Annotated in this window: 52 protein-coding genes and 1 pseudogene; 35 read left to right on the forward strand and 18 right to left on the reverse strand. The window is 62.3% G+C overall.

Annotation, left to right across the window (positions count from 1 at the left end; all coding sequences use genetic code 11):
• Together BLQ09_RS30190 and araH are read left to right on the forward strand one after the other, a co-directional pair.
• Positions 1 to 867: ATP-binding cassette domain-containing protein (locus BLQ09_RS30190; protein ID WP_139202147.1), on the forward strand; the 867-nt coding region annotated here is incomplete at its 5' end.
• A 9-nt stretch (positions 868 to 876) separates the two neighbouring features.
• Positions 877 to 1,845 carry an L-arabinose ABC transporter permease AraH gene (araH, locus tag BLQ09_RS30195; protein ID WP_027607587.1) on the forward strand — a complete coding sequence of 323 codons (969 nt, stop codon included), beginning with the start codon at positions 877 to 879 and terminating at the stop codon, positions 1,843 to 1,845.
• A 194-nt stretch (positions 1,846 to 2,039) separates the two neighbouring features.
• On the opposite strand, the gene BLQ09_RS30200 is transcribed toward araH, so the two are convergent.
• Positions 2,040 to 3,188 carry an aldose epimerase family protein gene (locus BLQ09_RS30200; RefSeq protein ID WP_092359708.1) on the reverse strand — a complete coding sequence of 383 codons (1,149 nt, stop codon included), beginning with the start codon at positions 3,186 to 3,188 and terminating at the stop codon, positions 2,040 to 2,042.
• Between the two features lie 136 nt (positions 3,189 to 3,324).
• On the opposite strand from BLQ09_RS30200, the gene BLQ09_RS30205 reads away from it, so the two are divergent.
• Positions 3,325 to 4,092 (forward strand): SDR family NAD(P)-dependent oxidoreductase, encoded by a 768-nt coding sequence (locus BLQ09_RS30205; RefSeq protein ID WP_092359710.1) that lies wholly within the window; start codon positions 3,325 to 3,327, stop codon positions 4,090 to 4,092.
• 136 nt (positions 4,093 to 4,228) lie between these two features.
• On the opposite strand, the gene BLQ09_RS30210 is transcribed toward BLQ09_RS30205, so the two are convergent.
• Together BLQ09_RS30210 and mug are read right to left on the reverse strand one after the other, a co-directional pair.
• On the reverse strand, positions 4,229 to 4,825 hold the full coding sequence (locus BLQ09_RS30210) for a glutathione S-transferase family protein (RefSeq protein WP_027607584.1): 597 nt from the start codon (positions 4,823 to 4,825) through the stop codon (positions 4,229 to 4,231).
• 38 nt (positions 4,826 to 4,863) lie between these two features.
• Entirely contained in the window at positions 4,864 to 5,376 is a 513-nt protein-coding gene (gene mug / locus BLQ09_RS30215; protein WP_092359712.1) for a G/U mismatch-specific DNA glycosylase, read from the reverse strand.
• A gap of 78 nt (positions 5,377 to 5,454) precedes the next feature.
• Between mug and yghU the strand changes: the two genes are divergently transcribed.
• Positions 5,455 to 6,291: a glutathione-dependent disulfide-bond oxidoreductase gene (gene yghU, locus BLQ09_RS30220; RefSeq protein WP_092359714.1), complete on the forward strand. Its 837-nt coding sequence runs from the start codon at positions 5,455 to 5,457 to the stop codon at positions 6,289 to 6,291.
• Between the two features lie 122 nt (positions 6,292 to 6,413).
• On the opposite strand, the gene BLQ09_RS30225 is transcribed toward yghU, so the two are convergent.
• The 3 genes from BLQ09_RS30225 to BLQ09_RS30235 are packed head-to-tail and all read right to left on the reverse strand — an operon-like array spanning position 6,414 to position 9,155.
• Positions 6,414 to 7,340: a sugar ABC transporter substrate-binding protein gene (locus BLQ09_RS30225; protein ID WP_092359716.1), complete on the reverse strand. Its 927-nt coding sequence runs from the start codon at positions 7,338 to 7,340 to the stop codon at positions 6,414 to 6,416.
• Positions 7,341 to 7,359: 19 nt separating this feature from the next.
• Complete coding sequence (locus BLQ09_RS30230; RefSeq protein WP_092359718.1) at positions 7,360 to 8,139, reverse strand: TIM barrel protein; 780 nt, start codon at positions 8,137 to 8,139, stop codon at positions 7,360 to 7,362.
• The gene (locus tag BLQ09_RS30235; RefSeq protein WP_092359721.1) at positions 8,139 to 9,155 is read right to left on the reverse strand and encodes a Gfo/Idh/MocA family oxidoreductase; all 1,017 of its coding nucleotides are present in this window, start codon (positions 9,153 to 9,155) and stop codon (positions 8,139 to 8,141) included. Before BLQ09_RS30235 ends, BLQ09_RS30230 begins: the two co-directional genes overlap by 1 nt.
• Before the next feature lie 185 nt (positions 9,156 to 9,340).
• Here BLQ09_RS30235 and BLQ09_RS30240 point away from each other — a divergent pair, with 185 nt between their 5' ends.
• Positions 9,341 to 11,314, forward strand: coding sequence for a sigma-54 interaction domain-containing protein (locus BLQ09_RS30240; protein ID WP_092359723.1), 1,974 nt, complete (start codon positions 9,341 to 9,343; stop codon positions 11,312 to 11,314).
• Between the two features lie 355 nt (positions 11,315 to 11,669).
• Here the strand turns inward: BLQ09_RS30240 and BLQ09_RS30245 are convergent, their stop codons facing one another.
• Positions 11,670 to 12,719 carry a LacI family DNA-binding transcriptional regulator gene (locus BLQ09_RS30245; RefSeq protein ID WP_027607577.1) on the reverse strand — a complete coding sequence of 350 codons (1,050 nt, stop codon included), beginning with the start codon at positions 12,717 to 12,719 and terminating at the stop codon, positions 11,670 to 11,672.
• Between the two features lie 162 nt (positions 12,720 to 12,881).
• Between BLQ09_RS30245 and BLQ09_RS30250 the strand changes: the two genes are divergently transcribed.
• Genes BLQ09_RS30250 through BLQ09_RS30270 form a run of 5 tightly spaced genes read left to right on the forward strand, consistent with a single transcriptional unit; the run spans position 12,882 to position 17,359 of the window.
• Entirely contained in the window at positions 12,882 to 13,976 is a 1,095-nt protein-coding gene (locus BLQ09_RS30250) for a fatty acid desaturase family protein (RefSeq protein WP_092359725.1), read from the forward strand.
• A gap of 28 nt (positions 13,977 to 14,004) precedes the next feature.
• Positions 14,005 to 14,325 carry a MocE family 2Fe-2S type ferredoxin gene (locus BLQ09_RS30255; RefSeq protein WP_027607575.1) on the forward strand — a complete coding sequence of 107 codons (321 nt, stop codon included), beginning with the start codon at positions 14,005 to 14,007 and terminating at the stop codon, positions 14,323 to 14,325.
• A 2-nt stretch (positions 14,326 to 14,327) separates the two neighbouring features.
• On the forward strand, positions 14,328 to 15,527 hold the full coding sequence (locus BLQ09_RS30260; RefSeq protein WP_092359727.1) for an NAD(P)/FAD-dependent oxidoreductase: 1,200 nt from the start codon (positions 14,328 to 14,330) through the stop codon (positions 15,525 to 15,527).
• 1 nt (position 15,528) lies between these two features.
• Positions 15,529 to 16,347 carry a sugar phosphate isomerase/epimerase family protein gene (locus BLQ09_RS30265; protein ID WP_092359729.1) on the forward strand — a complete coding sequence of 273 codons (819 nt, stop codon included), beginning with the start codon at positions 15,529 to 15,531 and terminating at the stop codon, positions 16,345 to 16,347.
• 49 nt (positions 16,348 to 16,396) lie between these two features.
• Positions 16,397 to 17,359, forward strand: a complete 963-nt coding sequence (locus BLQ09_RS30270; RefSeq protein WP_092359731.1) for a Dyp-type peroxidase — start codon at positions 16,397 to 16,399, stop codon at positions 17,357 to 17,359.
• A gap of 78 nt (positions 17,360 to 17,437) precedes the next feature.
• Here the strand turns inward: BLQ09_RS30270 and BLQ09_RS30275 are convergent, their stop codons facing one another.
• Entirely contained in the window at positions 17,438 to 18,310 is an 873-nt protein-coding gene (locus tag BLQ09_RS30275; RefSeq protein WP_092359732.1) for an undecaprenyl-diphosphate phosphatase, read from the reverse strand.
• A 177-nt stretch (positions 18,311 to 18,487) separates the two neighbouring features.
• Between BLQ09_RS30275 and BLQ09_RS30280 the strand changes: the two genes are divergently transcribed.
• The gene (locus BLQ09_RS30280; RefSeq protein WP_043293772.1) at positions 18,488 to 18,994 is read left to right on the forward strand and encodes a GNAT family N-acetyltransferase; all 507 of its coding nucleotides are present in this window, start codon (positions 18,488 to 18,490) and stop codon (positions 18,992 to 18,994) included.
• Here the strand turns inward: BLQ09_RS30280 and BLQ09_RS30285 are convergent.
• Entirely contained in the window at positions 18,972 to 19,916 is a 945-nt protein-coding gene (locus BLQ09_RS30285; protein WP_027607569.1) for a GlxA family transcriptional regulator, read from the reverse strand. The genes BLQ09_RS30280 and BLQ09_RS30285 overlap by 23 nt on opposite strands.
• Positions 19,917 to 20,088: 172 nt before the next feature.
• On the opposite strand from BLQ09_RS30285, the pseudogene BLQ09_RS30290 reads away from it, so the two are divergent.
• The 3 genes and pseudogenes from BLQ09_RS30290 to BLQ09_RS30300 all read left to right on the forward strand — a co-directional run bounded on the left by BLQ09_RS30290 (position 20,089) and on the right by BLQ09_RS30300 (position 22,593).
• Positions 20,089 to 20,716 (forward strand): annotated as a pseudogene (locus BLQ09_RS30290) (TetR/AcrR family transcriptional regulator).
• Complete coding sequence (locus BLQ09_RS30295; protein WP_027607567.1) at positions 20,713 to 21,390, forward strand: type 1 glutamine amidotransferase domain-containing protein; 678 nt, start codon at positions 20,713 to 20,715, stop codon at positions 21,388 to 21,390. Before BLQ09_RS30290 ends, BLQ09_RS30295 begins: the two are co-directional and overlap by 4 nt.
• 78 nt (positions 21,391 to 21,468) lie before the next feature.
• On the forward strand, positions 21,469 to 22,593 hold the full coding sequence (locus BLQ09_RS30300; protein WP_092359734.1) for an alkene reductase: 1,125 nt from the start codon (positions 21,469 to 21,471) through the stop codon (positions 22,591 to 22,593).
• A gap of 260 nt (positions 22,594 to 22,853) precedes the next feature.
• Here the strand turns inward: BLQ09_RS30300 and BLQ09_RS30305 are convergent, their stop codons facing one another.
• Together BLQ09_RS30305 and BLQ09_RS30310 are read right to left on the reverse strand one after the other, a co-directional pair.
• Positions 22,854 to 23,852: an NAD(P)H-quinone oxidoreductase gene (locus BLQ09_RS30305; protein WP_027607565.1), complete on the reverse strand. Its 999-nt coding sequence runs from the start codon at positions 23,850 to 23,852 to the stop codon at positions 22,854 to 22,856.
• A complete protein-coding gene (locus BLQ09_RS30310; protein ID WP_092359736.1) occupies positions 23,849 to 25,081 on the reverse strand; it encodes a YbfB/YjiJ family MFS transporter in 1,233 nt (410 codons plus the stop codon). Before BLQ09_RS30310 ends, BLQ09_RS30305 begins: the two co-directional genes overlap by 4 nt.
• A 112-nt stretch (positions 25,082 to 25,193) precedes the next feature.
• Here BLQ09_RS30310 and BLQ09_RS30315 point away from each other — a divergent pair, with 112 nt between their 5' ends.
• Both BLQ09_RS30315 and BLQ09_RS30320 read left to right on the forward strand, forming a co-directional pair.
• Entirely contained in the window at positions 25,194 to 26,069 is an 876-nt protein-coding gene (locus BLQ09_RS30315; protein WP_027607563.1) for a LysR family transcriptional regulator, read from the forward strand.
• A gap of 81 nt (positions 26,070 to 26,150) precedes the next feature.
• Entirely contained in the window at positions 26,151 to 26,537 is a 387-nt protein-coding gene (locus tag BLQ09_RS30320; RefSeq protein WP_092359737.1) for a DoxX family protein, read from the forward strand.
• Between the two features lie 46 nt (positions 26,538 to 26,583).
• On the opposite strand, the gene BLQ09_RS30325 is transcribed toward BLQ09_RS30320, so the two are convergent.
• The 3 genes from BLQ09_RS30325 to BLQ09_RS30335 all read right to left on the reverse strand — a co-directional run bounded on the left by BLQ09_RS30325 (position 26,584) and on the right by BLQ09_RS30335 (position 29,776).
• Positions 26,584 to 27,402, reverse strand: a complete 819-nt coding sequence (locus BLQ09_RS30325) for an alpha/beta fold hydrolase (protein WP_027607561.1) — start codon at positions 27,400 to 27,402, stop codon at positions 26,584 to 26,586.
• An 89-nt stretch (positions 27,403 to 27,491) separates the two neighbouring features.
• Positions 27,492 to 28,883: an alginate export family protein gene (locus BLQ09_RS30330; RefSeq protein ID WP_092359739.1), complete on the reverse strand. Its 1,392-nt coding sequence runs from the start codon at positions 28,881 to 28,883 to the stop codon at positions 27,492 to 27,494.
• Positions 28,880 to 29,776 carry a VOC family protein gene (locus BLQ09_RS30335; protein WP_092359741.1) on the reverse strand — a complete coding sequence of 299 codons (897 nt, stop codon included), beginning with the start codon at positions 29,774 to 29,776 and terminating at the stop codon, positions 28,880 to 28,882. Before BLQ09_RS30335 ends, BLQ09_RS30330 begins: the two co-directional genes overlap by 4 nt.
• A 147-nt stretch (positions 29,777 to 29,923) precedes the next feature.
• Between BLQ09_RS30335 and BLQ09_RS30340 the strand changes: the two genes are divergently transcribed.
• A complete protein-coding gene (locus tag BLQ09_RS30340; protein ID WP_092359743.1) occupies positions 29,924 to 30,991 on the forward strand; it encodes an NAD(P)-dependent alcohol dehydrogenase in 1,068 nt (355 codons plus the stop codon).
• 260 nt (positions 30,992 to 31,251) lie between these two features.
• Here BLQ09_RS30340 and BLQ09_RS30345 read toward each other — a convergent pair whose 3' ends face one another.
• Positions 31,252 to 31,551, reverse strand: coding sequence for a hypothetical protein (locus BLQ09_RS30345; RefSeq protein ID WP_092359745.1), 300 nt, complete (start codon positions 31,549 to 31,551; stop codon positions 31,252 to 31,254).
• A 216-nt stretch (positions 31,552 to 31,767) separates the two neighbouring features.
• Between BLQ09_RS30345 and BLQ09_RS30350 the strand changes: the two genes are divergently transcribed.
• The 11 genes from BLQ09_RS30350 to BLQ09_RS31380 all read left to right on the forward strand — a co-directional run bounded on the left by BLQ09_RS30350 (position 31,768) and on the right by BLQ09_RS31380 (position 46,873).
• Complete coding sequence (locus tag BLQ09_RS30350) at positions 31,768 to 32,412, forward strand: secretin and TonB N-terminal domain-containing protein (RefSeq protein ID WP_092359747.1); 645 nt, start codon at positions 31,768 to 31,770, stop codon at positions 32,410 to 32,412.
• Positions 32,409 to 32,954, forward strand: a complete 546-nt coding sequence (locus BLQ09_RS30355) for an RNA polymerase sigma factor (protein WP_027607555.1) — start codon at positions 32,409 to 32,411, stop codon at positions 32,952 to 32,954. Before BLQ09_RS30350 ends, BLQ09_RS30355 begins: the two co-directional genes overlap by 4 nt.
• Before the next feature lie 37 nt (positions 32,955 to 32,991).
• Positions 32,992 to 33,918, forward strand: a complete 927-nt coding sequence (locus tag BLQ09_RS30360; RefSeq protein ID WP_092359749.1) for a FecR family protein — start codon at positions 32,992 to 32,994, stop codon at positions 33,916 to 33,918.
• Between the two features lie 423 nt (positions 33,919 to 34,341).
• Positions 34,342 to 36,036, forward strand: a complete 1,695-nt coding sequence (locus BLQ09_RS30365; protein ID WP_092359752.1) for a ShlB/FhaC/HecB family hemolysin secretion/activation protein — start codon at positions 34,342 to 34,344, stop codon at positions 36,034 to 36,036.
• A gap of 21 nt (positions 36,037 to 36,057) precedes the next feature.
• Positions 36,058 to 42,261, forward strand: a complete 6,204-nt coding sequence (locus tag BLQ09_RS30370) for a two-partner secretion domain-containing protein (RefSeq protein WP_092359754.1) — start codon at positions 36,058 to 36,060, stop codon at positions 42,259 to 42,261.
• Positions 42,262 to 42,270: 9 nt separating this feature from the next.
• Positions 42,271 to 43,062, forward strand: a complete 792-nt coding sequence (locus tag BLQ09_RS30375) for a hypothetical protein (RefSeq protein WP_092359756.1) — start codon at positions 42,271 to 42,273, stop codon at positions 43,060 to 43,062.
• Between the two features lie 470 nt (positions 43,063 to 43,532).
• Positions 43,533 to 43,892, forward strand: coding sequence for a hypothetical protein (locus BLQ09_RS31200; protein WP_137213091.1), 360 nt, complete (start codon positions 43,533 to 43,535; stop codon positions 43,890 to 43,892).
• 87 nt (positions 43,893 to 43,979) lie between these two features.
• A complete protein-coding gene (locus BLQ09_RS32105; RefSeq protein ID WP_371856065.1) occupies positions 43,980 to 44,276 on the forward strand; it encodes a DNA/RNA non-specific endonuclease in 297 nt (98 codons plus the stop codon).
• 326 nt (positions 44,277 to 44,602) lie between these two features.
• Positions 44,603 to 45,169, forward strand: a complete 567-nt coding sequence (locus BLQ09_RS30385; RefSeq protein WP_092359760.1) for an SMI1/KNR4 family protein — start codon at positions 44,603 to 44,605, stop codon at positions 45,167 to 45,169.
• 474 nt (positions 45,170 to 45,643) lie between these two features.
• Positions 45,644 to 46,168, forward strand: coding sequence for a hypothetical protein (locus BLQ09_RS31205; protein ID WP_139202148.1), 525 nt, complete (start codon positions 45,644 to 45,646; stop codon positions 46,166 to 46,168).
• Between the two features lie 528 nt (positions 46,169 to 46,696).
• On the forward strand, positions 46,697 to 46,873 hold the full coding sequence (locus BLQ09_RS31380) for a hypothetical protein (RefSeq protein WP_155954384.1): 177 nt from the start codon (positions 46,697 to 46,699) through the stop codon (positions 46,871 to 46,873).
• Positions 46,874 to 47,138: 265 nt separating this feature from the next.
• On the opposite strand, the gene BLQ09_RS30395 is transcribed toward BLQ09_RS31380, so the two are convergent.
• Complete coding sequence (locus BLQ09_RS30395) at positions 47,139 to 47,750, reverse strand: type II secretion system protein GspJ (protein ID WP_027607549.1); 612 nt, start codon at positions 47,748 to 47,750, stop codon at positions 47,139 to 47,141.
• Positions 47,747 to 48,199 (reverse strand): type II secretion system minor pseudopilin GspH, encoded by a 453-nt coding sequence (gspH, locus tag BLQ09_RS30400; protein WP_027607548.1) that lies wholly within the window; start codon positions 48,197 to 48,199, stop codon positions 47,747 to 47,749. Before gspH ends, BLQ09_RS30395 begins: the two co-directional genes overlap by 4 nt.
• A 93-nt stretch (positions 48,200 to 48,292) precedes the next feature.
• On the opposite strand from gspH, the gene BLQ09_RS30405 reads away from it, so the two are divergent.
• A complete protein-coding gene (locus BLQ09_RS30405) occupies positions 48,293 to 48,724 on the forward strand; it encodes a type II secretion system protein N (protein ID WP_027607547.1) in 432 nt (143 codons plus the stop codon).
• Here BLQ09_RS30405 and gspI read toward each other — a convergent pair.
• Complete coding sequence (gspI, locus tag BLQ09_RS30410) at positions 48,711 to 49,076, reverse strand: type II secretion system minor pseudopilin GspI (protein WP_027607546.1); 366 nt, start codon at positions 49,074 to 49,076, stop codon at positions 48,711 to 48,713. The genes BLQ09_RS30405 and gspI overlap by 14 nt on opposite strands.
• A 148-nt stretch (positions 49,077 to 49,224) precedes the next feature.
• On the opposite strand from gspI, the gene gspG reads away from it, so the two are divergent.
• The 6 genes from gspG to BLQ09_RS30440 form a co-directional block, all read left to right on the forward strand.
• On the forward strand, positions 49,225 to 49,674 hold the full coding sequence (gspG, locus tag BLQ09_RS30415; protein ID WP_027607545.1) for a type II secretion system major pseudopilin GspG: 450 nt from the start codon (positions 49,225 to 49,227) through the stop codon (positions 49,672 to 49,674).
• 8 nt (positions 49,675 to 49,682) lie between these two features.
• Positions 49,683 to 50,561, forward strand: a complete 879-nt coding sequence (gspK, locus tag BLQ09_RS30420) for a type II secretion system minor pseudopilin GspK (protein WP_175472346.1) — start codon at positions 49,683 to 49,685, stop codon at positions 50,559 to 50,561.
• Positions 50,558 to 51,628, forward strand: coding sequence for a type II secretion system protein GspL (gene gspL / locus BLQ09_RS30425; RefSeq protein WP_092359765.1), 1,071 nt, complete (start codon positions 50,558 to 50,560; stop codon positions 51,626 to 51,628). The genes gspK and gspL overlap by 4 nt, the downstream gene beginning before the upstream one ends.
• Positions 51,621 to 52,133, forward strand: coding sequence for a type II secretion system protein GspM (gspM, locus tag BLQ09_RS30430; protein ID WP_092359768.1), 513 nt, complete (start codon positions 51,621 to 51,623; stop codon positions 52,131 to 52,133). The genes gspL and gspM overlap by 8 nt, the downstream gene beginning before the upstream one ends.
• Positions 52,130 to 54,448 carry a type II secretion system secretin GspD gene (gspD, locus tag BLQ09_RS30435; RefSeq protein ID WP_092359770.1) on the forward strand — a complete coding sequence of 773 codons (2,319 nt, stop codon included), beginning with the start codon at positions 52,130 to 52,132 and terminating at the stop codon, positions 54,446 to 54,448. The genes gspM and gspD overlap by 4 nt, the downstream gene beginning before the upstream one ends.
• A gap of 142 nt (positions 54,449 to 54,590) precedes the next feature.
• Positions 54,591 to 55,496 (forward strand): GspE/PulE family protein (locus BLQ09_RS30440; RefSeq protein ID WP_175472347.1); only part of this gene is annotated, 906 nt, incomplete at its 3' end.

Below are 55,496 nucleotides of genomic sequence, written 5' to 3' on the forward strand. Positions count from 1 at the left end.
GTGTTCAAGGACGGCCGCTACGTGCGCACCTTCGATGACATGAGCGCGCTGACCCACGACCAGTTGGTGACCTGCATGGTCGGTCGCGACATCCAGGACATCTACGACTACCGCCCGCGCGAGCACGGCGAGGTGGCGCTCAAGGTCGACGGTTTGTTGGGCCCGGGTTTGCGTGAGCCGATCAGTTTTGAGGTGCGCAAGGGCGAAATCCTTGGCCTGTTCGGGCTGGTGGGGGCAGGGCGCACGGAGCTGTTCCGTTTGCTCAGCGGTTTGGAGCGCGCCAGCGCCGGCAGCCTGGAGCTCTGCGGTGAAGCACTGACACTGCGCTCACCGCGTGATGCCATCGCCGCCGGTGTACTGCTGTGCCCGGAAGACCGCAAGAAGGAAGGCATCATTCCGCTGTCCAGCGTCGCCGAGAACATCAATATCAGCGCCCGTGGCGCCCACTCTTCGTTCGGCTGGTTACTGCGCGATGGCTGGGAGAAGGGCAATGCTGACCAGCAGATCAAGGCAATGAAGGTCAAAACCCCGACCGCCGCGCAAAAGATCATGTACCTGTCCGGCGGCAACCAGCAGAAAGCCATTCTCGGCCGCTGGCTGTCGATGCCGATGAAGGTCCTGCTGCTGGACGAGCCGACCCGCGGCATCGACATCGGCGCCAAGGCCGAGATCTACCAGATTATCCATAACCTCGCGGCCCAGGGCATTGCGGTGATCGTGGTGTCCAGCGACCTCATGGAAGTGATGGGCATCTCCGACCGCATCCTGGTGCTGTGCGAAGGCGCGATGCGCGGCGAACAGACCCGTGAACACGCGACCGAATCCAACCTGCTGCAACTGGCCCTGCCGCGCGGCCTGGCGAACTGAGAGAAGACCATGACCACTCAAAACAACGCGCTGCCGACGGCACGCAAACCCCTCGATATGCGCGCACTGCTCGACAACTGGGCGATGCTGCTGGCGGCGGTGGGCATCTTTGTCCTGTGCGCCTTGCTCATCGATAACTTCCTTTCGCCGTTGAACATGCGTGGCCTGGGCCTGGCGATTTCCACCGTGGGCATTGCCGCCTGCACCATGCTGTTCTGCCTGGCATCGGGGCACTTCGACCTGTCGGTGGGCTCGGTGATCGCCTGCGCCGGCGTGGTGGCGGCGATTGTGATGCGCGACACCGACAGCGTCATGCTGGGCATCGGCGCGGCGTTGCTGATGGGCCTGATCGTGGGGCTGATCAACGGCATCGTGATCGCCAAGCTGCGGGTCAATGCGTTGATCACCACCCTGGCGACCATGCAGATCGTGCGCGGCCTGGCCTATATCTTTGCCGACGGCAAGGCGGTGGGCGTATCCCAGGACCAGTTCTTTATCTTCGGTAACGGCCAACTGTTGGGCGTACCGGTGCCGATCCTGATCACCATCGTGTGCTTCCTGTTTTTCGGCTGGCTGCTCAACTACACCACCTACGGGCGCAACACCATGGCCATCGGCGGCAACCCGGAAGCGGCGTTGCTGGCGGGGGTGAATGTCGACCGCACCAAGATCCTGATCTTCGCCGTGCACGGCCTGATCGGCGCATTGGCCGGGGTGATCCTCGCCTCGCGCATGACCTCGGGCCAGCCGATGATCGGCCAGGGTTTCGAGTTGACGGTGATTTCCGCCTGCGTGCTGGGCGGGGTGTCGTTGAGCGGCGGCATCGGCATGATCCGTCACGTGATCGCCGGGGTGTTGATTTTGGCGATCATCGAGAACGCGATGAACCTGAAGAACATCGACACCTTCTACCAGTATGTGATCCGCGGTTCGATCCTGCTGCTGGCGGTGGTCATCGACCGCATGAAACAACGCTGATGGTGGTAAACAAGCCGGTTGTAGTGAGCGGGCTTGCCCCGCGCTGGGGCGCGAAGCGGCCCCAACACAGTCACTGCATTCTTCCAGGCTGAACCGGGTCGCGGGTTTCAGGGCCGCTTCGCGCCCCAGCGCGGGGCAAGCCCGCTCACCACAAAAAAAGCCCGCTTCGTTAACCGAAGCGGGTTGATGTCAGGTTAATCAGCGGAGAACTTGAAGACGGTGTTCTGGGTATACGTCTGCCCTGGATTCAAAAGGGTCGAGGCAAACGTCGGTTGGTTAGGCGCATCCGGATAGTGCTGGGTCTCCAAGGTGAAACCACTCCAGTGCAGATAGGTCTTGCCACCTTTGCCCTTCACCGAACCATCCAGGAAGTTGCTGGTATAGAACTGCACGCCCGGTTCGCTGGTGTAGAGCTGCAAGCGCCGGCCTGACGCCGGGTCGTGCACCTCGGCGGCAAGTTGCTTGACGTCGCCCTTGGTGTCCAGCGCCCAGTTGAAGTCAAACCCACCCTGTTTCGGCTCGGCAAATTTGAGCTGCGGGTGATCTTCCTTGATGTGCTGGCCGATCGGGGTGGGCTTGAGGAAGTCCATCGGCGTGCCCTTGACCGGCGCGAGTTCGCCGGTAGGAATCAAGGTGGCATTCACCGGCGTGTAATGGCTGGCATGCAATGTAGCGACGTGCTTGAGGATGTCGCCGTTACCCGCACCGGCCAGGTTGAAGTAGCTGTGATTGGTGAGGTTGAGTACCGTCGGCTTGTCGGTGGTGGCCTTGTAGTCGATGTGCAGTTCGTTCCTGTCGTTGAGGCGATAGGTGACTTCGGTTTTCAAATTACCGGGAAAGCCCATCTCGCCGTCCTTGGACAGGTAGCTCAGCTTCACGCCGACCGAGTCCTTGTCCTTGACCGGCTCGGCCTTCCACACCTGCTTGTCGAAGCCCTGGGCGCCGCCATGCAGTGAGTTGGGGCCGTCGTTGAGCGGCACCTGGAAGCGCTTGCCATCGAGTTCAAAGGCACCGCCGGCCAGGCGATTGCCGAAGCGGCCGATGGTTGCGCCGAAAAACGCCGTACCGGCTTGATAGCCTTGCACGTCGTCAAAGCCCAGCACCACGTCGTCGACCTTGCCGTTTTTGTCCGGCACTTTCAGCGACTGCAACACGCCGCCGTAGGTGATCACCGTGGCTTGCATGCCGTGGCTGTTGCGCAGGATGTACTGTTCGACGGCGGTGCCGTCGTTGGTTTTACCGAAAGGTTTTTGCTCGCTGCTCAGGCCGGCCGCCTGGGCGCCGCCGCTGGCGATCAGCATGGACAGCGCCAGGCCGGACAGCAGGTATCGAGGGTGCTTCATGGTCGAACTTCCTTTTGTTGTTTTGAGTGGAATAGTTCTACTAATAGCGATATTTTGTCGGTTGGACAGCGAATTTATAGCCTTTAAAGCCGATTTCGTAAAATAAAATAAGACTAATTGATCGAGGCATCCTTTTATGAGTACTGAACACGCCGTTTATCCCGACCTCAAGGGCAAGACCGTACTGATTTCCGGGGGCGCCTCGGGGATCGGCGAATTCATGGTGCGGGCCTTCGCCGTGCAGGGTGCCAAGGTCGGGTTTGTGGACCGCGCGCAAAGCCAGGGCGAACGCCTGGCGGCGTTGTTGAGTTCCCAGGGGCATGCCGTGGAGTTCGTGTGTTGCGACATCACCGATGAAATCGCCTACAAGGCGGCCATAGGGCGCTTCGAACATTCCCTGGGGCCGATCAGCGTACTGGTGAACAACGCCGCCAATGACGTGCGCCACACCCTGGAAGAAGTCGATTCGGAAACCTTCGACAAGCTGATCTCAGTCAACCTCAAACACGCCTTCTTTGCCGCCAAGGCCGTGGTGCCGATGATGAAACGCGCCGGCAGCGGCTCGATCATCAACCTCGGCTCCGTCGGCTGGATGATGGCCTCCGCCGGCTACCCGGTGTACGCCGCCAGCAAGGCCGCCGCCCACGGCATGACCCGCGCGCTGGCACGGGAACTGGGGCCGAACCGTATCCGGGTGAACACACTGGTGCCGGGCTGGGTGATGACCGAAAAACAGCTGGCCATGTGGGTGGATGACGCCGCCAAGGAACTGATCAGCCGCTGCCAGTGCCTGCCCGGCAGCGTACTGCCGGAACACATCGCCAATATGGCGCTGTTTCTCGCGTCCGATGCCTCGGCGATGTGTTCGGCGCAGAACTTTATTGTGGATGGCGGCTGGGTCTGAGCCGAACACGTCAGTTCAGGCAACCCAAATCAATGTGGGAGGGGGCTTGCCCCGATAGCGGTGGTTCAGGCAGTACTTCTATAACTGATCCACCCTTATCGGCGGCAAGCCCCCTCCCACATTTGAACTGCTGTGCTTAGGCGATGGGGTAACGCCTGAACGCCGGATGCTGCTCCAGCCTTTCGGCATGCCGTTGCAGGTTGGGAAATGCATCCGCCTTGACCACCGATGCCACGGTGAACTGGCTGAACGACCAGGCCACCGCCGCCGTAATCGACGCCTGGGTCAATGCTTCGCTGTCGCCCAATTGCTTGTCCAGCAACCCATAGGCCGCAAGCAATTGCCCGCTCACGCGCTCAAGCCATGGCGCATGCAGCTTCTCGGCCGGGCGCAGGTTGTGTTCATAGACGATCTGCACGCTCTTCTCGCAGGCTGCCAGCGCCAGTCCCAGAACGTGCAAGTCCTTGGCCAGTGCCGCCGGTTGCCGGGGCAACAGCTTCCTGTCAGCCGGGGCCAGGGTTTCCAGGTACTCCAGGATCAGGCTGGAGTCCATCAACACCGTGCCATCGTCCAGCACCAGGGTAGGGGCCTTGACCACCGGGTTGATCTGCGCAAATTCGTCGAAGGTGCGGAACACGGACAGGGGTTCATGCACGAAATCCACCCCGTACAGGTCCAGGGAAATAGCCACGCGGCGCACGTAGGGCGAGTCCAGCATGCCGATCAGTTTCATGAAGCCTCCATTGCTGTCAGGTTGACGAGCCCAAGAGATTAAGGGCACTCCGTCGCCCGGCGCAATTGTTGATACGCCTGCACCAGCTGCTCCAGGCTGAACGCCAGGTTGCGCCCGCTGGGATTGGGCAGCACCCACACTGACGCGCCGCCCAACATCTTTGGCTGCAAGCCCCAGGCGATCTCGCGTTGGCCGCTCAACGCGCTGTAGCCGGGCTTGCCGAGGAACGCCACGAAGCGCGGCGCGCAGTGGCGGATCTTGTGTTCGAAGCCCACGGCGGCCTGGGTGAACTCATGCCGTGCCAATTCGCCCGCGCTGGCCGTGGGACGTTCCACCAACGTGGTCAGGCCGCAGTGGTAGTGCAGCAGCGTACGCCCGTGCTCGGGGCGGATTTCATGGGGTGTGAAGCCGGCCAGGTGCAGGGTGCGCCAGAAGCGGTTGCTGCGGTTGGCGAAATGCAGGCCGAGGGCGGCGGAACCCTTGCCGGGGTTGATGCCGCAGAACACGACCTTCAGGTGATTGGCGAGAATATCTTCAAGTCTGTCGGCCATGTGGGGTATCTGAATGTGAGCCAATCGGTAAGATGCGCTTTGAATTCATCCATCCCAAGCGCCTCAGGAGCAGTGAGCATGACCGATTCATCCAGCTATGTCCCACCCAAGGTCTGGACCTGGGACGCTGAAAGTGGCGGCACCTTCGCCAGCATCAACCGGCCCATCGCCGGCGCCACCCATGAAAAGCAATTGCCGGTCGGCAAGCATCCGCTGCAGCTGTATTCCCTGGCCACGCCCAATGGGCAGAAGGTCACCATCCTGCTCGAGGAACTGCTGGCCCTGGGGCATAGCGGTGCGGAATACGACGCCTGGCTGATCAAGATCGGCGACGGCGACCAGTTCGGCAGCGGCTTTGTCGGGGTCAACCCGAACTCGAAGATTCCGGCCTTGATGGACCATAGCGGCGCCCAGCCGATTCGCGTGTTCGAATCCGGCGCGATCCTGCAGTACCTGGCCGAGAAGTTCGGCGCCTTCTTCCCCACCGAGCCGGCGGCCCGCGCGGAATGCCTGTCGTGGTTGTTCTGGCAGATGGGCAGCGCGCCCTACCTGGGCGGCGGCTTCGGGCATTTCTATGCCTATGCGCCGAGCAAGATGGAATACCCGATCAACCGCTTTGCCATGGAAACCAAGCGCCAGCTGGATGTGCTGGACCAGCGCCTGGCCGTGAGCGAATACATCGCCGGGGATGAATACACCATCGCCGATATCGCCATCTGGCCGTGGTACGGCGGGCTGGTCAAAGGCCGCTTGTATGGGGCGGCCGAGTTTCTCTCGGTGCACGAGTACAAGCACGTACAGCGCTGGGCAGACGCGATTGAGGCGCGGCCGGCGGTGCAGCGTGGGCGGCGGGTGAATCGGGTGTCGGGCGAGGAACAGTTGCCCGAGCGCCATGATGCAAGTGACCTGGACTGATTGAGATCCAAGTGTGGGAGGGGGCTTGCCCCGATAGCGGTGGATCAGTCACGGATGTATCAACTGACCCACTGCCATCGGGGGCAAGCCCCCTCCCACATTTTGATCGCCTTATCTTCGATTTACTTGTAGCGCTGTTCGAACACCGCCACCTGTTCGGGCTTGATGAGCTCGAACGGCACCCACACCTCGGACTCGATCGGCTCGCCCTTGATCATCCTGATCGCCGACTGTACCGCTTGCGTGGCCTGGGCCTTGGGGTCCTGGAATACCGACGCCGTGAGCATGCCGCGCTTGATCGCCGCCAGACCGTCGGGCAAGCCGTCGATACCGATAATCGCGATCTCGCCCTTGGCCTTGCCCGCCTGTTGCAAGGCCATGGCCGCGCCAATCGCCATTTCATCGTTATTGGCCACAATCGCATCGAACTGCGTGCCGGCCAGCAGCCAGTTGCTGGTCAGGTCCATGCCCTTGTTGCGTTGCCACTCGGCGCTTTGCTGCTCCACCACCTTGATGCCGGGAAAGTCCTTGAGCACCTGCTTGACGCCTTCGGTGCGGTCATGGGTGGCGTTCTGCGCGAGGTCGCCCATGATGATCGCCACATTGCCTTTGCCGCCGAGCTTTTCCGCGAGGTAGCGCATCTGCAGTTGCCCGGCCTCGATATCGTTGGATGCCACGGTGATCACGCCCTTGGGCAAGGTGCGCTCATCCGGGTGGCGGTTGACGTACACCAGCGGCGTCTTGGCCGCCACGGCGGCGCGGGTCATGTTGGCGGTGGCGGCGGTGTCCACCGGCAGCACGATCACGGCGTCGACTTTCTGGTTGAGAAAGCCTTCGACCTGGTTGAGCTGGCGCACCACGTCGCCCTGGGCGTCTTCGAACTGGATCTGCACGTCCTGTTGCTTGGCGGCATTTTCCAGGCCGGTGCGCACGTAGGTCATGAAGTTATCGTCGACCCGCGCGATGCTCACGCCGATGCGATACGCGGCGAAGGTCCATTGGCTGAACAGCAGTAAAAACGCAGCAACAAGCAATGAATAGCGATGCATGAGGATGTTCCTTTTATTGTTATAGGGTGAACGCTTGATGGAAACGCTCCAGGGCCAACTCGCTGTCGCCGCTGGCCCAGCCTTCGAGGCCGACCACGCCGTTGTAACCCATGGCGTGCAGGGCCCTGGCTATGGCCGGGTAGTGGATTTCGCCGGTGCCGGGCTCCTGGCGTCCGGGCACGTCGGCCACCTGGATTTCACCGATGGCGCTGCCTGCGCGCTGGATCAGTTCGATCAGGTTTCCTTCGCCGATCTGCGCGTGGTACAGGTCCAGGTTCATTTTCAGGTGCGGGCTGCCCACGGCTTCGATCAGCGCCAGGGTGTCGTCGGCGCGGGCGAACGGGGTGCCGGGGTGGTCGACCTCGGTGTTGAGGTTTTCCAGCAGGAACACGCGGCCGGCGTCTTCGCCCAGGCGCGCGATTTTTTCCAGCGCCTTGCACGCGCTCAGCCACATGCGCCCGGTGGTCTGGCTCACGGGCTGCACCGGCAGGCCGCCGTCACCGAGGCCGGTGCCGTGCAGGTTGAGACTGGGGCAATTCAGGCGCTCGGCGACGCCGATGGATTCGCGCGCGCTGTCGAGCAGTTGGCGGATGCCGTCGGGGTCGGTGAGGGTGCCGCTGATATAGCCGGTCATCGAAGTGAAATCGGCGCCGGTGGCGGCCAGGGCGCTGATGTCTTTATTGGTCCAGTTCCAGATTTCGGCACTGAAACCCAGTGCATGGATGCGCTTCACGCGCTCGACGAAGGGCAGGTCGAGAAACACCATCTCGGCACTGATCGCCAGTTTGAACGGGCTCATCAGCGGGCTCCCTGCACGGCCACGGCCTTGCCGGTCTCGAACGACTCGATGCAGGCACGGGCAATCGCCAGGGCGGCGCGCGCGTCTTCACCACTGGCCATGGGCTTGGCGCCGCTGCGCAGGCAGTCGACAAAGTGGTTGAGTTCGGCGATGTAGGCGTCGCGCAACAGGTCGGTGTCCATGCGCTGGGTGTCGGCCTGGATGCCCTCGGCCAGGTAGCGCACCAGGTCGGAGTCGTTGACGCTGCCCATGCTCAGCATGCCGGCGCTGCCGAACACTTCGCCGCGCACGTCGTAGCCGTACACCGCCTGGAAGTTGGCCTCGGCGGTGGCGATGGCGCCGTTGTCGAAGCGGATCGCGACCACGGCGGTGTCGAGGAAGCCTTTGCTTTTGTACTCCGGCGCGATCAATGCGTCGGCCATCACATACACCTGCACCGCTTCGGCACCGGGGTTGAGGTAGCGCAGGGTGTCGAAGTCGTGGATCAGGGTTTCCAGGAAGATCACCCATTGCGGCGAATTGGCCGGGTTGTTGAGTGCCGGGTCGCGGGTCAGCGAGCGCAACAACTGCGGCGTGCCGATGCGGCCGGCCGCCACGTCGAGGTGGGCCGTGCGGAAGCTCTTGGCGAAACGCCGATTGAAACCGACCTGCAGCGGCACGCGCGCATCGGCCGCGGCGGCAATGGCGCGGTCGGCTTCGTCGAGGGTGATGGCCATGGGTTTTTCGCAGAAGATCCCCTTGCCGGCGCGGGCGGCGCTGATCACCAGTTCGGCGTGGCTGCGGGCGGGGGCGGCGATGAGGACGCCGTCGATGTCCGGGTCGTCGAGCAGCTGCTGTGGGTCGGTGTAGACCTTGTCCACGCCCAGTTCGGCCGCCAGGCGTGCGGCTTGGCCGGGAGTGGGGTCGGCGATGGCGGCGAGGGTTGCGCCGGGGATGTGTCGCGCAGCGGTCAGGCCGTGGAAGCTGCCCATGCGACCTGCACCGATCAAGCCCAGGCGGATGTTCTGTGTACTCATGAAATAACCCCTTTTTATTGTTGGCCGCAGGACAGCCCTGGCTGGCAAAGGGGCTGGAGCAAAGGTTATGCCAATTTATAACTGTCTGATAATTAAGGCTTTATAAAATACAATAAACAAAATGTGTTCATTCTGATGACATGCCTATACTGACATGTCAAAAACATGAACATGGATACCGCCCGATGAGCATGGCGTTCAGCGTACAAGACCTCGACTACCTGGCGGCCCTGGGGCCTGCGGCGCTGAACGACGGCCCGGTTGCTGCGCTGGAACAGGCGTGGCGCGCGTGCCTGGCCGGGCGGGTGCAGCGCCCAGCCGAGGTGCGGCAGGTGATCTGGGATTCCTGGCGCCGCAGCGTAGAGGCGGGTATCGACCCGGATGACAGCCAGTACCGCTTCGTGGCGCCCCACGATCTTGCTGCCACCCTGGCCACCCACCGCGTCCTGATCGCCGCCGCCGCGCAGGTCATGCATGGTTTGCTGGCCTATAACCCGCGAGGGCATATCAACCTCACCGACGCCGAGGGCACCACCCTGTATTTCTGCGGGCTGGACATCACCCCCGTCGGCAGCCGCCTGCTCGAATCGGTCCAGGGCACCAACTGCACCGGCCTGGCCCTGGCCGAAGACCGCCTGGTGTACGTGCTGGCCGAGGAGAACTTCGGCAGCGGCCTGCGCCAACGCCGTATGCACTGCGCCGCCGCGCCGATCAGGAATGCCCAGGGCCAGACCCTGGCGATGCTGACCCTCACCGCCGAACCCGGCTGGTTTCATTTTCACACCCTCGGTACCGTACAAGCGGCTGCCGAAGCGGTCTCCCGCCAGATGGCCCTGCAAGCGCTGTTGGAAGAGCAGCAAACCGTGCTCGAAGTGCTTAACGAAGGCCTGGTGGTGCTCGATGAGCGTGTCTGCATCAAGGCGCTCAATCGTTATGCCCGGCAACTGTTCGGGGTGGGGCTGGAGCTGATCGGCAGCCCCTTCCAGCGCCTGGGCCGCAGTGAATTGAGTGACGCCATGCTTTTACGCGGAGGTGAGCCGGTGCGTGACCTCGATTGCACCTTCCACCTGCACGACCGCAGCCAGCTCGCCTGCCTGGTCTCGGTGTGCCCGCTGGAGCAGGGCGGGGTGATCGTGTCCCTGCGCGAAAACCGCCGCATCCGTGAAATCACCCGGCGCATCATCAGCACCCAGGCGCGCTACACCTTCGATACCATCCAGGGCACGTCGCGGGCGATCCAGGACGCGCTGCACCTGGGACGCATCGCCAGTCGCAGTGAATCCACCACCCTGATCCTCGGCGAAAGCGGCACCGGCAAGGAGCTGTTCGCCCAGGCCATCCACAACGCCAGCGACCGCGCCAACGGTCCGTTCGTGGCGGTCAACTGCGGCGCGATCCCACGGGACCTGGTGCAGAGCGAGCTGTTCGGGCACGTCGAAGGCGCATTCACCGGCTCGGCCCGGGGCGGGTCGGCGGGCAAGTTTGAACTCGCGGATGGCGGCACCATCTTTCTGGATGAGATTGGCGATATGTCCTTCGACGCTCAGGTCAGCCTGCTGCGGGTGTTGCAGGAAGGCGAAATTACCCGCGTCGGCGCGAAAAGTTCACGGCCCGTGGACGTAAGGATCATTGCCGCCACCCACCGCAACCTCAGCCAGGCGGTGGCCGAAGGGGCGTTCCGTGAAGACCTCTACTACCGCCTCAACGTCCTGAACCTGACCGTACCGCCGCTGCGCATGCGCCGTGAAGACATCCCGTTGCTGGCGCGGCACTTCCTCACGCGCTGCGCCCGTTCGCTGCGCAAATCGGTACAGGGCTTTGCCCCGGATGCGCTGGAATTGCTCTCGGCCTACGCCTGGCCAGGCAATGTGCGCGAGCTGGAAAACAGCATCGAACGCGCCACCAACCTGGCGACGGGCGAACTGATCCAGGCGGCCGATCTACCCCTGGAAACCAGACCGCGCGCCACGCTGCGCCACCACGAACCTCAGCCCGCCCAGGACCTGAGCAGCCACGAAATGCACGCCATCGTCGCCGCCCTCAAAAGCACCGGCGGCAACATCCGCCTGGCCGCCCGGCAACTGAACGTGTCCCGGGGTGGGCTGTACAACAAGATGAGTCGGTTCGGGTTGAGTGCCGCAGATTTTCGCGGCGCATAGGGTCGACATGTGGGAGGGGTTTTGCCCCCGATAGCCATAGGTATCTACACAACGTTGGCTCAACGCTGAAAGCGCGGCGGATAGGGCTGTCGTGGTGAGCGGGCTTGTCCCGCGCTGGGCTGCGCAGCAGCCCCAAAACCAGCCTCTACAGAGTGTCTGATACACCGCGATCTTCTTGACTGGGGCTGCTGCGCAGCCCAACGCGGGACAAACCCGCTCGCCACAGGGAGATTTGTCAGGGTCTGAAAAGTTGCGTAGATGCCCTTGCCCCGATAGCGGAGTGTCAGTTGACATCTACTTAACTGATCCACCGCCATCGGGGGCAAGCCCCCTCCCACATTTTGATCTCCATGTATCAGGCACACATGTTCTCCGACGTCACAATCTGCGGCGCGATATACACCCGATGCCGCTCCGGATCAAACCCCTCGGCACTCTGCAATTCCACCAGCAACTGCACCAGCGCGTTCGCCGTCTGCCTGGGCTGGGAATCCATCACCACATCGATCAACCCCTGGCTCAGCGCCTGGCGTGACAGCGCCGTGGACTCCTGCAAAATGCAGCACAACGCCGGGCGCTTGGGCAGTTGCGCCAGGGCGCTGATGATGCCGTCGCCACCGCCACCCACCACGCACAGGCCGCGCAGGTCGGTGTGGCGGGTGAGCAGGTCGAGGGTGGCTTCTTCGGTGATGTCGCAGTTGTCCAGGTTGATCAGCGGCTCCAGCGGTTTGAGCCCCGGGGCGTGTTCGGCCAGGTAGCTGTGCAGGCCTTCGACCCGTGCCTGGTGACCGAGGAAGCGATGGCCGCCGAGCAGGATCCCCACGCTGCCTTTGCGTGCGCCGCAGGTGCGGGCGAGCAGCCAGCCCATGGTGCGCCCGACCACGTGGTTATCCTGGCCCACATAGGGTTCCAGGGCTTGCTCGTGAATATCCGAAAGCAGGGCCACCACCGGCACACCGGCCTCGCGGATCTGCGCCAGGCAGGCGTTGATCAGCGGGTGGGCGAAGCTGACCACGGCGAGGGCATCACACTGCACGGCCAGTTGTTCGATCTGCGCGACGATGACGCTGGGTGTGCGGTCGTGGATGTAGTCGAATTGGCAGGTCAGGTTGGCGCTGGCGTGATGCTGCGCCGCCTCGCTGATCGACTGCGCCAGGTGGGCATAGAACGCCTGGGCGGTGCCCAGCAGCAGGATGCCGAAGCGATAGGTGGGCCGGCGTTCGCGTATGCGTTGGCCGATCAGCCGCGCCGCAAAATAGCCCACCGCTTCGGCGGCCTGGAACACCTGCTCGGCCGTCTGCGGATTGACTGGCGCGCGCGCATTCAGCACGCGGTCGACGGTGGCCACGCTGAGGCCCGCATGGGCGGCGACGGTGGCGATGGTCGGGCGTTTATTGTTGTTCATGACAGCCCCCTTGAGCGTCTTGATAGAAAACTATCAAGCCCCGCTGGGCCTGGATGATAGCTTGATAGGGAATGGATTCAAGGCCTTGAGGGTGATTTAGCCGCGCTCTATCGTTGGTTTCGCAAAGCACCTGAAACCTCTCGCTTGCGGAGAACAATAACAATGCCTGAACACACCGCTCACACCGCTCGGCGCGACTACAGCCTCACCGGCCCCGAAGCTGCCCGCGCGGCGGAAAAAGGCCTGGTCTCGGCCAGTTGGTACCAATCGCCGATTTCCCGTAAACGCATGAAAGAACTGATGCAACGCCGCGACGGCCCGGCCTTGCTCGACACCGCTATATGGGTGAGTGCGCTGTTCGCCACTGGCTTCGGCGGCTACTGGTTCTGGGGCACGTGGGCCTGCGTGCCGTTCTTCCTCGCCTATGGCGTGCTGTACGGCACCGCGTCCAACCCGCGCTGGCACGAAACCGGCCACGGCACCGCGTTCAAGACCCGCTGGATGAACGACGTGCTATACCAGGTCGCAAGCTTCATGTGCATCTTCGAACCCCACGTGTGGCGCTGGAGCCATGCCCGGCACCACACCGACACCATCGTCGTCGGCCGCGACCCGGAGATCGTCGAGCCACGCCCGCCTAGCCTGCCGATGATGTTTCTCAGCCTGTTCAACCTGCCCCTGGCCTGGAAGACCTTCAGCGGTGTGGCGCGCCATGCCATCGGCCAGATGAGTGCCCAGGAGGCGGATTTCATCCCCGAATCCGAGTGGCCCAAGGTGTTCCGCGCCGCGCGTATCTGGGTCGGTATTTATGCGCTGGTGATCGGCACCGCGTTGTACCTGCACAGCTGGTTGCCGCTGATGCTGGTTGGGCTGCCAAGTATCTACGGCGCCTGGCTCGGCTACGTGTTCGGCCTCACCCAGCATGTGGGCCTGGCCGAAGATGTGCTCGACCACCGCAGCAACTGCCGCACCATCTACATGAACCGCGTGCTGCGCTTTATCTACATGGACATGAACTACCACCTCGAACACCACATGTACCCGATGGTGCCGTACCACGCCTTGGCGCAATTGCACGAAGAGATCCGCAGCGACTGCCCGCCGCCGTACGCCAACCTGTTCGAGGCGTACAAGGAGATCCTTCCGACGATCTGGAAGCAGCGCAGCGATCCGACTTACTTCGTCCAGCGTCCCATCCGCCCCAGCGCTGAACCGGCCGCCAGGGCCCCGATGCATGCAGAAGCCACTGCCGGCTGAATCCCACCCAAGAACAAGAGAAAACGCCATGAACGATCAATGGATCGACGTCTGCGCCGTGGGCGAAATAGACGCGGAAGACGTGCTGCGCTTCGACCACGGGGCGCACACCTACGCGGTGTTCCGCTCGGCGGACAATGAGTTTTTCGCCACCGCCGGCCTGTGCACCCACGAGAAAATCCACCTCGCCGACGGCCTGGTGATGGACCATGTGATCGAGTGCCCCAAGCACAACGGGCGCTTCGATTACCGCTCGGGCAAGGCCCTGGGCGCGCCGGTGTGCGTCAACCTCAAGACCTACCCGGTACGGGTCGAAGCGGGGCGGGTGTTGCTCGCCGTCACGGCTTGATGATGGACGCAGCCCTGATCATCGTCGGCGCCGGCCATGCCGGTGGCCGCGCGGCACTGACCCTGCGCGAGGAAGGCTACAGCGGGCGCCTGATCCTGATCGGCGACGAACCGTACGTGCCCTACGAGCGGCCGCCCCTTTCCAAGGGCCTGTTGCAAGGCAGCATGGACCTGGCCGGCTGCAGCCTGTGCGACAGCGCCCGGCTCGCCGAGTTGGGCATCGAACATATCGCCGGTAACCCGGTCCGCGAACTGGACCCGCCGCAGCACCGCCTGCAATTGGCCGACGGCCAGTGGCTGTCCTACGCCGGCCTGTTGCTGGCCACCGGGGGCAGGGCGCGGCGTCTGCCCCAGGCGCAGGCCAACGTGTTGTACCTGCGCACCCACGATGAAGCGCTGGCGCTGAAATCCGCGTTGCGGCCCGGAGCGCGGCTGGTGATTGTCGGCGGTGGGTTTATCGGCCTGGAAGTCGCGGCGACCGCTCGTGGCCTGGGCTGTGAGGTGACAGTGCTCGAAGCCGGGCCACGCTTGGCGGGCCGGGTGCTGGCGCCGGTCATCTCCGAGGCGCTGCTGCAGGTGCATCGCCAACAGGGTGTCGACGTGCGCTTGAATGTGGCGTTGGAGTCGATCCATGCAGAGGCGGTGCAACTGGTGGACGGGCAGTTACTGCCCTGCGACCTGGTGGTGGTCGGCATCGGCATGCAACCGAATATCGAGCTGGCCGTGGCGGCGGGGCTGGAGGTGGGGCAGGGCATTCGCGTCGATGCGCATCTGCGCACCAGCGTGCCGGACATCTACGCGGCAGGTGACGTGTGCGAGTTTCGCCTCGGCGGTGAGTACCAGCGCCAGGAAACCTGGCGCAATGCCGAGGCGCAAGGGCGGCATGCCGCATTGAACATGCTCGGGCGTGAGGAGCCGTTCGAAGCGCTGCCCGGCTTCTGGTCCGACCAGTACGACTGGGGCTTGCAGACCGTGGGCGTGATCACGCCGCTGACCGTCAGCCGTGCCTTGCCGGGCGCGGGGCTGTTGCTGTTCTACCTCGACGCCGACCAGCACTTGCAAGGCGCCTGCGGCTGGGGCCCCGGCAACAGCGTGGCCAAGGACATCAAGCTGTGCGAACGCCTGATCAACGCGCGCATCGCCCTGAACGCGGCCAGCCTGGCCGACCCCGACGTGTCCCTCAAACACCTGCTGCGAGGCTGATATGCGCCAATTCCTGGTATTCCAATCCCTCTGGGCGATGCACACCGAGCCCGGCCCCCTGGAGGCCCAACTCGACCGCATCAAGGCCGCCGGTTTCGACGGCATTACCGATCACTACTGGCACGCCGCCGATGTCGCGCGCCTGCACGCCGCCGCCACGGCGCGGGGCCTGCGGATCGAAGGCCAGTTGTTCCCGCAAAGCGTCGACGACCTGGCGGCCGCACTGGATGTGATCAGCCGCCACGGCTGCCACCACCTCACCCTGCAAGCCGATGTGCGCCCGCGCACCCAAACCGAAGCCGCCCGCTTGATCGAAGGCTGGCAACGCCTGGCCGAGCAGGTGGATTTTCCGGTGCTGCTGGAAACCCACCGCTATCGCCTGACCAACGACCTGCTGTTCACCCTCGACCTGCTGGCGCAGATGCCCGATTTGAAGCTGCTGGCCGACCTGTCTCACTACGTGGTCGGGCGCGAGCTGCCCGAGCCCGGCGCCGTTGAAGACGATGAGCAGATCCGCACGATCCTGCGCCACAGCTGGGGCTTTCATGGTCGTGTGGCCAGCAGTGAACAGGTGCAGGTGTCGCTGGCGTTCCCCCAGCACCAGGCCTGGGTGCAACGCTTTACCCAGTGGTGGCGCTACGGGATCGAGGACTGGCTGGCCCGCCCCGACACCCCGCACAGCCTGTCCTTCACCTGCGAACTGGGCCCGCCGCCCTATGCCATCACCGGTGCCGACGGGCGTGAAATCAGTGATCGCTGGGCCGAGGCGTTGCAGCTCAAGGCCTTGATTCGCGACGTGTGGCAGGCGTGCCGGAAATGATCTGCTAACCTGCGCGGGTTCACTCCCGCCCTTAGCCTGGATTTGCCCCATGCCGACTTCCTCCGTTCAGCCGCCTCTTGAACCGCAGTCCGTCTGCCACCCGATCACCAGCAGCGCGATCTTTATGGTCGCCACCATCGCCCCCGGCAGTGAAGAAGGCGTGCGCGCCTGGTGCGCAGACATCGCCGGGCTGGTGCGTTCGGTGGGCAAGCGCGTGCCGGCGGGCAACCTCACCTGCGTCTGCGGCTTTGGTTCGGATGCCTGGGACCGCTTGTTCGGCACGCCGCGCCCGGCGGCGTTGCACCCGTTTCGGGAGTTCGGTGTAGAAGGGCGCATGGCGGTGTCGACGCCCGGCGACATCCTCCTGCATATCCGCGCCGAGCAGATGGACCTGTGCTTTGAACTCGCCACCCAGCTGATGACAGCGCTGGGCGATAGCGTGAAGGTGGTGGATGAAGTCCAGGGTTTCCGCTACTTCGACATGCGCAGCATCATCGGCTTTGTCGACGGCACCGAGAACCCGGTGGGGCGCAAGGCCGTGGGCTTCACTATCGTTGGCGACGAAGACCCCGGATTCGAAGGCGGCAGCTACGTGCTGGTGCAGAAGTACCTGCACAACATGACCGCCTGGAACGGCCTGACGGTCGAAGCCCAGGAGAAGGTGATCGGGCGCACCAAGCTGTCGGATATCGAGTTAGGCGAAGACGCCAAGCCGAGCAATGCCCACAGCGCCCTGACCGTGATCACCGACGAGAACGGCGAAGAAGTGAAAATCCTGCGCGACAACATGCCCTTCGGCCGCCCCGGTGCCGGGGAGTTCGGCACCTATTTCATCGGCTACGCACGCTCGCCGCAGCCGCTGGAGCAGATGCTGGAAAACATGTTCGTCGGCCGCCCGGCAGGCAACTACGACCGCTTGCTCGACTTCAGCACGGCGGTCACCGGCGGGTTGTTTTTCGTGCCATCGGCCGACCTGCTCGAAGCACTGGCGGAGCGTACGGGCGGGCTATAAGGCAAGGCAGTTCAAATGTGGGAGGGGGCAAGCCCCCTCCCACATGAGATTGATGCCGGGTTGAGACGGGGTGTTATATCAACCCAGCAACCCGGTACTGACCGCCACAATCAGGAACACCCCCAGCAGCGCGCGATAGATCACAAACGGCCAGGTGGAGAACCGCTCGAGGAACTTCATCAGGCCCCAGATCGCGAAGAACGCCGAGACACTGGCCACCACCAGCCCGAACAACAAATGCGGCCAGGCATGGGCGGGCATATCGGCGTGCAGCAGCACCCACAGCTCCTTCAAGCCGGCGAGGGCGATGGCGGGCAGGCCCAGCAGGAAGGAAAAGCGCGCGGCTTCTTCGCGTTTGAAGTTGAGGAACAGGGCCGCGGTGAGGGTCGAGCCGGAACGCGATACGCCCGGAATCAACGCGCCGATCTGCGCGACCCCGACGATCAGCGCATCCCGCAGGCGCATCTGGCTGACCTCGCGAGTATGCCGGGCACGCAGCTCGGCCGCCGCCAGCAGCACCGCCATTACCACGCAGGAAATACCGATCACCAGCAGCCCGCGCAGCGGCGAATTGCAGGCGTTCAGGGTCGACGACAAGGCCAGCCCGGCAATCCCGATCGGAATGGTCGCCAACACAATTGCCACCGCGAGCTTGAACCATGGATCGTTGTAGTCGCCCCGGCGCACCGCGCCGATGCTGCCCGTGGTCACTTGGCGCACATCGCGCCAGAAGTAACTGACCACCGCCGCCAGTGCCGCCAGCTGCATGGCCGCCGAAAACGCCGAACCGGGGTCTTGCCAGCCGAGCAGGGCAGGCACCACACGCATATGGGCGGTGGAGGAGACCGGCAACAATTCGGTAATGCCCTGGATCACGCCCAGGATAAAGATCTGCAGGTAATCCAGGGAGGCGAAGCCCACATCCAGGCCGGCGGTACAAACGTTGGTCAAAGTGCGTGTCCTTGAAAAAGTGGCGAGCCGGCGGAGTTTATTCGAAATGTTTCAGCGCTTCGGCAGGGCTCGCCGCTATTTGCAATCGGTTCAGCAAGTAGAAAGGTTCGCGGCACTATTGGACTGCGCCGAGGTTTTGTGAACAATGGCGCCCTGCGTTTTTTGACCGAGAGCCCCATGCCTGAAACCACCGTGGAATTGATCCAGACCGGCCCCGAAGAAGCCGAGCTGATCCGCAATCTCTACCAGTACTACGCCTATGAATCGTCGGACTGGGAGCAGGAAGATGTCGAGGCGGACGGCCGTTTCTACATCCATGACCAGCACCTGAACCGCTATTGGCAAGACCCGCACTGGAGCGCCAACCTGTTGCTGGTGGACGGCTATATCGCCGGCTTCCTGCTGATCGAAGGCAGCGAGTTGCCGGGCATCGACGCCCTGGAACTGGCCGACCTGTTTATCCTCAAGCGCTATCGTCGCAAAGGCATCGGCCGCGCCATCGCCACCCAGGTGTTGTGCAGCGGCGAGGCGGATTGGCTGGTGCGGTTTTATGACCAGGACGAAGTGTCCCAGGCGTTCTGGCGTACGGTGCTGGATAACCTGCCGCGCCCAGTGCAGGCCCTTGAGCTGGCGGATGACCCGCAGTTGATGAGTTACCTGGTTACGCGGGCGGTGTTGCATTAAAGGTGTGCTGCATCGCCTGAGGCGGCTGCCCGAACGCCCTTAGAAACGCCTGGCGCATGCGCTCGCGATCACCGAAGCCGGTTTCGCGGGCCACCACTTCCACCGGATGACGGCTGGTTTCCATCATCGCCCGTGCGGCTTCAACCCGCAGGGATTCGATGGCCTTGGCCGGCGTCTGCCCGGTTTCTTCGCGAAATACCCGGCTGAACTGGCGCGGGCTCAGCCTGGCCACCTCGGCCAGGGCGTCCACCGACAGGTCATGGGTGAGGTTTTCGCGGGCGTAGGCCAGGGCCAGTTGCACACGGTCGGACTTGGGGTCCAACTCCAACAGTGCAGACAACTGCGATTGCTCGCTGCCCCGACGCTGGGCGATCACCAGCTTGCGCGCAATGCGTCGGGCGAGGTCGCTGCCCAGGTCGTTCTCCACCATGGCCAGCGCCATGTCCACCCCGGCACTCATGCCGGCGCCGGTCCATACCTGGCCGTCAACGATAAACAGCTTGTCTTCTTCCAGGCGGATATCCGGGTAGCGCTTGCGAAAGGCCGGCGCGTGGATCCAGTGGGTGGTGGTGCGTTTGCCGTCGAGCAAACCGGCCTCGGCCAGCACGAAGATGCCCATGCACAGCGACGCGACACGCCGCGATTGAGCCGAGGCGGCCTTGACCAGTGCCAGCAGGTTGGCCTCCGGCAGGCGAAACTCCAGGTAACCGCTGACGATCAGCGTGTCATAGCCTTGGGGCCGCAGGGGCGAGGTGTTCACCGAGAAGCCCTGGGACGTCATCACGGCGCCGCCGCTTTCCGACACCAGGTGAAACTCATAGGCGGGCTCTCCACGCAGCAGGTTCGCGCACTCGAACACCGAGCCCAGGCTGAGGCTCAGGGATTGGAAGTTCGGGTAAACCATCAGCGCAACGCTGTGCATCGCATGTCTCCAGGGGCGTGGGAGGGTGGATTGTCGGCGGCTGCCGGGAAAACGGCAACCGACTTCGGGTCATGTCCGGAATCCTTGCGCATATGACATTGTGAGGGGTTGGCGTGGTCCCTAACATTCCCTCAACGAACTAGACGACTGGTCTAATCGGACGGAGTGAAGCATGAGCAGCGAAACTAAAAGTGCACGGCAGACCATTCTCGACACGGCGCAGTTGATTGTCGGCCGCAAAGGTTTTTCTGCGGTGGGCTTGAACGAAATACTGCAAGCCGCCCAGGTGCCTAAAGGTTCGTTCTATCACTACTTCAACTCCAAGGATGGCTTCGGTGTCGTGTTGCTCGACACCTACTTCGACAACTACGTGCACGGCATGCAGCAACTGTTCGACCAACCCGGTCTATCCCAGCACGCCAAGTTGATGCGTTATTGGCAGGCCTGGATCGACAATCAGACCGGTTGCACCGATGCGGGCAAATGCCTTGCCGTCAAACTGGGTGCGGAGGTGTCAGACCTTTCAGAGCCCATGCGCCTGGCGCTGGAACGTGGCACGTCGCGCACCATCGATTTACTCGCCATCGCCATACAGCGTGGCCTTGAGGACGGTTCCCTGAACGTCGACCAAGCCCCTGCAAGCCTGGCCCGGCGCCTGTACGCGCTGTGGCTGGGGACCAGCGTCATGAGCAAGATCACCCGGACATCCGCGCCGTTTGATGAGGCGTTGCTGCTGACCCGACAGCTGTTGGGTTGCCCTGGACACACAGACATTCACTGATCGAGGCACTGGAAAATGAAAGTATTAATGGTACTGACCTCTCACGACCAGCTTGGCGACACCGGCCGCAAGACCGGCTTCTGGCTCGAAGAATTTGCCGCACCCTATTACGTGTTCAAGGACGCGGGCGCCGAACTGGTGCTGGCGTCCCCGGCCGGTGGCCAGCCGCCCCTGGACCCGGTGAGTGACGCGCCCGACGCGCAAACCGAGCAGACCCGCCGCTTTGCCGCCGACCCTGCCGCGCAACAGGCCCTGGCCAGCACGGTCAAGCTGGACACGGTCAACGCTGACGACTTCGACACCGTGTTCTACCCAGGCGGCCACGGCCCGCTGTGGGACCTGGCAGAGTCGCCGGTGTCCATCGCCCTGATCGAGTCCTTCGAGCGTGCCGGCAAGCCCATCGGCTTTGTCTGCCACGCACCGGGCGCCTTGCGTCACGTCAAGGCGGTCAATGGCGAGCCGCTGGTCAAGGGCCGTCGCGTCACCGGCTTCTCCAACTCGGAAGAAGCGGCGGTGGGCCTGACCGAGGTGGTGCCGTTCCTGATTGAAGATGATTTCAAGGCACTGGGCGGCAACTATCAGAAGGGCGCCGACTGGCAATCCTTCGTGCTCGAAGATGGTTTGCTGATCACTGGGCAGAACCCTGCCAGTTCCAGTGACGTGGCCAAGGCGCTGCTCAAACTCACCGCGTAAGTTAATTAACCCTTTCATTCATTGGCGACTTGCAACAGTCGCCAATGCTTTTGCTCGTCTCGAATTTGGAATACCCCAATGACTAACAGCGTTTTAAGTACCCCGGTCAAACTGGGTCATCACACCTTGAACAACCGTATCGTGCTGCCACCGTTGACACGCCAGCGCAGCGCCCAGCCCGGCGATATCGCCACCGACCTGATGGCCGAGTATTACCGCCAGCGCGCTACGGCCGGTTTCATGGTCAGCGAAGGCACCCAGATCGAACCCCGTGGCCAGGGTTATGCCTGGACGCCGGGCATCTACACCCCGGCGCAGATCGACGGCTGGCGCAAGGTCACCGACGCGGTGCATGCCGAAGGCGGGGTGATCTTTGCCCAACTGTGGCATGTGGGCCGTGTGTCCCACAACGCCTTGCAGCCTGACGGCGCCGCACCGGTGGCACCGTCGGCGATTCAAGCCCGGCAAGCCAAGGCCTTTATCCAAACCGGGCCGGGGGTCGGCGAATTGATGCAGCCGCCGGTGCCGCGAGCGTTGAGCGTGCTGGAGATCGAAGAATTGGTCGGGCAGTACGCCCAAGCGGCGCGCAATGCCCTGGACGCTGGGTTTGACGGCGTGGAAATTCATTCGGCCAACGGTTACCTGGTCAACCAGTTCATCTCGGCCCATGCCAACCAGCGCGACGATGAGTACGGTGGTTCGCTGCACAATCGCCTGCGCTTTTTGCGCGAGATCGTCGAAGCCGTCAGCAAGGTGGTCGGGCCGGAGCGCCTGGGCGTGCGGTTCTCGCCGTTGTTCAGCGGCACCGACCAGGACCGTGTGTACATCGGCCTGGTGGAAGAAGACCCGCACCACACCTACATCGAAGCGATCAAGGTGCTGGAACAGTCGGGCATCGCCTACGTGTCCATCGCCGAAGCCGACTGGGACAACGCCCCCGTGCTGCCCGACAGCTTCCGTGAGGCCGTGCGCAGCACCTTCAGCGGTCGCATTATCTACGCCGGTCGCTACACCGCTGAACGCGGCGCGAAACTGGTGGACGCCGGGCTGGCGGATTTGATTGCGTTCGGACGGCCGTTCATTGCCAACCCGGACCTGCCGCAACGGCTATTCAAGGGCTGGCCGTTGAACCCGCTGCGGGAAGAGGGGATGTATGGTGGCGGTGAGGTGGGCTACATCGACTACCCCACCTATTCCGAGTAAGAACGCGGTCAATGTGGGAGGGGGCTTGCCCTGATTCCAGCCATTTAAGAAGGAACACTATTAACTGTGGTGAGCGGGCTTTTTGTGGTGAGCGGGCTTGCCCCGCGCTGGGCTGCGAAGCAGCCCCAATAAGGGCGCTGCAGTGTGTCAGGCAGCTCCGGGGCTGTGTTTGGGGCTGCTGCGCAGCCCAGCGCGGGGCAAGCCCGCTCACTACAGGTTGCTGCTTGCGCCTCACACATTTGCTTTGTGTTGCCTGCTGGTTACTCTACCCGCAACACAATCTTGCCGATATGGTCCCCACCTTCCATCCGCGCATGGGCCTGGGCGGCGTCGGTGTAGGCGTAGACCTTGTCGATGATCGGCAGGCAACGCCCGGCTTCCAGTACCGGCCAGATGTACTCGCGCAACTGTTCGGCAATCGCGGCTTTTTCAGCCTTGCTGCGCGCACGCAACAGTGAGCCGGTAATCACCGCGCGCTTGCCGAGGATGGTCAGCAGGTCGACGTCGTTGGCCTTGGCGCCGCCGAGGAAACCCAGCATCACCAGGTGCCCGTCCATGGCCAGGGCCTTGAGGTTGTTGTTCAGATACGAGCCGCCCATGATGTCGAGGATCACATCCACACCCTGGTCGTTGGTCTGTTGCGCGATGACCTCGGCAAAATCCTGTTCCCGGTAGTTGATCGGCTCGCCGCCCAGCTGGGCGATGGCCGCGCATTTGTCGGCGCTGCCGGCGGTGGCGAAGGCCTGGATGCCGAACTCGCGGCACAGCATCAGCGCGGTCGTACCGATGCCGCTGGTGCCGCCGTGGATCAGCACGCGCTGGCCGGTGTGGGCATCGCCGAGGCCGAACAGGTTGGCCCACACGGTGAAGAAGGTTTCCGGCACGGCGGCGGCTTGAATCCAGTCCATGCCTTCAGGAATCGGCAGCGCCTGGCTGGCGGGCACCGTGCAGAACTGCGCATAGCCGCCGCCATTGGTCAGGGCGCAGACCTTATCGCCCACGGCGAATTCGCTCACGCCGTCGCCCAGCGCGGCGACTTCGCCCGCCACTTCCAGGCCAGGCAGCGGGTTCATGCCGGGTTTCATCGGGTACTTGCCGGCGCGTTGCAGGGCGTCGGGGCGATTCACACCGGCCGCATGCACGCGAATCAGGATCTCGCCGGGGCCCGCCACCGGCACATCTGCCCGGCGTGGTTGCAGCACCTCGGGGCCACCGGGGGTGGTGATTTCGATCAGGGTCATTTCTTTGGGAAGCGTCATTTCAGATTACCTGCAGCGATGAGCGTATGGGTTGGGACCGCGTCGGACGGCCGGCGGTTCAGCAGGCGCATGCCCGGCTCCAGGGCCAGGGCGACCACTATCGCCCCGGCGGCGATCAGGAACAACAGCGCATGCTGGCCTCCGCTGACGTTGAACAGGGCGGAATAGGCAAACCCCGAGAGTGCCTGGAAAGTCGCAAAGGACACCGTGGCACGGCTCCACGCGACCTGCTGCTGATGATGGTCGGGGAGCAGTTCGTGCACCCGCGCCAGCGCCAACGGCACGATGCCCGGCGGGAAAGAACCGAGGATCACCGCGAGTACCGCCAGGCCAGTCAACGAGCCGGCAAACGGCAACGCACCGACGGCAATTGCCTGCACCACCAGCACCACGCGGATGCTCAAGCGCGCCCCCAGTTTGTCTGCCAGGAACCCGTAGGTGACCGGCCCCACAATCGACCCCAGGCCGTACATCACCCAGATCATCGCGCCGATATGCGCCCCGGCCCCCAGGCCACGGGCCACGTAATCCACCAGGAACACCATCGCCGGTACCAGCCCCGCGGCCATAAAGGCGTATTGGGCGAACAGCAGGTACACGCCGGAAGGCGTTGCTACGGCCGCGCCGGATGGCGGCGCGTCTTCATGCAGCGTGCCCGCCGGCCAGGCGAACCAGCTGGCGGCGGTCAGCACCACGGCCAGCAGGCCGAGGCCGAACCAGGTCTGCTGCAAGCCCAGGCTCAGCAGCGGCGGCACCAGCGTGCCGGAACCGGCGATGCCCAGGCCGATGCCGAGGAAGATCGCGCCACTGGCCAGGCCCCGGCGTGCGGCCGGTACATGGGGCAACACGGTCGCCGCCACCAGCACCATGATTGCGCCACCGGCAATCCCCGACAGCAGCCGCCAAGCGAAGAACCACACCACCGACAGCGGGAAGCCACAGGCGAAGAACGCCAGGGTCACCGCCACCATCATGATGCGCAGCGCGGTCCTGTTCGAGGTGCGCTGGGCAATGGGCCGCCCGATCAGCGCGCCGATCAGGTAACCCACCAGGTTGGCGGCACCGAGGTACACCACGTCATTGGCGCTGAACCAGTGGGCCTGGATCAGCGACGGAATCAACGGCGTGTACGCAAAGCGTGCCAGGCCGATGCTGACCAGGCTGGCGCACAGGCCGGCGAAGATCGGCAGCCACACGGAGCGGCGGGGTGGGGCGTGAGTGTCGAACATGATGGCGGTCCTGGGTATTTTTCTCTGGTGCCCAGCATATCCAGGTTTTTGGATGCAATAATGCAGCGAATACACGTCGCTGTGATGCAGATATGCAGCATAAGGAAACCGCATGAATTGGGATGATGCACGGGTGTTCCTGGCGGTTTGCCGCGAGTCGACGTTGCGCGGGGCCGCACGGGTATTGGGGGTCGACCAGGCCACAGTCGGGCGGCGGGTCAACGCCCTGGAAAAGTCCCTGGGTGCCACGCTGTTCCTGCGCACCTCCGAAGGCTACGCCCTGACCGCCGTCGGCGAGGCCGCCCTGCACTCGGTGGAAAAAATGGAACGCTCGGCTCTGGAACTGGAGCGCCAGATCCAGGGCCTGGATGACCGCCTGACCGGCACCGTACGGGTCAGCACCACCGACTCCCTGGCCATCGACTTCCTGATCCCGGCGATTGCGCGCCTGCACATCCAGCACCCGGATGTGCGCGTGCAGCTCGACGCGTCTACCCAGTTCCTGAGCCTGGCCAAACGCGAGACCGACATCGCCGTGCGCAACACCCGCCCGGACAGCCCCGACCTGATCGCCCGGCGTCTCGCGCGCTGGCCGGTGGGGTTGTTTGCGTCCCAGGCCTATATCGATCGCCAGGGTACGCCGGAGCCGGGCAGCCTGTTTGAAGGGCATGATCTTGTGGTCTATCAACCGTACCTGCAAACCCAGAAGGACATGACCCTGGTCTCGGAACCCCTGGGCCGTGGGCGCATCGTCGCCGCCCTGAGTTCCAGCCTGTTGGTGCGCCGCTCCATCGCCGCCGGGATCGGCATCGGCGAAATCCCGATCCTCACCGGTGAGCGCGACGGGTTGGTGCGCCTGTGGCCGGAGCGCACGCGGCCGTTGCCTTACGACGTCTGGCTGGTGACCCACGCCGACCTGCGCCACACCGCACGGGTGCGAGCGGTGATCGATGAAATCGTCGCGGGGTTTGCCGGCACCGGGGAGTGAGGTCAGCACACGGTTGCAAGCGTGCGTACCGCTCTGTGGACACAATCGAGGTCGATAACCTGTCAACCCACCGGAGCGCATATGAACGAATCAAGACACCAGGACCTGGGGCTGTTGTTTCTGCGAGGCAGCGGGGCGCTGTTCCTGCTGTGGGTGCATGGCCTGCCCAAGTTGCTCAACTACAGCGAGCAGTTGAAGCAGATCGAAGACCCGTTTCACCTCGGCGCCCATGTCACCTTGCTGCTGGCGATTTTCGCCGAAGTGTTGTGCCCGCTGCTGATCATCGCCGGGGTGCTGGTGCGCCTGGCGTGCCTGCCGATTCTGGCGGTGCTGTTGATTGCGATGGTGGTGGTGCATCCGGAGTGGACGCTGCTGGAAGGGCAATTCGGCTGGCTGCTGTTGATCATGTTCACCACGCTGCTGATCAGCGGGCCAGGGCGCCTGGTGCTGAGCCAGCGTTTCTCCTGAGCAAAAAAAGGCCGGGCGAGCCCGGCCAAAATAAGGAGCGGGTGTTTTAGCGATTGAGGAACGCCAGCAGGTCTTCATTCAAGGCCTGAGCGTGGGTCACGGCAAAACCGTGGGGCGCATCCTTGTACACCTTCAGCTCGGCGCCCTTGATCATCTCGGCCGCCACCTTGCCGGTGGTCTCGAATGGCACGATCTGGTCACCGTCACCGTGGATCACCAGGGTCGGCACGTCGATCCTGGCCATGTCCGGGCGGAAGTCGGTCTCGGAGAAGGCGGTGACGCAATCCACGGTCGACTTGAGGGACGCCAGCATGGCGATTTGCAGGGTCTGGGTCAGCGTACCTTCGGAAACGACCTGGCCCTTGTTGATGCCGAAGAACGGCGTGTTGAAGTCAGCGATGAACTGCGCACGGTCTTTCAGCAACCCGGCCTTGATGCCGTCGAACACTTCGGTCGGCACGCCCTGGGGATAATCGGGCTTCTGGCCGAAGATCGGCGTCACTGCGCCCAGCAGCACCAGGCCGGCCACGCGTGCACTGCCGTGGCGTGCGATGTAGCGGGCGACGTCGCCGCCGCCCATGGAGAAGCCCACCAGGGTCACATCCTTGAGGTCCAGGTGTTCGATCAACTGCGCGATGTCGTCGGCGAAGGTGTCATAGTCGTTGCCGGTCCACGGCTGGTCCGAGCGGCCAAAGCCACGGCGGTCGAACGCGATGGTGCGAAAGCCACGACTGCTGAGGTATTCCATCTGGTATTCCCACATGTCGGCATCCAGCGGCCAGCCGTGGCTGAACAGCACGGGCTTACCGCTGCCCCAATCCTTGAAGTAGATCTGGGTACCGTCTTTGGCAACGAATGTGCTCATGGAAAACTCCTTGATTGAGGGACTGAAAAACCAGCCTCACTATTGCCCGAAACCGGGCCGGGGGCTTGTACGGGTGTGCTTGCCTGGGGTCACCAACTGAACTTGAGCTCGACCCCCAGGTAATTGCTGTCATCGCCGCCGGCATCGCGCAAGGTGCGGCCGACCGCGTAGTGCACCGCTTCAACCGCGCCGGTGAGGTTTGGCGTAAACACATAGTCGGTACGCAGCTGACCATAGGCACCGGTCCAGCGTTCACCCTGGCCTGCGGTGCCGGCGACGGGCAGGTTCGGCTGGGTGTACACCGCGTCGCTGGTGGTCTGGCGCCACAGCAGTCCGACGGCGGTCTGCACGCTGAGCTTGTCGATGGGCTTGACGGTGATCGACGGTTTGACGTGAATCAGGTTGCTGTAGCCCGTATAGCCGGCCAGGGAAAAATAGTAGCCGTTGGGGAACAGCGGGTTGAACGTGCCGACGGTGCCGTCCCCGGTCTTGCGGTCGCCCGAGGCAATGTCCAGCTGCAGGCCGATGCGCGGCTTCCACGTCAGGCTCTCGAAGGTGTACCCCGTGCGGCTGCCACCGGCCCAGGCGCGAATATCCTTGCTGCCCACCGAGCCGCTTTGCAGCATGGCTTCGATGTCCCAGTCGAATCCCTGGGCCGCACCGCCCAGGCGTGCGTCGAACAGATGGCGGGTTTCATCGCCGTCCGCGTCGAGGTAATGCGCGGCACTGCGTTCGTACACGCCGTAGTAGGCCGACAGCTCATTCTTGCCGCCCACCAGCCGCTCGACCCGCAGCATGTGGAAGCGCGCGTCACGGTTGGATGTGTCGTCGAAGTGCCGATCGTCCTGATACTGCACCGGCTGGCTGGCGATCCCGATAAAGCGCCAGTTGGGCGTCTCCCAATCGGCCCACAGCGCATCGAAGGATTGCCGCACATTCGGGCCGTCCCGCGATGAGATGAAACGTTGCAAGTCGAAGGCGAAGTCCTGGCGCCCGACACGGGCCTTGAGGGTGCCGCTGCCGAAGGCATTGACGTATTCGGCGAAGGCCAGGCGCAGATCGACGCGGTTCTGATCGGCGCCGCCGACCGTGGTCTTGTCGTAGGCGCGTACGTCTTCCAGTTGGGTGAAGAGCCGCCAGTGTTCGTTCAAGTGCAGGTCGGCGTGCACCTGGAAGCGCTGGATCAGGTAGCGATCACGCTTCACGCCCTTCACCCCAAAACCACTGGCATCGTTCATCTCGAAGCGCTCGCGCAGCGTCGCCCCCAATGACAAATAGGTGAACGGGTTGGCGCTGGACAGCGGGATGTACTTCAAGCTGTCCAGCAGCTGCGTGCGCAACGCCGGATCCTTGAGCACCGACCAGTCCTCCTGCCAGCGGTTGGCCTTGATGGCCGGTCGTGCCGGTTGCTCGTCGGCGTGGGCGCTGCCGACCAGCAGCGGCCACAGCACGGCCAGGCCCCAGCCTGTGCGGCGAATCATTTTGTGGCGTGGAGCTGGTGAATTTCCGCGACGTAGCCGCCGGGGAACTCAACCACGGCGCTGCGACGGCCCTTGCTGTCAAAGGCCGGCACCAACACCCTGGCGCCGGAACCGGTGGCCTTGCCCAGGGTGGCCGTCAGGTCAGGCACTTGGTAACCGGTGGTCTCGTGGCCGAAGGGGTAGGGCAGGTGGCCGTTGGTGACCAGCACCGCCATGCGCCCGAATGGCGACTCGATATCGACGCGACGGTAAGTGCCAGTGGCCTGACCCACATCGACGCCAGGCGCGTGTTTGTCATCGGCCAGGACCTTGCCGTGGGAGAAGCCCAGGAACGCTTTGATAAAGGCGTCAGCGCGATCGGTGGACAGGTACACGCGGTTTTCCGGCACGGTCTGGAACGCCGCGTAGTCCGGGGTCTTGGTGTGCCAGTAGAGCTGCATGTTCACGCCACCCGGCCATTGCACCACGGCGTCTCGGCCAATCGGGTCCGGGAAGTCGCTGACGATAACGGCGGCGCCGTTTTCCCGCGCGGCGTTGAGCGCCGCGTCCATGTCCTTGACCAGGTAGCCGTTGCGTTCCTGGCCGAAGGGGTGCGGGATCGGCGTGGTGAAACCGAACAGCGACACCGTGCCCGCCGGCGTCTGCAGCAGTTGCGAGGTGGTGCTGCTCGGCACCGGCAGCACGTTCACCACCACCTGGGGCGTGCTCTTGCCGCCAAAGGTGGCGAGGAAACTCTGGGCGAAACGGTCCACATCCGCCGGGGCCACATACACGTGGCTGGTGTCGTATTGCGGCGCCACGGCCACGCTCGGGGTTGCCGCGAAGGCATTGCCCATCATTGCGCTCGCCAGCAGCGTCAATGCCACAGATACCTTGATTGCTTTGCTGCCCATGCCCACTCTCCAGCACTTCTACGGGATTGAAAGCCGTGAGGTTAGGGGCAGGGACGCGATGGAAATTGTACAAACGTGCTCGGTTGAACGGTTCAGCGTCTATGCTGGTCCACTGACCTCTACCGTCAGATCACACAGGTGAACGAAATGGCCAAGACCTACAGCTACGCCGCCCAGAACGCCACGGATGCCCTCAAGCCCTTTACCTTCGAGCGCCGCGCGCCGGGGGCGGACGACGTACAGATCGACATCCTCTACTGCGGCGTGTGCCACTCCGATCTGCACACCGCGCGCAACGAGTGGAACAACACCCTGTACCCGTCGGTACCCGGCCACGAAATCGTCGGCCGCGTGACGGCGGTGGGTGGCAATGTGAAGAAATTCAAGGTCGGCGACCTCGCCGGCGTCGGCTGCATGGTCGACAGCTGCCAGCACTGCGCCTCCTGCGCCGAGGGCGAGGAGCAATACTGCGAGAGCGGTTTTACCGGCACCTACAACGGCCCGGTGTTCGGCGGTGAAAATACCTTTGGCGGCTATTCGGACAGCATCGTGGTCAAGGAGAAGTTCGTGCTGCGCATCTCCCACGACGATTCCAACCTGGCCGCCGTCGCGCCGCTGTTGTGTGCGGGCATCACCACCTACTCGCCGCTGCACCACTGGAAGGTCGGGCCCGGCAAGAAGGTCGGTGTGGTGGGCCTGGGCGGCCTGGGGCACATGGCGGTGAAGATCGCCCATGCCATGGGCGCCCATGTCACGCTGTTCACCACCTCGCCCAACAAGCGTGAAGACGGCCTGCGCCTGGGCGCCGACCAGGTGGTGGTGTCGAAGAACCCGGACGAAATGGCCAAGGTCGCCAACAGCCTGGACTTCATCCTCAACACCGTCGCCGCGCCGCATAACCTCGATGCGTTCCTCAACCTGCTCAAGCGCGACGGCACCATGACCCTGGTCGGCGCCCCGGACAGCCCGCACCCGTCGCCGACGGTGTTCAACCTGATCTTCAAGCGCCGCAGCCTGGCCGGTTCGCTGATCGGCGGGATCCAGGAGACCCAGGACATGCTCGACTTCTGCGCCAGGCACGGGATTGTCTCGGACGTGGAGATGATCGACATCCAGGGCATCAACGAGGCGTATGAGCGCATGCTCAAGGGCGATGTGAAGTACCGGTTCGTGATCGATATGGACAGCTTGAAAAAGGAAAGCCACGCGGCTTGAAAACTGCTCCGGCAAACACTGGGGGCAATGTGGGAGGGGGCTTGCCCTGATGCCCGTCAGTTAAGGGGGAACGCTGTAACTGTGGTGGTGGTGGTGGTGGTGGTGGTGGTGGTGGTGGTGAGCGGGCTTGCCCCGCGCTGGGCTGCCCCGCTCACCACAACAGCTCTATCTGCCGGGGGGACAGCGTTTAGACAAAGTTGTGTAGATACCTATGCCCCTCCCACATGGGTGCTGTGTTGCTCAAACGGTCATCGAACACCTCAAGGCCGCTGCGGCTTCACCGAGGTGCCGAAGGTATTGCCCATGCGCACGCTGGTCGCCGCCGGGGTGGCCAGGCCGAGCTTGTTCGGCTGGCGTTTTTCCACGGCAATGCCTTGCGCCTCGCGGTTTTTCTTCGCGGCTTTGGCCGCATTCGTATCGTTACCCATCTGCTGGCTCAGGCAGCCATAGTCGGGCGCCTTGTAGCCATCCACCGAGACGTCGGCGCAGTTGCCGGCGTGGGCGTGCAAGGGCAGGGCCGTGCACAGCAACAGGCTGGCGAGGAGCGGTAAGCGTTTCATCAAGGCCTCCTGGCGGGCCCGAGGGGGTGGGCCGGTTGGTGTGCAAGTCTAGTGCAGCGGGCCTCTCGTCACCGTGATGTTTTTTTTGCTATCACCGTAACATCAGGTTCATAAATTGGCCTCAGGATGACGGTTTTCTAGGGCGCGTCGGCCGTGCAGCGATGCAGAGCAGGGGGTGAACAGGAGGGCTGGAGGCGCGCCGTATGCGCCCTGGTCTTGCTGTTGCTGCTGGCCGGTGGTCGCATCGCGCAGGCGGAGTCACCGCTGCTGCTGTTGAACCTGCCGGCGCAGGACCTGGAACATGCACTGCAAGCGTACAGCCGCGCCACCGGAATGGCGGTGCTGGTCGACCGCGAACTGACGCGGGGCCGGCGTTCCATCAGTGTGCGCGGGCGTTTTACGGCGCAGGAGGCTCTGGCGATGTTGCTGACGGGGAGTGGCCTGATGGCGCGTTATGCACGCGATGATGCGTTCACCTTGCAGTTGCCCGCGGTCAGCCAGCCGCCTGCCACCCGTGGTGGTGCGGCACGCAACGCCGCACGGATCAACAACAGCTACGCCACGGCCTTGCAGCAGGCCATCGAGACCAGCCTGTGCCGCTCGCCGCTGACCCGGCCCGGCAGTTTTCGCGCGCTGGTACAGGTGTGGGTCAACCCCCAAGGGCTGATCGAACACAGTCGGTTGGTCAGCTCCACCGGCGACGAACAACGCGATGAAGCACTGGTACGCAACCTGGGCGCCACGCGGGTCGAACGACCGGCACCGAGCTCGCTGCGCCAACCGGTGACTTTACTTTTGATGCCCGACACCACAGGAATGCGCATGGAATGCACAGCAGCAAACGGAGCCTGGGGCGGATGAAAAATACCGGGCACAGTACGATGGTCGGGTTGTTCCTGGCCTCCTACGACGACTTCAAGGTGCGTTTGCGCAAGCGCCTGGGCTCGGAGGACCTGGCCAACGATGTGCTGCACGAAACCTACCTGCGGGTCGACCGCATGGAAGTGCCGCCCAACCTGGCACAACCCAATGCCTACCTGTACCGCATGGCCTTGAACATCGCCGCCGACCGCCGCCAGGCCGACGCGCGCCTGCTCACCGGCAGCGAGGTGGAAGAACTGCTGCAAAGCGCCGACGAAGCCCAGGACCCGTCACGGGTGGTGGGCGGCCAGAAAGAAATCCAGTCCCTGGTCAAGGCGCTCTACGAACTGCCGGCCCGCCGCCGCAAGATCCTTATCGCCGCCCGCCTGGAAGAAGCCCCGCACCTGGAAATCTCCCAGCGTTTCGGCATTTCCACACGCATGGTCGAGAAGGAAATCAAGGCCGCCCTGGGCCACTGCGCCAAGCGCCTGGAAAGAAAAGTGATCCAGCGGTTCGGTCCCGGGGCCGGAAAACCGTCTTAGAGTCGAGTCCCTGATAAAACCGTGAGTATTTGCGCGCTTGAACATTTTTAGCCTCAGTGCCACTCGGCAATCCGCCGCCAGCCCCCTGCACGACGAAGCCCGCGACTGGCTGGTCCTGCTGACCTCGGGCCGCGCCACCGTGGCCGATGCCAAGGCGCTCAAGGCCTGGTGTGCGCAAAGCCCCGAGCATGCCCAGGCGTTCGAGCAGGCCAAGGCGATGTGGCAGCAACTGGCCCCGGCGCTTGAGCAAGTCTCGCAGCCGCGCAGCTTTGGGCGCCGGGCGTTCCTGGGCGGCGCGATTGCCGCATCGGCCGCCATGCTCATGGTGCAGGTCGGCTCCCCCGGTGGTTTTGCCGGCCTCACGGCGGACTATCGCACCGAAGTCGGCGAACAGCGCCAAGTGCTGTTAAGCGACGGCGTCAGCCTGGAACTCAACACCCAGACGCGCGTCAGCCGCGTGGGCCAGGGGCTTGAATTGCTCGAAGGCGAAGTCGAGGTGATCGCCCATTCCGCACAACCGCTCAAGGTGCTGGCGGGCGAAGGCTGGGTGAGCGCGGCGCAGGCACGTTTCAACCTGCGCAACACCGACCGCACGGTGTGCGTGACCTGTATCGAGGGCTGGCTGTCGGTGGCCGTGGCCGGGCGCAGCGTGCGCCTGGAAAGCGGCCGGCAACTGAGCTACGACGCGTCCGGCCTGGGCGAACCGGTGGTGGTGGACACCCAGGCGGTCGTGGCCTGGCGCGAACAGGTGCTGGTCTTCAACAACGCCACCCTGGCCACGGTGGTGGACGAAATCAACCGCTACCGCCCGGGGATGCTGGTGCTGCTCAACAAGCAACTCGGCCAACGGCGCGTCCAGGCGCGGTTCAGCCTGCAGCAGTTGGCAGGGGTGGCGCTGTTGATTCGGGATGCGTATGGGGCCAAGTGTACGGAGTTGCCGGGTGGGGTGGTGTTGTTGAGTTGAGGCCTGCCGCTCGTCGGGTAACTCCGATTTTTACGCTGTAAAAGAGCCGCGATCACCCGTTGTTCTACGCCTGTCGCTTTCAGGTATGCCTGTGTGCTCATGGGCTGAGCGACCGGTCTTTCCCCTCTGACAGACCTCCTTTCTTATCTTCTCTGAATTTTCTCTTTTGTTTGTAGGGGAAGAGATTTTTAACGTATGAAAAAACCAGGAAACACGCTCTTCAAGTCTCACTGCCTATCCGATTTCTTCCTTCGACTTACATTGTTCGGAAGCCTCTGACAGTCCTCGAACGGCTGTGTGACAGGCAGGGCGACGACGTCAAAAACGCCGAACTTTTTGTAACTTTTCCTCTTTTCCTTAAGCGTTTCAGCCTCGGCAGCATGGGTGCTCTTTCCATTTGAGTACCTGTGTGAGGGTGAAGGGATGCCAGCTGTTTTCCGACCTGCGCTGCTGGGGATGGCGCTGCTTTCAGGTCCGCTTTATGCCGCGTCCACCGTGTCGCCCGGCGACCGTGAACTGGCCCGTGAGCGTCAGCAAAAAGTGTTGGAAGAACAGCGTCGCCGCCTTGAAGAGCTGCAACACCTGCCGGGCCAGATCACTGCACCAACCGCCCCCGCGCCGCTGGACGACGGCCAGTGCATCACCCTCACGCGCATCAATGTCGAAGGCGCTGCGTTGCTGTCGGCGGCCCAGCGGCAGGCGCTGCTGGAACCCTGGCAGGGGCGTTGCCTGGGGGTGCCTCAACTCAACGCAGCGCTCAAAAGTCTCACTGATCATTACCTGCATCGCGGCTACGTCACCACCCGCGCCTACCTGCCGCAGCAGGACCTGAAAAATGGCGAGCTGACCATCATTGTGGTGGAAGGACGCCTTGAAGGACTCGACAGCTCATCGCTGGCCAGCCCGCTGGAGTCCGCCATGACCTTCCCCGGCACCGTGGGTGAGGTGCTCGACCTGCGTGAGCTGGAGCAATGGGTGGATCAGCTGTCGCGCTTGCCCTCGCGCCAGCCGCAGCTTGAGGTCCTGCCGGGGCAGGCGGTGGGCGGCAGTCGCGTGACGCTTAAAGGCGAGCGCTTCAAACCCTGGCGCGTCTCGGCCAACCGTAACAACCATGGCGATACCAGCACCGGTCGCCAGCAGGCCGGTATCGGCCTGGACTGGGACAGCCCCCTGGGCCTGGCGGATCAGTTGAGCCTGCGGGCCAACCGCGACACCGTCAGCGACCGCTGGCGCCATTCCCACAGCCAGAACCTGTTCTACAGCCTGCCGTATGGTTGGTGGACCTTCAATTTCAGCCACGGCCAAAGCTACTACCGCACGCGTAACGACCTCTCCGGGTTTGCCTTTGCGCTGTCAGGTGAAACCTCCAGCCAGCAGTTGCGCGCCGAACGCGTGCTGCACCGCGATAACCTGGGCAAGACGGCATTTAACCTGGGCCTGAGCCACCTGCGCACCCGCAACTACCTGGAAGACGCGTTGCTGCGCACCTCCAGCCATCGCATCACTGAGCGTCAACTGGGCTTCAACCATGGCCGCCGAATCGGCAATGCCTTTCTCAATCTCGATGCCGGTTGGCAACAGGGCATCGGTGCCCTGGACGCCCAGCGCGATCTCTCCAGGCAGCGCGGCGCGCCTACCTCGCGCTATCAGAAATACACCCTGACCCTCAGCTATTTGCAGTCCTTTCGCTGGCTGGGCCAGTACTGGAGTGTCGACAGCCTTGCTACCGGCCAACACGCCGAAGACGAACTCTATGGACCACAACGCCTGAGCGTCGGCGGCCTTGGTGCTGTGCGCGGGTTTCAGCAACAGAACCTGTCGGGCAACAGCGGCGGCTACTGGCGCAGCCAGGTGCGCTGGCGCCAACCGGTTGCCTGGGATGCGCTGCGCCCCTGGGTGCACGAAGTGGGCGTGGGCTTTGGCTACGACGTCGGTGTGATCAGCCGCGGCCCGCATAACCCTGAGGTGGCCGGGCGCCTTACCGGCCATGCCTGGGAGTTCAGCGCACGCGGCACTCACCTTGCGGCGTCGCTGGCGCTCGCCCGTTCCCTGGAGCGCCCGGCCGTCGTTGAGCGCCGCGAACACCCGATCTACGCCCGAATCGAGCTGTTTTTCTAATAACAACAAGGAACCTTGCCTATGGACGTGCGCAGCCCGTTTAACCAGTGCCTGGCCCTGAGCCTGGCGGGAATCATCTTTCTCAACCCCATTGTTGCCGCCGCCGCAGAGCTGAGCGTGGACCCGGCCAGCCCTGGCACCAGCGTCGGCCATGCACCCAATGGCGTGCCGGTGGTGAATATCGCCGGGCCTAATGGCAGCGGGCTGTCCCATAACCTGTTCACCGACTACAACGTCGGCAGCCAGGGGCTGATCCTCAACAACGCCACCCAGGCCACGCAACACACCCAACTGGGGGGTGTGATCCTCGGCAACCCAGGCCTGCAAGGGCGAGCCGCCAGCGTGATCCTCAACGAAGTCACCGGTGGCAACCGCAGCCACTTGGGGGGCTACACCGAGGTGGCCGGGCAGGCCGCGCGGGTGATCGTCGCCAATCCCCATGGCATCACCTGCAATGGCTGCGGATTTATCAATACGCCTCGCGCGACATTGACCACCGGCAAGCCAGTGATCGAGGGTGGGCGGCTGGATCACTTTCGCGTAGAGGGCGGCGATATTGCAGTGGAGGGCGCCGGGCTCAATGCACGCAATGTCAGCCAGTTCGACCTGATTACCCGTACGGCCAAGCTGAATGCGCAGTTGCATGCCGACCACCTCACCGTCATCACCGGCCGTAACGATGTCAGCGCCGACAGTTTGCAGGCCCACGCCCATGCCGAGGATGGCCGGGTCAAACCGCAACTGGCCATCGACGCCAGCGCACTCGGCGGGATGTACGCCGGGACGATTCGCCTGGTGGGCACTGAACAGGGCGTAGGCGTAAGGCTGGCGGGCGATATGGCCAGCACCGCCGGCGACATTGTGATCAACGCCAATGGCGGCCTGAGCCTGTCCCACACCACCAGCGTCGGCGCACTCACTGCCAGGGCCGAGTCGATTGACTTGCAGGGGCCGACCTTTGCGATGGGGGATGTCGACCTGCAGGCCCAGGGCGACCTGGTGGTGCGGCAAACCCTGGCCAGTGCCGCAAATGTGAGCGTGGAAGGCACCTCGGTCAGCAACCAGGGCAAGGTTGTCAGTGGCATCCTGGAAGATCGGCGTATCGCGGGCAAACAGCTGACCATCCAGGCCCAGCGCCTGGATAACCAGGGTGAACTCAACGCCAGTGGCCACCTGGAAATCACCAGCGGCAGCCTCGATAACAACGGCCGGATCGCCGCCGACAGCGCGAGAGTCGAAGCTCGCCAGACCCTGAGAAATAACGGCCAGGTCGTCACCGCCCGCGAACTGGACATTGTCGCCCATCAGGCCGTCAACCACGCCGGGACGATTCATGCCGAAGGCGATCTGAGCCTGGTCGCCGACACTGTCGAGAACAGCGGCAAGATCGTGGGGGCGGGCAGTGAGCTGAGTATTGCGGCCGGCACGTTCACCAACGCTGGCGAACTGCTCGGCGACCACCATCTGCAACTGCAGATCGATGGCGATCTGAAGAACACCGGCCTCATCGCCGCCAAAGGCGATGCCGTCATCAGCGCATCAAACCTCACCCAAGACCACGGCCAGATCCTCAGCGGTCAAGACATCCAACTGCGCGTGCGCGATGTACTGCACAACCTCGGCGTGCTCAGTGCAGCGCGGCATATGCAGATCAATGCCGCTCAGTTGAATAACCATGGGAGCGTCGGCAGCCAGGGCCATTTCCTGCTCACTGCCAGCGTCACCAACACCGGCCTGCTGTTCAGCGGCGGCGACCTGCACGTGCGCGGCGAGCATTTCAGCAACCTCGAAGGTGATCTCTACAGCGTCGGTGATTTCAGTTTCACCGGCACGCGCTTCAGTAACCTCTCCGGCAGCGTGGAAACCGAAGGCAACCTGCACATCAACGCCCGCGAGTTCGAAAACGCCCGTACCCACCTTGCCCTCGAACGCGAACTGGTCGGCGGCAGCATCCAGTGGGTCTGCGGCCAGCACTGCGACGGCGACGACAGCTTCAAGCGCGGCACCATCTATATCAGCGAAACCTGGCGCGAAACCGCCGCGCCCAACTCCACCCAGGCCGCGCGACTGGTGGCCGGCAAACACCTGAGTATCGACGCGCATACCCTGGAAAACCGCTACAGCCTGCTCGCCGCCAATGGCGACATGCATCTCGCCGCCCACCGCCTTATCAACCAGGGCGCGGCCTCCCAGACCGGTACTTCCAGCACCATCATCGGCACCCCCGGGCGCATCGACAAAGCCCTGTGGGACCAGATGGAGTTCCACGACCTGCCGGCCTTCAACAATGCGCCGTTCGACCCGGTGCGCTTTGCCGAACTCAAGGCGCGCTCGACAGGGGAGGGGTTCAGCAACCCCGGCACACTCACGACCTGGCGCGAGGATGGTCGCGCAGTCTATGCCGCTACCCTGCAAGCCGGCGGCAGCCTCAACCTGCAGGCCAGCGAGTACCTGCAAAACGGCACCCTGCGTGAAAACACCCTGGCGCAACTGACGGGCGAAACAGGCCACAACCCCAACGACCTCGAACTGAGCCCTGATCGCCTCAGCGAAGACCTGACCCAACCGCCGGAATTCCAACTGCCCAGCGGTGAATACGGGCTGTTTATCCCCAGCAGGAATCCGGGCAGCCCCTACCTGATTGAGACCAATCCACTCTTCACCCACCTTGCCAACTTTCTCAGTTCCCAGTACCTGCTCGACAAGATCGGCTACAACAACGACGAAGCCTGGCGGCGCCTGGGCGACGGCTACTACGAAAGCCGCCTGATCCGTGACGCCGTGCTGGCGAAGACCGGGCAACGCTTTCTCGCCGGGCTGGAGAGCGACGAGGAACAGTTCCGCTACCTGATGGACAACGGCCTCAGCGCCCGCGACAGCCTGCAACTGAGTGTCGGCGTCGGCCTCACCGCGCAGCAGGTGGCGGCCCTGACCCACGACATCGTGTGGATGGAAAAACGCCAGGTGCAGGGCGAAGACGTGCTGGTGCCGGTGCTGTACCTGGCAACGGTCGATGCCCATAACCTGCGGGGCGGCAGCCTGGTGCAAGGCCGGGATGTCAACCTGGTCAGCGGTGGCGATATCGTCAGCGTGGGCACCTTGAAAGCCTCGCAGGATCTGACCGCTATCAGCGATGGCAGCCTGCTCAATGGCGGCACGATCAGCGCCGTTGACCGCATCAGCCTGCTGGCCAGCGACAGTATCCGCAATGCGATGGCCGGTGAGATCCGTGGCAGTCACATCGATCTCACCAGCGTGAGCGGCGACATCATCAACGAACGCACCGCCCACGCCAGGCATCAGGGCGACGGCACCCTCGTCACCCATCTCGACACCGCCAGCCGGATCAGTGCCGGACAGCAACTCACGCTTAATGCCGGTCGTGACATCACCAACCGTGGTGATATCAACAGCGCTGGCGATGCCAGCCTGAGTGCGGGGCGCGACATCAACCTCATCGCCGTCACCGACACCCAACAGGTCCGCACCACGGAAAACGGCGGCCACCGCGTCACCCAACACAGCCGCACTGAACAGCTCGGCGCCAACCTCAACGCCGCCGGTAACCTGAGCCTGCACGCCGGGCGCGACATCACGCTATTGGCCAGCCAGGCCAACGCCGGCAAAGACTTGACCGTCGCCGCCGGTGGCAACCTCCACCTATTGGCCGCCGCCAACGAGACCGATCATGAGGTCAACAGCAAACGCGACGGCGCCAGGGTCCATGAGCAAACCACCCAGGTCCGCCACGTGGGCAGCCAGCTCACTGCCGGCGGCACCCTTACCGCCAGTGCGGGGCAAGACATCGTGCTGCACGCCAGCCAGGTTCGCAGCGGCAAGGATGCGTATCTGGTGGCCGGTGGGCAGTTGCAGCTGCTGAGTGCCAATGACAGCGACTACAGCCTGTATGACTACAAGAAAAAAGGCAGCTTCGGCGCACTCAAGACCCAACGCGACGAAGTCACCGACCTGCGCGCGGTGGGCAGCCAGGTCACCACTGGCGGCAACCTCAACCTGATCAGCGGCGGTGACCAGCTTTATCAAGGGGCCAGGCTGGAAAGCGCTGCGGACATCGCCATCACCAGTGGTGGAGCGGTGACCTTCGAAGCGGTGAAGGACCTGCATCAGGAGAGCCACGAGAAGACCAACAACAACGCATTCTGGGTGTCATCCAAGGGCAAGGGCAGCACTGACGAAACGCTGCGCCAGAGTCAGCTGGTTGCCGGGGGCGCCATTGCGATCAAAGCCGTCGACGGTTTGAAGATCGACATCAAGCAGGTCAACCAGCAGAGCGTCACCCAGTCCATCGATGCGATGGTCAAGGCCGACCCGCAATTGGCTTGGCTCAAGGACGCAGAGCAACGCGGGGACGTGGACTGGCGTCAGGTCAGGGAAGTCCACGACAGCTTCAAGTACAGCCACTCCGGGCTGGGCCCCGCCTCGCAAATGATCATTGCCATCGTGATGTCGGCAGTCATCGGGCCCATGGCGGCGGCTGCCGCGGGGGGCGGCGTAGGCGGCGCCATGGTCGGTGCAGTAGCCACCGGCGCGTCGACCAATGCCGGCGTCAGCGTGGTCAATAACCGGGGCAATCTCGGTGCGGTTCTCAAGGATGTGACGGCGTCCGATGCCATCAAGGGCTATGGGATTTCGGCGATCACTGCCGGGCTGACGGTGGGCCATTTCGATCGATGGACCGGCACCCACACCCAGACCGACATAGGCAAAATTGTTACATCCGGCTCGCTGGGCACCTGGAGCGGTGTCGGCCAGTTCGCAGCCAACCAGGCGCTGCAGAACGGCACCTCTGTGTTGCTGAACAAAGCCCTGGGGCAGGGCGGCAGTGTCAGTGACGCGCTGAAAAATGCCTTGTTCAACACCTTGGCGGCCGCCAGCTTCAACCTGGTCGGGGATTACACGAAAAACCTCCTGGCGGACGGCTCGGCCCCGAAGGTGGTGATTCACGCCATGGTCGGTGGGTTGCTGGCGGAAGCCACCGGCGGCGACTTCAAAACCGGCGCATTGGCTGCGGCGGCGAGCGAAGCGCTGGTTGGCCACCTGGATGACTTGGTCAAGGGCAACGACAACCTGCTCACCATGAGCTCGCAGATCGTCGGCGTGCTCGCGGCTGCGGCGCAGAGCGATACGGACGCAGCCAAGCTGGAGACCGGCAGTTGGGTGGCGAAGAACGCCACGCAATACAACTACTTGTCACACAACCAACTGGAGCGAGCCGCCAAGCAGATAACGCGATGCACCGACGCCTCCTGCATCGAAGACACGACGCGCAAATTCATAGAACTGAGCCTGCAGCAGGACATTGACGCGATAGTCAGCTGCCAGGCCGACCCCGACTCTTGCGCCGCACGCTCCATGGAAGTCGCCAACACCCAGGCGAACCTCAACGCCATCCGCGATATCGCTGACGACGCCTCGCCTGAGGCCCGGGCAGCAGTACAGAACCTCATCAACGGCAACTACGAATTCCAGGAAATGTTAGCGACCGCCACGACCGAGCACTCGGTGGGTGCGATGGTCGATTCGCTCAAGGCGAAATGGGAACTGAGCGACGCTCAGGCGCAGGACATTGCGGACAATTTGAAGATCGCGCTGGCGGTTGGGGTGGGGACAGCGGCGGGGGTGGTGGCTTATAGGCGGGCTGTGGCGCGTGGTACAAAAGTCTCGCAGGGCCTGACAGGTGACACCGGCGCCGCTTTACCTCGAGTGAGCAACGGTGTTCCACTTGATCCGCGTCTACCTGATCCAGTGGCTGGCCTGGAGTACACGCCAAAAACGCTGAGTTCCTCCAATCCTAACATTGCTAACTCCCAGGTTAACGGCTATGTCGGCGAGTTGAAATTGGCAAATGATGTTGCCGCCTTGCCCAATCAAACGGTAGTCCGGTACGGCGATGCTATAGGTACGCGCGGCGCAGATCTGGTGTCTGTCAACTCAGCTACAGGTGAAGTCACTTTGTGGGATAACAAGTATCGTAGCAGTGCTCAAAGTGTGCCATCTTCTCCAACGTTTACGCCTGGTTCGAATGCGCTGGATGGAGCAGTTTCCAACGCGCAGACAGCAATCAGAAATTCAAATTTGCCGGATTCAGTAAAGCAGCAAGCCATTCAAAATTTGAGAGATGGTAATTTCAATGCCAATACAGTGGGCTCGGGTGCTGCGAAAAATTCAACACCTGTTAGGTTTTGCGGAAATAACCCTTGTTGAGGATAATTCATGCTCTTTGACCCAGTCAAAACCAGATTTAATGGTTTCAGTGAGGCAATGCTTAAATGGCAATTGGATACGCAGTATGATCCAAAGCGGCCAATGGGGAATGTTGCCAAGTCTGATTTGTCCGATGTGATTTCAGCATGGCTAGTTGGCCTCCAAGGCGAGATTGCACCGGTACTTCCCCGCTCTCTGCAATGGATAGATAAGGCCATAGAAAACGACGAGGAATTCGGGCCAGACATTAATGCTCACAGGACAATATTGCACTGGGCAAAAGCTCTGGGTGAATGGATGGAAACGGGCTGGAATTCTGAAGGCGAATGGGGCGCGGCCCGTGTGTATGAGGAAGCTCGCTGGCGTTACGAAAAACGCCCTTGGTCAACGCATGATATTGTCAAAACTGGCCTGGATGACTACATGGCTTTTGCATATCAGAGCGGCGAACACGACGAAGGCTTTGAGGCAGGTATTGAGATGTATCAACGTTGGAGTGGCAAAAGAGAAATATTGCTATCCAGCACTTTGAAGCCCCGAGACTTTGGCTATGCTTTGTGCCTTCATCGAACTGCCCGTCAGGAGTTTAATGAAGACGAACTTTTTAAAGCTGGTAGAAAAATGCTTCAGGCCAATTTGCAAAAAACTTGGTTGGGCGGTGGGCAATATATTCGTGCAGCTACGTGGCTCAAGATTGTCTACTGGCACAACGATGAAGCTCTGACACCGTTACAAACTGTTTTGAAAGCATACGAAAACATGCCTAAAGTACCTCGGCCGGATTTTGTTTCAATAGTATGATCTTTTTGTAATGTCGAATCGATTTGGGGCAAAAGCGACAGGTGGTGCCGGTGAAAGTGCAGGCGCCATGCGCCGATTGGACTATGAAGGTGCTCCCTACCACGGAAAAGTCGAGAATGCAGTTAATGGTCGAGCTCCGGTTAATGGTCAAGAAGCGCTAGATTTTTCGATTCAAGTTAAACGGAGTCTGACCCCGAGTGATCTCAGATGATTGCCAGTTTTGAGACTGGGGGTTATCCATCAACACCTGTAGGAAAATTGGTTGGTACGCAATCTACGATGCCGGATGGTTCGCGTGTCCGTGTCATGCAAGCAGATAGCCGTAGTCCTCAGAGGGCTTCGTTTGAAAATGCTAATGGTGGGCCAATAGATCCAACAACGTGCAAGCCACCACAGCCACCGAAAGGTATTTCTAAAATCGAAAGAAAACAGTGGATTAGAGAAAGAACGCATATTGAGCAGGTGGACTAATGTTTGATTTTTTAAAGCTTGTCATGTCATTTTCCTCACTTCGTATTAATAGTATTGAGTGGGATGGTGATTTTTTGAACGTTTCTGGAGACGGTTGGAGCTTTAGCAGTAGTAGTGCCTGGAGGGTGTCTAAGGATGACGACATGTTGTTTGCATGTAGGGATGATCAGGCAAGTGTGCGTATTAAAGAGTTGGTAGGTCTTTCAGTTGGAAGTGTTTCGTGGATCGCCCAGAATCAGCCCGTAGATCCATCTCTTGCACTTTCTGATGGTAGAAGGCTTGATGTATTTTGCTCTTCTGTTTGCGAGCCTTGGGTAATGACTCTTCCGAATAATATTGTTTATGTTGGGAATTCATAAAGTGCAAAAGGAACAGGGCAAGCTTTACGGGAAGTTGAGATTGTTTCTGGCAGTAAAGGTGCGTGGAATAAAGAGTTGAATAAGTCTGTGCCGAATACCGTATATAAGGTCTATGTGAATAAAAACTTCCCAACAGATGGCTTGAGCCACGTTGAGAGGGTCGAGTCAAATCTTTCATTAATAAAATATGATCGGAGTACATATCAGCAATGTGTGGCAGGCAAGTGCGGCGTTAGTGGGGGCGAGGGTGGGCACTTGATTGCTAGTATGTTCAACGGACCTTGGGAGAGATTGAACCTTCTTCCCATGAATGGGAACTTAAATGAAGATACTTGGAAATCTATGGTGAATGCATGGGCGTTCGAACTTAAAGGGGGTAAATAGGTTGGCGTGAAAATTCTTGATTATTGCAAATTAGTGCGATTTAAAGAAAATTAATGCCAGTCAGAGCAACTTAGAGTAACTCAGTGCAACTTCTCTCGGGTGTGGGGTCAGCACGTTTTTGTTGAGGCACGTTACCGACTGTTTACAAACGAGCTGCGCCATTCGTAACCAATCGACCGGACCAGTGGTGAAACAGTAAGCTATAGTGCTGTGCCCATTTATACAGGTACAAACCCAATGCCAACCGGTGTAATGTTGTCTGCTCGTGGGGCAGGCGGTTTTACTCTTGATGTATAAATTCCGAACGTGAGTGGAGTTAAGTAAGAATGATAAATAAACTGATTGCTCTCCTTTCACCACCCTCTCAGCGAATCTTTGATAATGCGGCTTGGGCGACCTTTGAATCTGAGGGAGGTCTGCGATTACCATCTGATTTTAAACAGTTCATATCAATTTACGGATGTGGAGCAGTAGACGATTTCGTATGGGTGTTAGATCCATTTTCAGAAAACTCAAATTTGAATTTTGACAAAAGCCAATATTTTATAGATGCGTACGCTGTAATGAGGCAGGAATTTTTATCGGACTATCCAAGACCAGATTACCCTGCGGAAGGCTCTTTTCTTCCTTGGGCGGTAACGGATAATGGAGAAACTTTTGTTTGGTTGGTTGATGGGGAGCCAGACTCATGGAAAGTTGCTATTCATAGCTCGGATCAGGGGGAAGAGGAAATCTACAACTTCGGCTGTGTTGAGTTTATTTTAAAGCTGCTTAGCAGAGATATTTCGTCAAAAATTCTACCTGGTCAGTTTCCTCCTGTTGATCTAGATAAACATTTTTTACAGCTGCTGATTAGATGCAAAAGGAACTGCGAGCGGCTTGCCGTCTGGTGAAGCGAAATTAGTCGATAACGGTACACCAGCGGCTGATGATGCGAGTTTTACAGAAACATCCACATTAGGATGGACGAACATCTCGAGTGACGCTCGCGCGGTGGTCCGGGACGTCGAGTACTATTCAGGTGTGCCGATGCCCTCTAATCAGCGCACGCAACTTGCAGATGAGTTGCGTCAGGTGGATCACACTTATGTCGCACCCAGAAGCGACTATCAAGCCTTACAGCGTGAATACAATAGCCAGCGAAATAATCTCAAGCGTGAGTGGGAGTTGAATACTGGCTTGATATGGCCGAAGACGGAGAGTGGTGTGGATTTCCAAGCGCACCTTGTGATACCACAGCAGTATGGTGGACCTAACCAATGGTGGAATTTGCATCCGGTGCCGGGTGGAAGTGCTCACCAAGGTGGCGTTCATGCCCCAGCAAGTCCAACAACTACAGCATTTCCGCAGAACCCTCCGAGGCGACCATGACCATGTACGAAAAATTAGAAGCCTTCAATGCACTCGCATGCGTGCTATTAGAGCGTCTGACCCCTGTTTCTTCTGATGACGTGAGTGGGATGCGACAGCAGTGGCCAGCAGCTCCCGATGATTACTTTACTTTTATGCAGGAGCGGGGGCATGGTGAGATAAAGGAGGACGACTGCGCGCTGTCGCTTTTGACTATTCAACCCATATTGTGTCCTGCGGCAGACTACTTTGGTGATGATGGGTTTTATAAAGACGGACCCTATGAATCGGGTGCTAAGGGCGAGGTGTGGCTGTTCGGCTGGGATAGCACCGGGACTGCTTTCGGTTTCGACAGTGGAGACAGCTGGCGATTGTTGGAAATCGACAATATGCGTTGGATAACGCGACTTGACTTGTCGTTTCGTCAGTTCGTCGAAGGGTTGTTGGTTTGTTATCCGCAGCGGCCGATAAGCTTTGCGAATGGAGTTTGGCGCGACTCGGGAGATGTTTCTTACACCCTGTCGGAGCTTCGTTGGTTGTAATGGTGGCTATGAGCTAACCGGTGACTGGGGGCGAGTAGCTATTAAGGGAGAAGCTGTAGATGTAATTGTGGAATATTAGTTGGTCAAAAAGCCATGGATGGAACAGTTCTTCTAAAGTTTGCATGGAGTCGACTTCTAGGAGGTGGCGAAAAATTAATATACTCCTCGAAAAAGATTGCGTTCATTAGTGCTCATTATTTGCTGATGGGGATTTTGGTGACCTTGAAAGGATAGAGCTGGAAGGTTTTAACAAGCTAGGAACTGTCGAATTTTGGTCTAAAGGTTGGGTGGGTATTGATATATATGACTGTGCTCTTGATGAGCAGGTTATGAATGTGTTGCTTTCTCCAGAAGAGGAAGAATCTGTTTCTCAGGCATTTGAGAGTTTTGTAAGGATATTGACGCAAGATAGTTGATGGTGCAAAAGGCGCAGTAACGGCTCTAGAGACAACCAGTCCTGTTGTCGTGACTGGGAAGTGCGCAATTGATAAGGTACAAAGTTACGAGGGGGCTCTTCGAGACGTATAGATGGCCCGTCTGTTTCACGCTGTCATATATCACGGTGATATTGACGGCTGGAGAAAGGATATTAAAGCCGGTGCCGAAGGCCTCGGGTTGCTGCTGGCTCGAATCGAAGGTAATCAATTTGTTATTACCGATGGCCGCTCCATTCCTCTTTCAGAGTGCAAAATAGAGTTCTCTTAAACTTGCTCCACTGACACCGGCCTTGCGCCGGTGTTTTTGCACCCTACCTGCACACTTTCTGCAGTTAAGTGGGGGGTAAACGGGGTCTGACCGAGTGATCTCCAGATCACCCAACAGGTGTTCCAACGCTAATCTCAGAGACAAAGTTGACTCAAGGCGCAGGAAGATATAACTATGTCGTTCTTCAGGATGGTCAGTTAGTGAACCGACTGCTCTGCAATGGCTTGCGCTCGACAACTACATGAGAAGCGCGAGTGGGGGACGGCTATCTCAGTGGCCCCACCACCTGCCGATACTTCTCCACCCCCTGCGGCGTCTCCCGCACCAAACTGATCTCCAGCCCCAATGGATCCTCACGCCGATTCCCGCTCAACTGCCGCCAGCCCTTATCCGCCTCCCACACCCGCACCTGCAGGTCACGGACCCCGCTCAACACCACCACCCCATCTTTCGCCGCCGGCAGCGGATAGCGGTCTCGGGCGGGGGCCGCAGCGCGATACAAACTGTCGCCCTTGAGCCACCAGCGCACCCGTTGCAGGCCATCGCCGGCGACGGGTGCGCTGCGAATGATGTCCAGCCGAAAGCCTTTGCTGTCGGAACTGCGCACGGTGATCGCCGCCAGTCCATCGAGCTTTTCTGCACTGTTCTTTGAGGGCTCCGGGGCGTTCAGTTCGACGCTGGCGCGCAGGCTGATGTCGCGCTGCAGTTGGTTGAGGGTGCGCAGCAGCACTTCGGTCTGTTCGCTGCTTGCCTGCAGGTGCTGGTCGGCGCGGGTGACGCTGTCCAGGCCGCGCCAGGCGATTACGCTGACCACGGCCATAAGCATGATCGCGACCATCACTTCGATCAGGGTGAAGCCTTGTTCGGAGCGCTTCATGGCTGGCTCACCACGCGCATCAAGCCGGCGGTGTCGCGTTGCAGGCTGAGGCTGTGTTGGCCGTCGGACAGCACGATGCGCACGGGTGGGTTGATCCATTCGGCGTCGAGCACCAGGGTTTGCCGGGGTTCGATATTGATGTGCATCGGTGTGCTTTCCCACAGGCGCGGGCGCAGTTGGGTGTCGCCCTGGAACGCTTCGACGCCGCTGCCATCGTCGGTACGGCGGTTGAAGCGAAAGCCCTTGGCGTCGGCGCGCCAGGTGATCGGGCGGCCGTCCGCGCGGGCTTCGGCCTGGGCCACTTGCAGCAGTTGGCTCAGGCGCTCGGCGTCCTTGCGCAGCAGGTGCAGCGGGTCGGGCTTGATGGTCAGGCTGATGGCGGCGCTGGCGATGCCGATGATCACCAGCACCACCATCAACTCGATCAGGGTGAAGCCTTGCTGTTTCATCGGTAGGCCCCTCGAAAGCTGGTGAGCTTGTGAAATAAAAACGTGCGAATTGGCCTGTAGGCTGGTGCCATGGACAAACAGGAGGTCCTTCCCATGGCATTCACCCTGCGTTTCTCACCGGCCCACGGTGTGCAGATCGTGGCGTTGCTGGCGGCATTGGCCGGTGTGGCGGTCTGGACGCCGCTGCTGCTGACGTCCGCCGAGTCCCATACGCCCCAGGCCGCGCCCCAGGTGCTGGCGGCGCGCAGCGATAACCCGGCGCTGCAATGGTTTTCCAATGCGCCGGCGGCGTTGCAGGTCAAGGTCTCTGGGGTGCTGGCCGGGGCGCGCGGTGCGGTGGCGATCCTCAGTCTCAACGACGGCCCGCCGCGCAGTTTCCTGCTGGGCGAGCGCCTCAGCCCGGGCGTGCGGCTCACGGCCATCGAAGGCGACGGGGTCGAGATCGAGCGCGGCGGCGAGAAGCTGCGCGTCAACCTCGACAAGTTGCCCGATGGGCCGGCCTTGCCGCGGCTCACTCGGCCCTGACCTGTGTCTCCACGCGGGCCAGCGGCGGCGCCTCGCGGCTGGCGTCGAGCACCTGCACGTTGACTTGAAACAGGCGGCCATCGCGACTGATGGTCTGCTCGCACCGCAGTTTCAAGCGCCCCTGGTCACAGCTGAAGGTCTTTGTGCCGTCGCGCAAATGCCCCTCCAGGCGCAACTCCGCCAGGCGACTCTGCGCCGCCAGCAACCCCATGGATTTGTCCCGCAGCAGGCCGTTGCCCTGGGTCATCAACCCGGCCACGCGGATGGCGGCGGCCATCGCCACAGCGATAATCGCCAGCGCCACCAGCACCTCGATCAGGGTAAAACCTTGCTCCTTGCGACGGCCGTACATGGCGTTCTCAAAGCCGGGAAACAGGCCCGCAGACTAGCGCCGGCAGTTGACCGATTGGCGACCGAAACTCCCGAGGATTTTCAATACGACTGACATGTGTTCTTGCAACACTGCGCCACGAAATGTACCCAAGCCAAGGAATGTCGAGATGGATATCGCGCGCCTAACATCCCCATTGCCAGGCCCTCGCGGCCAGCGTGGCTTCACCTTGATCGAGATCATGGTGGTGGTGGTCATCCTCGGGATCCTCGCGGCGATGGTGGTGCCCAAGGTCCTCGATCGCCCGGACCAGGCGCGGGCCACCGCCGCGAAACAGGACATCGGCGGGTTGATGCAGGCGTTGAAGCTGTATCGCCTCGATCACGGCACCTACCCGAGCATGAACCAGGGCCTGAAAGTGCTGGTGGAGCGCCCGGCGGATGCCAAGAACAATAACTGGCGCGCCTACCTCGATCGTTTGCCCAACGACCCCTGGGGCCACCCTTACCACTACCTCAATCCGGGCGCCAACGGTGAGGTCGATGTGTTCTCCCTGGGCGCCGATGGCCAACCGGATGGCGATGGCGTGAATGCCGATATCGGCTCCTGGCAGTTGTAAGGCGCGCCATGAAAGGGTATTCGCCCCCAGCGGCGAAGCAGCGCGGCATGGCGATTATCAGTGCCTTGCTGATCGCGGCGGTGGTGGCGGTGATCGCCGGCGGCATGCTCACGCGCCAGACCGTATTCACCCGCAGCCTGGAAGCCGAACAGTCGCGCGTGCAGGGCCAATGGCTGTTGCTCGGTGGCCTTGAACGCAGCCGGCAGATGCTCTGGGAGGCGCGCCAGAAGGACGCGCTGACCCGCCTTGACCAGCCCTGGGCGCGGGCCCAGACCGGCGTGTTCGAGGGGCGGATCGACGATGAACAGGGCAAGTTCAACCTGCGCAACCTGGTTAACCGCCAACAGCCCGACGCCGAGCAATTGCAGAGCTTCGAGCGCCTGTGCCGCACCCTGGGCGTGGCCCCGGCCGTGAGCCGGCGCATCAGCCAGCGGGTGATTGCCTCCTACGAACAGAACGGGCAGCCCGCCAAATACCCGATGCTGCGCAGCCTCGACGACCTCAGTGGCCTCGAAGGCCTGACCCCGGAGGTGTTGCAGCGCCTGCAGGCGTACGTCAGCGTGCTGCCCGGTAATACCTGGGTCAACGGCAACACCGCCAGCGCCGAAGTGCTCAGCGCGGTGGTGCCGCAGCTCAGCCTGTCCCAGGCCCACGGGCTGGTGGCCGAGCGCGACAACGGGCATTGGTTTATCAACCGTGGGGATTTCGTCAACCGTCTGCACTTGCCCCAGGTGGAGTTGGAAGCGGTGCAAGTGGGCATCACCAGCGAGTGGTTTCGCCTGCAGGGCCAGGCGCGCCGCGAGCGCCGGCGGGTGACGATCGACGCGTTGCTGCACCGCCCCGAAGACCGTGAGCCCAGGGTGATCTGGTCGCGGGTGGGCGTATGAAACGCCTGCGCATTGCCTTGCCGCCGCTGGATCAGGTCCGTGCTGAAAGCCAGGTGAAGTTTGCCTGGCTCGAGCGTGGCGTGGTGGTGGCCGAGGGGCAGGAAAGCCTGGCGCAACTGGGCAAGCGCCGGCAGGCGGTGGACTGCTTTCTGCACCCGCGTGACAGCCTGCTCACCAGCCTGGAGCTGCCGCCATTGCCCGCAGCAAAGAACCAGGCGGCGGTGGCCTGTGCGGCCCAGGCGCTGATCCTCGGGCCGGTGGAACAGATGCACGTGGCCCACGGCCCGCGCGAAAGCGATGGGCGCGTGCAGGTGGGCTGGGTGCCCAAGGCCGGGCTGGAACGGCTGGGCCAGGTCTTGACCCAGGTGCAGCTCAAGCTGCGCGGCCTGTACCCGGCGCCCTATGCCTTGCCGGTGGGGGCGGCGGCGTTGGACGACGGCTATCTGTTGACCCGCGACAGCCTGCAGCAGGGCGCTGTGCACCCGCTGGGGTTGCAGGCGCTCGACGTGCCGCTGGTGGCGGAGGCGCAGCGTTGGAGCGGCGCGGTGCCTGGCTGGGGCTTGCACGCTCGCCTCGGTCAAGCCTCCGGCGCCGGATGGGGCAGGGCGCTGGCCTGTGTGGCGCTGGCCGCTGCCATCTGGACCGTCGGCCTCAACCTGTATGCCGCGCGCCAGGTCGACGAAGGCCAACGGCTCAAGGCGTTGATGAACCAACAGGTACGCCAGGCGTTTCCTGAATTACCCGTGGTGCTCAACCCCTTGCAGCAGGCCCGTCAACAGTTGGCCGCACGTCAGAGCGGCGCGGCTGCCGATTCGGGCCAACGCTTCAGCAGCCTGCTGCAACTGGCAGGCAGCAACCTGCCCTTTATGGTGGGCAGCGTCGACAACCTCAATTTTGAACAGGGCACCTTGCACCTGGCGTTACTCGCCGACAGCCGCAACCCGGCGGCCGAGGGCGAGTGGCAGGCCGCGTTGGCCCAGGCCGGTTTTGCCGCCACGCGCGATGAGCAGGGCTGGAGCATCGGCCCGGCGCCGGCCACGGAAAAAACGGAGGCCGGCGATGAATAGGTGGCTGCGCCTGCGCACCCGGGCCCAGGTGTTCTGGAGCGGCCTGGCCCTGCGCGAGAAACGCCTGCTGATCGGCGCCGGGCTGGTGTTGGCAAGCCTGCTGACCTGGCTGGTGCTGGTGCAGCCGGCGTTGAAAAAGATCGACTACTGGCAGGCCGAAACCCCCAGGCTGCGCGCCCAGGCCGAAGCCTTGCAGGTGCTGTTGCAGGATGTCGCCGCGCCGCGCCAGGCCGACGAAGCCGCGTTGCGCCAGGCCCTGGACAGTGCCGGCCTGCAAGGGCATTACCAGGTACAGGCGCTGGAGGCCGGCGGTTGGCGCCTGACCTTCGACAACGCCCCGGCCGACGCCGTGGTGGGCTGGCTGCTGGGCAATCCCCGTTCATTTTCCCTGGAGGTGTCCGAGGCGCGTTTGCAACGTGCTGCGGATGCCGTCGATAACTCGGCCGGCACTGTGTCCGGGACCGTTCGCATGGATCAGGCGCCTGGCGCTAAGGAAGCTTCATGAAGTGGTCAGTCCTCCCTTTTCGCAAGGCCGCGCCGTTGCTGTTGCTGGCCTTGAGTGCGTGCAGCAGCCCGTCAACCACGCCGTTACTGGTGGACAGTGAGCTTGGCCAACCCCTGGCCGATACCCGTCGCAGCGGCGATACCCTGCTGGATCGCCAGCGCGACGAAGCGCCGAAACCGCGGGTCCAGCACCCGGTGACCAACAGCGTCCGTGGCCAGGCCCCGGCGCCAGTCAAGGCGCGTAACCCGCTGGGTGACCAGCCGGTGCAGCTCAACTTCGTCGATGCCGATATCCAGGCGGTGGTGCGCGCGCTGTCTCGTGCCACCGGCCAGCAGTTCCTGGTGGACCCGCGGGTAAAGGGCAAGCTCACCCTGGTCAGCGAAGGCCAGGTGCCGGCCCATCAGGCCTACGACATGCTGCTGGCGGCCCTGCGCATGCAGGGTTTCAGTGTGGTGGATGTGGGCGGCGTGGCCCAGGTGGTGCCGGAGGCCGATGCCAAGTTGCTCGGCGGGCCGATCTACAGCGCCGGCAGCAGTGGCATGCAGACGCGCACCTTCCGCCTGCAATATGAAAATGCGGTGAACCTGATCCCGGTGCTGCGCCCCATCGTGTCGCCGAACAACCCGATCAACGCCTACCCCGGCAACAACAGCATCGTCATCACTGACTATGCGGAAAACCTCGCGCGGGTCGCCCAGATCATCAGCGGCATCGACACCCCCAGCGCCATCGACACCGATGTGGTGCAGATTCAAAACGGCATCGCCGTGGACATCGCGGCCATGGTCGCCGAACTGCTGGAAACCCAGGGCGCTGACCAGACCCAGAAGATCAATGTGGTCGGCGACCCGCGCTCCAATTCGATCATCATTCGTTCCGGCAGCCCCGAGCGTACGGAGCTGGCGCGCAACCTCATCTACAAGCTCGACAATGCCCAGAGCAACCCCAGCAATATGCACGTGGTGTACCTGCGCAACGCCCAGGCCGCCAAGCTGGCCCAGTCGCTACGCGGGCTGCTCACCGGCGAGAGCGATTCCGGGGTGAGCGACGATGGGCGTGGCAAGCTCAGCGCCATGGGCGGCAATGGCAATAGCAGCCAGGGCACGAGTAATGCCCAGAACAGCAGCGGCACGCCCACCGGCAGTGGCGTGCAGTCGGGCTACGGGCAAGCCACCGGTTCCAGCACCAGCACCAGCAGCGGCAATACCGCCAACGAGCAGGACACCGCGTTCAGCGCCGGCGGGGTGACCATCCAGGCCGACGCCACCACCAACACCCTGCTGATCTCCGCGCCGGACCCGCTGTACCGCAACCTGCGGGAAGTGATCGACATGCTCGACCAGCGCCGCGCCCAGGTGGTGATCGAAAGCCTGATCGTGGAAGTGGGCGAGGACGATGCCACCGAGTTCGGTGTGCAATGGCAGGCCGGCAACCTGGCGGGCAAAGGTGGCTTCGGTGGCGTTAACCTGGGTGGCAGCGGTGTCGTGGGCACGCCCGCCAGTCCCACCAGCATCGACGTACTGCCCAAGGGCCTGAATATTGGCGTGGTCAACGGCACCGTGGATATTCCGGGGATCGGCAAGGTGCTCGACCTCAAGGTCCTGGCCCGTGCCTTGAAGAGCAAGGGCGGCACCAACGTGCTGTCCACGCCGAACCTGCTGACCCTGGACAACGAAGCGGCGAGCATTTTCGTCGGGCAGACCATTCCATTCGTCACCGGCAGTTATGTGACCGGTGGCGGCGGTACCAGCAATAACCCGTTCCAGACCGTGCAGCGCGAAGAGGTGGGGCTCAAGCTGAATGTACGCCCGCAGATCTCCGAGGGCGGCACGGTGAAGCTGGATATCTACCAGGAGGTCAGCACCGTGGACACACGGGCATCGGTGTCGGCGGGCACGGTGACCAACAAGCGCGCGATCGATACCAGCATCCTGTTGGACGATGGGCAGATCATGGTGTTGGGCGGGCTGTTGCAGGACGGCTACAGCCAGAGCAACGACGCGGTGCCGTGGCTCTCGGATATTCCGGGGTTGGGGGCGTTGTTTCGCAACGAGAAGCGCAGTGTGAGCAAGACCAACCTGATGGTGTTTTTACGGCCCTACATCATTCGCGATAGTGGCGCGGGGCGCAGCATTACCTTGAACCGCTATGAATTCATGCGTCGTGCCCAGGGTGGGTTGCAACCGGAGCACAGCTGGGCGATGCCGGATGTGCAGGCGCCGCAATTGCCGTCGGTGGAGAAGGCGATTCCGGGCGGGCAGCAGCAGGGGCCGAGGGCGGTCATTCGCGCGGTGCCTGTAGGTGCACGACCATGAGCCTGCTGTACGCAGGACCAAATGTGGGAGGGGGCTTGCCCCCGATGAGGGGGTGTCAGCCACAGATGTACAACCTGACCCACCGCTATCGGGGGCAAGCCCCCTCCCACATTTGCACTGTGTATTCCTGTGGGAGAGGGGTATGAGCCTGTTGCCTTACGCCTGGGCCAAATCCCAACGCATCCTCCTGCGTCCCGGCGCCGACGGCATGCTGCTCACCGTCTGCCCCTCAACCCCCGGCTGGTCGATCAGCGAAGTACGGCGCCAGTTCGGCCAGGCCCACCTCGAGCAGGTACGCGACGATGAACTCGACGGCCTCCTCGCCAGCGCTTATGCCGATACGGGCAGCGCCGCCGCCGTGGTGGGAGCGGCGGAAAACGAGGTCGACCTCGACCGCCTGATGCAGGACATGCCCGAGATCACCGACCTGCTCGACACCCAGGACGGCGCGCCGGTGATCCGTATGATCAACGCCTTGCTCACCCAGGCCGCGCGGGACGAGGCCAGTGATATCCATATCGAGCCCTATGAAACCCACTCCGTGGTGCGCTACCGCGTCGACGGCACCCTGCGGGATGTGGTGTCGCCGCGCAAGGCGCTGCATGGTGCGCTGGTGTCGCGGATCAAGATCATGGCCCAGCTCGACATCGCCGAAAAACGCTTGCCCCAGGACGGTCGTATCGCCCTGCGCGTGGCCGGGCGGCCGATTGATATTCGTGTGTCGACCGTGCCCACCGGGCATGGCGAACGGGTGGTGATGCGCTTGCTCGACAAGCAGGCCGGGCGGCTGCAACTGGAGACCCTGGGCATGGAGCCGCAGCTGCTGGCGCGCCTCGACACCTTGATCCGCCAGCCCCATGGCATCGTGCTGGTCACCGGGCCTACGGGCAGCGGCAAGACCACCAGCCTGTACGCCGCGCTGGCGCGGCTGGATGCGAGCACCAGCAATATCCTCACCGTGGAGGACCCGGTGGAATACGACCTGCCGGGCATCAGCCAGATCCAGGTCAACGCCAAGATCGATATGACTTTCGGCCTGGCCCTGCGG

The organism is Pseudomonas sp. NFACC25 (genome assembly GCF_900100935.1).
In the GTDB taxonomy this organism is placed as follows: domain Bacteria; phylum Pseudomonadota; class Gammaproteobacteria; order Pseudomonadales; family Pseudomonadaceae; genus Aquipseudomonas; species Aquipseudomonas marginalis.

Excerpts from the sequence above, each read along its gene's own strand:
- araH (WP_027607587.1), top strand. The coding sequence starts at position 877 with ATGACCACTCAAAACAACGCGCTGCCGACGGCACGCAAACCCCTCGAT.
- BLQ09_RS30200 (WP_092359708.1), bottom strand. The coding sequence starts at position 3,188 with ATGAAGCACCCTCGATACCTGCTGTCCGGCCTGGCGCTGTCCATGCTG.
- BLQ09_RS30205 (WP_092359710.1), top strand. The coding sequence starts at position 3,325 with ATGAGTACTGAACACGCCGTTTATCCCGACCTCAAGGGCAAGACCGTA.
- BLQ09_RS30210 (WP_027607584.1), bottom strand. The coding sequence starts at position 4,825 with ATGAAACTGATCGGCATGCTGGACTCGCCCTACGTGCGCCGCGTGGCT.
- mug (WP_092359712.1), bottom strand. The coding sequence starts at position 5,376 with ATGGCCGACAGACTTGAAGATATTCTCGCCAATCACCTGAAGGTCGTG.
- yghU (WP_092359714.1), top strand. The coding sequence starts at position 5,455 with ATGACCGATTCATCCAGCTATGTCCCACCCAAGGTCTGGACCTGGGAC.
- BLQ09_RS30225 (WP_092359716.1), bottom strand. The coding sequence starts at position 7,340 with ATGCATCGCTATTCATTGCTTGTTGCTGCGTTTTTACTGCTGTTCAGC.
- BLQ09_RS30230 (WP_092359718.1), bottom strand. The coding sequence starts at position 8,139 with ATGAGCCCGTTCAAACTGGCGATCAGTGCCGAGATGGTGTTTCTCGAC.
- BLQ09_RS30235 (WP_092359721.1), bottom strand. The coding sequence starts at position 9,155 with ATGAGTACACAGAACATCCGCCTGGGCTTGATCGGTGCAGGTCGCATG.
- BLQ09_RS30240 (WP_092359723.1), top strand. The coding sequence starts at position 9,341 with ATGAGCATGGCGTTCAGCGTACAAGACCTCGACTACCTGGCGGCCCTG.
- BLQ09_RS30245 (WP_027607577.1), bottom strand. The coding sequence starts at position 12,719 with ATGAACAACAATAAACGCCCGACCATCGCCACCGTCGCCGCCCATGCG.
- BLQ09_RS30250 (WP_092359725.1), top strand. The coding sequence starts at position 12,882 with ATGCCTGAACACACCGCTCACACCGCTCGGCGCGACTACAGCCTCACC.
- BLQ09_RS30255 (WP_027607575.1), top strand. The coding sequence starts at position 14,005 with ATGAACGATCAATGGATCGACGTCTGCGCCGTGGGCGAAATAGACGCG.
- BLQ09_RS30260 (WP_092359727.1), top strand. The coding sequence starts at position 14,328 with ATGGACGCAGCCCTGATCATCGTCGGCGCCGGCCATGCCGGTGGCCGC.
- BLQ09_RS30265 (WP_092359729.1), top strand. The coding sequence starts at position 15,529 with ATGCGCCAATTCCTGGTATTCCAATCCCTCTGGGCGATGCACACCGAG.
- BLQ09_RS30270 (WP_092359731.1), top strand. The coding sequence starts at position 16,397 with ATGCCGACTTCCTCCGTTCAGCCGCCTCTTGAACCGCAGTCCGTCTGC.
- BLQ09_RS30280 (WP_043293772.1), top strand. The coding sequence starts at position 18,488 with ATGCCTGAAACCACCGTGGAATTGATCCAGACCGGCCCCGAAGAAGCC.
- BLQ09_RS30285 (WP_027607569.1), bottom strand. The coding sequence starts at position 19,916 with ATGCACAGCGTTGCGCTGATGGTTTACCCGAACTTCCAATCCCTGAGC.
- BLQ09_RS30295 (WP_027607567.1), top strand. The coding sequence starts at position 20,713 with ATGAAAGTATTAATGGTACTGACCTCTCACGACCAGCTTGGCGACACC.
- BLQ09_RS30300 (WP_092359734.1), top strand. The coding sequence starts at position 21,469 with ATGACTAACAGCGTTTTAAGTACCCCGGTCAAACTGGGTCATCACACC.
- BLQ09_RS30305 (WP_027607565.1), bottom strand. The coding sequence starts at position 23,852 with ATGACGCTTCCCAAAGAAATGACCCTGATCGAAATCACCACCCCCGGT.
- BLQ09_RS30310 (WP_092359736.1), bottom strand. The coding sequence starts at position 25,081 with ATGTTCGACACTCACGCCCCACCCCGCCGCTCCGTGTGGCTGCCGATC.
- BLQ09_RS30315 (WP_027607563.1), top strand. The coding sequence starts at position 25,194 with ATGAATTGGGATGATGCACGGGTGTTCCTGGCGGTTTGCCGCGAGTCG.
- BLQ09_RS30320 (WP_092359737.1), top strand. The coding sequence starts at position 26,151 with ATGAACGAATCAAGACACCAGGACCTGGGGCTGTTGTTTCTGCGAGGC.
- BLQ09_RS30325 (WP_027607561.1), bottom strand. The coding sequence starts at position 27,402 with ATGAGCACATTCGTTGCCAAAGACGGTACCCAGATCTACTTCAAGGAT.
- BLQ09_RS30330 (WP_092359739.1), bottom strand. The coding sequence starts at position 28,883 with ATGATTCGCCGCACAGGCTGGGGCCTGGCCGTGCTGTGGCCGCTGCTG.
- BLQ09_RS30335 (WP_092359741.1), bottom strand. The coding sequence starts at position 29,776 with ATGGGCAGCAAAGCAATCAAGGTATCTGTGGCATTGACGCTGCTGGCG.
- BLQ09_RS30340 (WP_092359743.1), top strand. The coding sequence starts at position 29,924 with ATGGCCAAGACCTACAGCTACGCCGCCCAGAACGCCACGGATGCCCTC.
- BLQ09_RS30345 (WP_092359745.1), bottom strand. The coding sequence starts at position 31,551 with ATGAAACGCTTACCGCTCCTCGCCAGCCTGTTGCTGTGCACGGCCCTG.
- BLQ09_RS30355 (WP_027607555.1), top strand. The coding sequence starts at position 32,409 with ATGAAAAATACCGGGCACAGTACGATGGTCGGGTTGTTCCTGGCCTCC.
- BLQ09_RS30365 (WP_092359752.1), top strand. The coding sequence starts at position 34,342 with ATGCCAGCTGTTTTCCGACCTGCGCTGCTGGGGATGGCGCTGCTTTCA.
- BLQ09_RS30370 (WP_092359754.1), top strand. The coding sequence starts at position 36,058 with ATGGACGTGCGCAGCCCGTTTAACCAGTGCCTGGCCCTGAGCCTGGCG.
- BLQ09_RS30375 (WP_092359756.1), top strand. The coding sequence starts at position 42,271 with ATGCTCTTTGACCCAGTCAAAACCAGATTTAATGGTTTCAGTGAGGCA.
- BLQ09_RS31200 (WP_137213091.1), top strand. The coding sequence starts at position 43,533 with ATGTTTGATTTTTTAAAGCTTGTCATGTCATTTTCCTCACTTCGTATT.
- BLQ09_RS30385 (WP_092359760.1), top strand. The coding sequence starts at position 44,603 with ATGATAAATAAACTGATTGCTCTCCTTTCACCACCCTCTCAGCGAATC.
- BLQ09_RS31205 (WP_139202148.1), top strand. The coding sequence starts at position 45,644 with ATGACCATGTACGAAAAATTAGAAGCCTTCAATGCACTCGCATGCGTG.
- BLQ09_RS31380 (WP_155954384.1), top strand. The coding sequence starts at position 46,697 with ATGGCCCGTCTGTTTCACGCTGTCATATATCACGGTGATATTGACGGC.
- BLQ09_RS30395 (WP_027607549.1), bottom strand. The coding sequence starts at position 47,750 with ATGAAGCGCTCCGAACAAGGCTTCACCCTGATCGAAGTGATGGTCGCG.
- gspH (WP_027607548.1), bottom strand. The coding sequence starts at position 48,199 with ATGAAACAGCAAGGCTTCACCCTGATCGAGTTGATGGTGGTGCTGGTG.
- BLQ09_RS30405 (WP_027607547.1), top strand. The coding sequence starts at position 48,293 with ATGGCATTCACCCTGCGTTTCTCACCGGCCCACGGTGTGCAGATCGTG.
- gspI (WP_027607546.1), bottom strand. The coding sequence starts at position 49,076 with ATGTACGGCCGTCGCAAGGAGCAAGGTTTTACCCTGATCGAGGTGCTG.
- gspG (WP_027607545.1), top strand. The coding sequence starts at position 49,225 with ATGGATATCGCGCGCCTAACATCCCCATTGCCAGGCCCTCGCGGCCAG.
- gspK (WP_175472346.1), top strand. The coding sequence starts at position 49,683 with ATGAAAGGGTATTCGCCCCCAGCGGCGAAGCAGCGCGGCATGGCGATT.
- gspL (WP_092359765.1), top strand. The coding sequence starts at position 50,558 with ATGAAACGCCTGCGCATTGCCTTGCCGCCGCTGGATCAGGTCCGTGCT.
- gspM (WP_092359768.1), top strand. The coding sequence starts at position 51,621 with ATGAATAGGTGGCTGCGCCTGCGCACCCGGGCCCAGGTGTTCTGGAGC.
- gspD (WP_092359770.1), top strand. The coding sequence starts at position 52,130 with ATGAAGTGGTCAGTCCTCCCTTTTCGCAAGGCCGCGCCGTTGCTGTTG.